General features: G+C 42.7%; 51 protein-coding genes (2 of these 51 running past the window's edge). 30 read left to right on the top strand and 21 right to left on the bottom strand.

The features are described from left to right. The 3 genes from FSB76_RS25200 to FSB76_RS25190 form a co-directional block, all read left to right on the top strand. Positions 1-2,026, top strand: partial view of a bifunctional aldolase/short-chain dehydrogenase gene (locus FSB76_RS25200; RefSeq protein WP_147058348.1) — the 3' portion only. 95 nt of this gene lie to the left of the window's left edge; only the last 2,026 of its 2,121 coding nucleotides appear in the window; its start codon lies off the left edge, out of view; it ends in the stop codon at positions 2,024-2,026. Between the two features lie 190 nt (positions 2,027-2,216). After that, a complete protein-coding gene (locus tag FSB76_RS25195; RefSeq protein ID WP_147058345.1) occupies positions 2,217-3,491 on the top strand; it encodes a TIM barrel protein in 1,275 nt (424 codons plus the stop codon). Position 3,492: 1 nt separating this feature from the next. Next, positions 3,493-4,881 carry an FGGY-family carbohydrate kinase gene (locus FSB76_RS25190; RefSeq protein WP_147058343.1) on the top strand — a complete coding sequence of 463 codons (1,389 nt, stop codon included), beginning with the start codon at positions 3,493-3,495 and terminating at the stop codon, positions 4,879-4,881. A gap of 295 nt (positions 4,882-5,176) precedes the next feature. On the opposite strand, the gene FSB76_RS25185 is transcribed toward FSB76_RS25190, so the two are convergent. The 3 genes from FSB76_RS25185 to FSB76_RS25175 all read right to left on the bottom strand — a co-directional run bounded on the left by FSB76_RS25185 (position 5,177) and on the right by FSB76_RS25175 (position 7,697). Continuing rightward, positions 5,177-6,031 carry an alpha/beta hydrolase gene (locus tag FSB76_RS25185; RefSeq protein WP_147058341.1) on the bottom strand — a complete coding sequence of 285 codons (855 nt, stop codon included), beginning with the start codon at positions 6,029-6,031 and terminating at the stop codon, positions 5,177-5,179. 92 nt (positions 6,032-6,123) lie between these two features. Then, a complete protein-coding gene (locus FSB76_RS25180; RefSeq protein ID WP_147058339.1) occupies positions 6,124-6,963 on the bottom strand; it encodes a ThuA domain-containing protein in 840 nt (279 codons plus the stop codon). A gap of 515 nt (positions 6,964-7,478) precedes the next feature. Then, a complete protein-coding gene (locus FSB76_RS25175; RefSeq protein WP_147058337.1) occupies positions 7,479-7,697 on the bottom strand; it encodes a hypothetical protein in 219 nt (72 codons plus the stop codon). 266 nt (positions 7,698-7,963) lie between these two features. Here FSB76_RS25175 and FSB76_RS25170 point away from each other — a divergent pair, with 266 nt between their 5' ends. The 3 genes from FSB76_RS25170 to FSB76_RS25160 all read left to right on the top strand — a co-directional run bounded on the left by FSB76_RS25170 (position 7,964) and on the right by FSB76_RS25160 (position 11,171). Beyond that, positions 7,964-8,296: a YnfA family protein gene (locus FSB76_RS25170; protein ID WP_147058334.1), complete on the top strand. Its 333-nt coding sequence runs from the start codon at positions 7,964-7,966 to the stop codon at positions 8,294-8,296. A 210-nt stretch (positions 8,297-8,506) separates the two neighbouring features. Next, positions 8,507-8,713 (top strand): hypothetical protein, encoded by a 207-nt coding sequence (locus FSB76_RS25165; RefSeq protein WP_147058332.1) that lies wholly within the window; start codon positions 8,507-8,509, stop codon positions 8,711-8,713. A 223-nt stretch (positions 8,714-8,936) separates the two neighbouring features. Continuing rightward, positions 8,937-11,171 (top strand): tetratricopeptide repeat protein, encoded by a 2,235-nt coding sequence (locus FSB76_RS25160; RefSeq protein ID WP_147058330.1) that lies wholly within the window; start codon positions 8,937-8,939, stop codon positions 11,169-11,171. A 111-nt stretch (positions 11,172-11,282) separates the two neighbouring features. On the opposite strand, the gene FSB76_RS25155 is transcribed toward FSB76_RS25160, so the two are convergent. Together FSB76_RS25155 and FSB76_RS25150 are read right to left on the bottom strand one after the other, a co-directional pair. Then, positions 11,283-11,645 carry a helix-turn-helix domain-containing protein gene (locus tag FSB76_RS25155; protein ID WP_147058328.1) on the bottom strand — a complete coding sequence of 121 codons (363 nt, stop codon included), beginning with the start codon at positions 11,643-11,645 and terminating at the stop codon, positions 11,283-11,285. Between the two features lie 171 nt (positions 11,646-11,816). After that, positions 11,817-12,146: a hypothetical protein gene (locus tag FSB76_RS25150; protein WP_147058326.1), complete on the bottom strand. Its 330-nt coding sequence runs from the start codon at positions 12,144-12,146 to the stop codon at positions 11,817-11,819. A 257-nt stretch (positions 12,147-12,403) separates the two neighbouring features. On the opposite strand from FSB76_RS25150, the gene FSB76_RS25145 reads away from it, so the two are divergent. Next, the gene (locus FSB76_RS25145; protein WP_147058324.1) at positions 12,404-12,742 is read left to right on the top strand and encodes a hypothetical protein; all 339 of its coding nucleotides are present in this window, start codon (positions 12,404-12,406) and stop codon (positions 12,740-12,742) included. A gap of 209 nt (positions 12,743-12,951) precedes the next feature. Here the strand turns inward: FSB76_RS25145 and FSB76_RS25140 are convergent, their stop codons facing one another. Together FSB76_RS25140 and FSB76_RS25135 are read right to left on the bottom strand one after the other, a co-directional pair. Continuing rightward, entirely contained in the window at positions 12,952-13,362 is a 411-nt protein-coding gene (locus FSB76_RS25140) for a hypothetical protein (RefSeq protein ID WP_147058322.1), read from the bottom strand. A gap of 128 nt (positions 13,363-13,490) precedes the next feature. After that, positions 13,491-13,688 (bottom strand): hypothetical protein, encoded by a 198-nt coding sequence (locus FSB76_RS25135; RefSeq protein ID WP_147058320.1) that lies wholly within the window; start codon positions 13,686-13,688, stop codon positions 13,491-13,493. Positions 13,689-13,881: 193 nt separating this feature from the next. On the opposite strand from FSB76_RS25135, the gene FSB76_RS25130 reads away from it, so the two are divergent. Further along, complete coding sequence (locus FSB76_RS25130) at positions 13,882-14,583, top strand: S24 family peptidase (RefSeq protein ID WP_147058318.1); 702 nt, start codon at positions 13,882-13,884, stop codon at positions 14,581-14,583. A gap of 31 nt (positions 14,584-14,614) precedes the next feature. Here FSB76_RS25130 and FSB76_RS25125 read toward each other — a convergent pair whose 3' ends face one another. Continuing rightward, on the bottom strand, positions 14,615-14,911 hold the full coding sequence (locus tag FSB76_RS25125; RefSeq protein WP_147058316.1) for a hypothetical protein: 297 nt from the start codon (positions 14,909-14,911) through the stop codon (positions 14,615-14,617). Between the two features lie 471 nt (positions 14,912-15,382). On the opposite strand from FSB76_RS25125, the gene FSB76_RS25120 reads away from it, so the two are divergent. Next, a complete protein-coding gene (locus FSB76_RS25120) occupies positions 15,383-15,898 on the top strand; it encodes a GNAT family N-acetyltransferase (RefSeq protein WP_147058314.1) in 516 nt (171 codons plus the stop codon). A 241-nt stretch (positions 15,899-16,139) separates the two neighbouring features. After that, positions 16,140-16,496 carry a hypothetical protein gene (locus FSB76_RS25115; protein ID WP_147058312.1) on the top strand — a complete coding sequence of 119 codons (357 nt, stop codon included), beginning with the start codon at positions 16,140-16,142 and terminating at the stop codon, positions 16,494-16,496. Positions 16,497-16,563: 67 nt separating this feature from the next. Here FSB76_RS25115 and FSB76_RS25110 read toward each other — a convergent pair whose 3' ends face one another. The 6 genes from FSB76_RS25110 to FSB76_RS25085 all read right to left on the bottom strand — a co-directional run bounded on the left by FSB76_RS25110 (position 16,564) and on the right by FSB76_RS25085 (position 24,092). Beyond that, entirely contained in the window at positions 16,564-20,133 is a 3,570-nt protein-coding gene (locus tag FSB76_RS25110; RefSeq protein WP_147058310.1) for a T9SS type B sorting domain-containing protein, read from the bottom strand. A 262-nt stretch (positions 20,134-20,395) separates the two neighbouring features. Next, positions 20,396-20,698 carry an RNA recognition motif domain-containing protein gene (locus tag FSB76_RS25105; RefSeq protein WP_090651108.1) on the bottom strand — a complete coding sequence of 101 codons (303 nt, stop codon included), beginning with the start codon at positions 20,696-20,698 and terminating at the stop codon, positions 20,396-20,398. Positions 20,699-20,853: 155 nt separating this feature from the next. Continuing rightward, positions 20,854-21,447 (bottom strand): hypothetical protein, encoded by a 594-nt coding sequence (locus FSB76_RS25100; protein WP_147058308.1) that lies wholly within the window; start codon positions 21,445-21,447, stop codon positions 20,854-20,856. 229 nt (positions 21,448-21,676) lie between these two features. After that, positions 21,677-22,930 (bottom strand): BamA/TamA family outer membrane protein, encoded by a 1,254-nt coding sequence (locus FSB76_RS25095; RefSeq protein ID WP_147058306.1) that lies wholly within the window; start codon positions 22,928-22,930, stop codon positions 21,677-21,679. 65 nt (positions 22,931-22,995) lie between these two features. After that, positions 22,996-23,460 (bottom strand): RES family NAD+ phosphorylase, encoded by a 465-nt coding sequence (locus FSB76_RS25090; RefSeq protein WP_225976304.1) that lies wholly within the window; start codon positions 23,458-23,460, stop codon positions 22,996-22,998. A gap of 128 nt (positions 23,461-23,588) precedes the next feature. Further along, the gene (locus tag FSB76_RS25085; RefSeq protein ID WP_147058304.1) at positions 23,589-24,092 is read right to left on the bottom strand and encodes an antitoxin Xre/MbcA/ParS toxin-binding domain-containing protein; all 504 of its coding nucleotides are present in this window, start codon (positions 24,090-24,092) and stop codon (positions 23,589-23,591) included. 257 nt (positions 24,093-24,349) lie between these two features. Here FSB76_RS25085 and FSB76_RS25080 point away from each other — a divergent pair, with 257 nt between their 5' ends. The 7 genes from FSB76_RS25080 (at position 24,350) to FSB76_RS25050 (ending at position 32,008) form a co-directional block, all read left to right on the top strand. After that, entirely contained in the window at positions 24,350-24,796 is a 447-nt protein-coding gene (locus FSB76_RS25080; protein ID WP_147058302.1) for a terminase small subunit, read from the top strand. Between the two features lie 69 nt (positions 24,797-24,865). Next, positions 24,866-26,155: a PBSX family phage terminase large subunit gene (locus tag FSB76_RS25075; RefSeq protein WP_147058300.1), complete on the top strand. Its 1,290-nt coding sequence runs from the start codon at positions 24,866-24,868 to the stop codon at positions 26,153-26,155. A gap of 107 nt (positions 26,156-26,262) precedes the next feature. Then, a complete protein-coding gene (locus FSB76_RS25070) occupies positions 26,263-26,970 on the top strand; it encodes a hypothetical protein (protein WP_147058298.1) in 708 nt (235 codons plus the stop codon). Beyond that, positions 26,913-27,110, top strand: a complete 198-nt coding sequence (locus FSB76_RS25065) for a hypothetical protein (RefSeq protein ID WP_147058296.1) — start codon at positions 26,913-26,915, stop codon at positions 27,108-27,110. The genes FSB76_RS25070 and FSB76_RS25065 overlap by 58 nt, the downstream gene beginning before the upstream one ends. A gap of 103 nt (positions 27,111-27,213) precedes the next feature. Then, positions 27,214-27,654 carry a hypothetical protein gene (locus FSB76_RS25060; RefSeq protein WP_147058294.1) on the top strand — a complete coding sequence of 147 codons (441 nt, stop codon included), beginning with the start codon at positions 27,214-27,216 and terminating at the stop codon, positions 27,652-27,654. A gap of 39 nt (positions 27,655-27,693) precedes the next feature. Continuing rightward, positions 27,694-29,766: a hypothetical protein gene (locus FSB76_RS25055; protein ID WP_147058292.1), complete on the top strand. Its 2,073-nt coding sequence runs from the start codon at positions 27,694-27,696 to the stop codon at positions 29,764-29,766. Between the two features lie 163 nt (positions 29,767-29,929). Continuing rightward, positions 29,930-32,008: a hypothetical protein gene (locus FSB76_RS25050; protein WP_147058289.1), complete on the top strand. Its 2,079-nt coding sequence runs from the start codon at positions 29,930-29,932 to the stop codon at positions 32,006-32,008. A gap of 513 nt (positions 32,009-32,521) precedes the next feature. On the opposite strand, the gene FSB76_RS32560 is transcribed toward FSB76_RS25050, so the two are convergent. Next, positions 32,522-32,803 (bottom strand): hypothetical protein, encoded by a 282-nt coding sequence (locus tag FSB76_RS32560; protein ID WP_147058287.1) that lies wholly within the window; start codon positions 32,801-32,803, stop codon positions 32,522-32,524. A 79-nt stretch (positions 32,804-32,882) separates the two neighbouring features. Here FSB76_RS32560 and FSB76_RS32555 point away from each other — a divergent pair, with 79 nt between their 5' ends. The 13 genes from FSB76_RS32555 to FSB76_RS24980 all read left to right on the top strand — a co-directional run bounded on the left by FSB76_RS32555 (position 32,883) and on the right by FSB76_RS24980 (position 48,006). Continuing rightward, the gene (locus FSB76_RS32555) at positions 32,883-33,116 is read left to right on the top strand and encodes a hypothetical protein (protein WP_147058284.1); all 234 of its coding nucleotides are present in this window, start codon (positions 32,883-32,885) and stop codon (positions 33,114-33,116) included. A 71-nt stretch (positions 33,117-33,187) separates the two neighbouring features. Beyond that, positions 33,188-36,139, top strand: a complete 2,952-nt coding sequence (locus FSB76_RS25035; protein WP_147058281.1) for a hypothetical protein — start codon at positions 33,188-33,190, stop codon at positions 36,137-36,139. A gap of 97 nt (positions 36,140-36,236) precedes the next feature. After that, on the top strand, positions 36,237-36,467 hold the full coding sequence (locus FSB76_RS25030) for a hypothetical protein (protein WP_147058279.1): 231 nt from the start codon (positions 36,237-36,239) through the stop codon (positions 36,465-36,467). Positions 36,468-37,269: 802 nt separating this feature from the next. Continuing rightward, positions 37,270-38,469, top strand: a complete 1,200-nt coding sequence (locus tag FSB76_RS25025; RefSeq protein WP_147058277.1) for a head maturation protease, ClpP-related — start codon at positions 37,270-37,272, stop codon at positions 38,467-38,469. Positions 38,470-38,637: 168 nt separating this feature from the next. Beyond that, positions 38,638-39,846, top strand: coding sequence for a hypothetical protein (locus FSB76_RS25020; protein WP_147058274.1), 1,209 nt, complete (start codon positions 38,638-38,640; stop codon positions 39,844-39,846). A gap of 111 nt (positions 39,847-39,957) precedes the next feature. Beyond that, complete coding sequence (locus FSB76_RS25015) at positions 39,958-40,545, top strand: hypothetical protein (protein ID WP_147058272.1); 588 nt, start codon at positions 39,958-39,960, stop codon at positions 40,543-40,545. Between the two features lie 175 nt (positions 40,546-40,720). Next, a complete protein-coding gene (locus tag FSB76_RS25010; RefSeq protein WP_147058270.1) occupies positions 40,721-42,004 on the top strand; it encodes a hypothetical protein in 1,284 nt (427 codons plus the stop codon). Between the two features lie 179 nt (positions 42,005-42,183). Then, the gene (locus FSB76_RS25005; RefSeq protein ID WP_147058268.1) at positions 42,184-42,798 is read left to right on the top strand and encodes a DUF6712 family protein; all 615 of its coding nucleotides are present in this window, start codon (positions 42,184-42,186) and stop codon (positions 42,796-42,798) included. Next, complete coding sequence (locus FSB76_RS25000; protein ID WP_147058266.1) at positions 42,798-43,727, top strand: hypothetical protein; 930 nt, start codon at positions 42,798-42,800, stop codon at positions 43,725-43,727. The genes FSB76_RS25005 and FSB76_RS25000 overlap by 1 nt, the downstream gene beginning before the upstream one ends. After that, positions 43,727-46,168, top strand: coding sequence for a GDSL-type esterase/lipase family protein (locus FSB76_RS24995; RefSeq protein ID WP_147058264.1), 2,442 nt, complete (start codon positions 43,727-43,729; stop codon positions 46,166-46,168). The genes FSB76_RS25000 and FSB76_RS24995 overlap by 1 nt, the downstream gene beginning before the upstream one ends. Before the next feature lie 59 nt (positions 46,169-46,227). Beyond that, positions 46,228-47,007: an FkbM family methyltransferase gene (locus tag FSB76_RS24990; protein ID WP_147058261.1), complete on the top strand. Its 780-nt coding sequence runs from the start codon at positions 46,228-46,230 to the stop codon at positions 47,005-47,007. A 489-nt stretch (positions 47,008-47,496) separates the two neighbouring features. Beyond that, the gene (locus FSB76_RS24985; protein ID WP_147058259.1) at positions 47,497-47,730 is read left to right on the top strand and encodes a hypothetical protein; all 234 of its coding nucleotides are present in this window, start codon (positions 47,497-47,499) and stop codon (positions 47,728-47,730) included. Between the two features lie 15 nt (positions 47,731-47,745). After that, positions 47,746-48,006, top strand: a complete 261-nt coding sequence (locus tag FSB76_RS24980) for a hypothetical protein (protein WP_147058257.1) — start codon at positions 47,746-47,748, stop codon at positions 48,004-48,006. A 13-nt stretch (positions 48,007-48,019) separates the two neighbouring features. Here FSB76_RS24980 and FSB76_RS24975 read toward each other — a convergent pair whose 3' ends face one another. From FSB76_RS24975 to FSB76_RS24950, 6 genes are all read right to left on the bottom strand, one after another. Beyond that, entirely contained in the window at positions 48,020-49,132 is a 1,113-nt protein-coding gene (locus FSB76_RS24975; RefSeq protein ID WP_147058255.1) for a Fic family protein, read from the bottom strand. A gap of 200 nt (positions 49,133-49,332) precedes the next feature. Further along, positions 49,333-50,409, bottom strand: a complete 1,077-nt coding sequence (locus FSB76_RS24970) for a glycoside hydrolase family 76 protein (RefSeq protein ID WP_147058253.1) — start codon at positions 50,407-50,409, stop codon at positions 49,333-49,335. Positions 50,410-50,469: 60 nt separating this feature from the next. Continuing rightward, entirely contained in the window at positions 50,470-51,630 is a 1,161-nt protein-coding gene (locus tag FSB76_RS24965) for a glycoside hydrolase family 76 protein (protein WP_147058250.1), read from the bottom strand. Positions 51,631-51,691: 61 nt separating this feature from the next. After that, a complete protein-coding gene (locus FSB76_RS24960) occupies positions 51,692-52,828 on the bottom strand; it encodes a SusE domain-containing protein (RefSeq protein WP_147058248.1) in 1,137 nt (378 codons plus the stop codon). A gap of 41 nt (positions 52,829-52,869) precedes the next feature. Next, positions 52,870-54,501, bottom strand: a complete 1,632-nt coding sequence (locus FSB76_RS24955; RefSeq protein ID WP_147058246.1) for a RagB/SusD family nutrient uptake outer membrane protein — start codon at positions 54,499-54,501, stop codon at positions 52,870-52,872. 10 nt (positions 54,502-54,511) lie between these two features. Then, positions 54,512-57,671, bottom strand: the 3' portion of a protein-coding gene (locus FSB76_RS24950; RefSeq protein ID WP_147058244.1) for a TonB-dependent receptor. It continues 230 nt past the right edge of the window; 3,160 of the gene's 3,390 nt are visible here — the last part of the coding sequence; its start codon lies beyond the right edge, outside the window — the gene reads right to left on this strand; the stop codon is at positions 54,512-54,514.

The raw sequence follows: 57,671 nt of genomic DNA, 5'->3' as shown, positions 1-57,671 counted from the left end.
ATACCGATCCAACTTATTAGGTGCCGATTTGCGGTTAACTAATTATGGCGGGGGCAACACATCCTGCAAGGTTGTCTCCAAAGACCCATTAACCGGCAGCGATGTTGAAGTAATGTGGATTAAAGGATCGGGCGGCGACATTGGTACGTTGAAAAAAAGCGGTTTGGCAGCCCTGTACGTCGACCGGCTGCGCAGCCTTAAAAATGTTTACCGCGGTGTGGAATATGAAGATGAAATGGTTGAGTTGTTTAATCATTGTATTTACGACCTGGCATCAAAAGCACCGTCAATTGATACTCCTTTACACGGCTTTTTACCTTTCAAACATATCGATCACCTGCATCCCGATGCGGCTATCGCTATCGCGGCAGCAAAAGATGGTAAAAAAATAACACAGGAGCTTTTTGGCGGTACTATAGGCTGGGTAGAGTGGAAAAAGCCGGGCTTCGAGCTGGGTTTGCAATTGAAACAATGTTTAGACGAAAATCCCGGCATCCGTGGCATCATGTTAGGTTCGCACGGTTTATTTACCTGGGGCGATACGGCTTATGAAAGCTACGTTAACACATTAGAAGTAATTGAGCGCTGTGCCGAGTACCTGGAAGAAAACTACGGCAAAAAAGCCCCGGTTTTTGGCGGACAAAAAATTGAAAGCCTTGACGAAACAGGCCGAAAAAAGCAGGCTGCCGCAATTGCTCCTATTCTGCGTGGTTTTTGCTCGAGCGAGCGCCACATGGTTGGGCATTTTACGGATGATGCACGTGTGCTGGAGTTCATCAACTCCAATGATCTTGATCGTTTAGCGCCATTGGGCACCAGCTGTCCCGACCACTTTTTGCGGACAAAGATCAGTCCGCTGGTATTGGATCTCACTCCTGGCGAAGATTTGAGCGACGTTAAAGCTTTACAGGAGCGCCTGACACCTGCGTTTGAAGCTTACCGCCAAATGTATACCGATTATTATAACACTTGCAAGCACGAAAACAGCCCGGCTATCAGGGATACCAACCCGGTAATTATCCTTTATCCGGGGGTTGGCTTATTCTCTTTCTCGAAAGATAAACAAACCGCCCGTGTTGCGGCAGAGTTTTACACCAACGCCATCAATGTAATGAAGGGTGCCGAGGCGATATCAGAATATACATCGCTGCCACGCCAGGAAGCATTTGATATTGAATACTGGTTGCTGGAAGAAGCCAAGTTACAACGTATGCCAAAGCCAAAAGCGTTATCAGGCAAAATTGCCTTAATAACCGGCAGTGCAGGTGGTATAGGCAAAGCCATCGCCAAAAAATTTGTTGATGAAGGCGCGGTTGTGATACTAAACGACATGAATGCAGAACGTTTGGAAGGCGCAGGCGAAGAATTTAAAAAGCTGTACGGCAAAGACTCGTATGCCACCGCAGTGCTTGATGTTACCAATAGCGAACAAATTGATTCGGCATTAACAGTTGCCGCCCTGGCTTTTGGTGGAGTGGATATTGTAATCAACAACGCGGGCTTATCCATCTCCAAATCAATTGGCGACCATACCGAAAAAGATTGGGACCTGTTATATGATGTTTTGGTAAAAGGCCAGTTCTTTATTACCCAAGCGGCCGTGGCCATCATGAAAAAGCAGGCTATCGGTGGCGATATCATCAACATTGTAAGCAAAAACGCCTTAGTAAGCGGACCAAACAACGCAGGATACGGCTCTGCCAAAGCCGCACAATTACACCTGAGCCGCTTAAACGCTGCCGAGTTAGGCGCCGATCACATCCGTGTAAACGTGGTTAACCCGGATGCGGTTATCAGCGATAGTAACATCTGGGCCGGTGGCTGGGCCGAGGGACGTGCAAAAGCCTACGGCATCACCGTAGCCGAACTACCTGCCTACTACGCCAAACGCACCTTATTAAACGAGGTAATTTTACCGGCAGATATTGCCAACGCATGCTTCGCCTTTACAGGCGGCCTGCTCAACAAATCAACCGGCAACGTGTTGAATGTTGATGGTGGCGTAGCGATGGCTTTTGTTCGTTAAGCAAATGGTTCGTAGATCATAGTTCGTGGTCTAAAAAATATGTCATTGCGAGCGATAGCGTGGCAACCTCATCGCCAAATGCATTCCGGCCATGCAATCGGCACATGTATGGCTACGAGGTTGCTTCGTCGTTCCTCCTCGCAATGACATAGTTTAAATTACAACAGAAGAGAAATATAAACCGATAAACATGCAATTAGAGAAGAGCATAATTGAAGAAGCTAACCACAAACAATACCCCGCGCACCAACGCAGGTTTGATTTTGTGGCAGAGGATATCAGCGGACTGGACACCATCCTGAAAAAATTAGGTGATTTTAATATCGCCATACCAAGCTGGGCTTTAGGTACAGGCGGCACACGTTTCGGCCGGTTCTCGGGCGGTGGCGAACCGCGCAGCCTGGAAGAAAAAATTGAAGATGTGGGTTTAATTCATGCATTAAACCGCAGCAGCAATTCTATTTCGCTACACATTCCCTGGGATATCCCTAAAAACGCGGATGCTATTAAAGCACATGCCGCACAATTGGGGCTACATTTTGATGCGGTTAACTCCAATACCTTCCAGGACCAGGCAACGCAGGAGTTGAGCTATAAATACGGTTCATTGCACCATGTAGATAAAGCTGTGCGCAAGCAAGCTATTGCCCACAATATTGAAGTCATTAAGTATGGGGTTGAGTTAGATTCAAAAGCATTATCGGTTTGGTTATCCGATGGATCAAATTTTCCGGGGCAACTAAATATGCGTGGCGCTTTTGAGCGTACGTTGGAAAGTTTGCAGGAAATTTACGAAGCCCTGCCAGCCGATTGGAAGGTTTGGGTTGAGTACAAACCTTACGAGCCTAACTTTTATTCGACCACTATTGGCGATTGGGGCCAATCCTACCTGTTATCGTCCAAATTAGGCAGCAAGGCACAAACCCTGGTGGATTTGGGGCACCATTTGGGCAGCACCAATATTGAGCAAATTGTTGCTTTATTACTAATGGAAGGCAAGCTGGCCGGTTTCCACTTTAACGACTCTAAATATGGGGATGATGACCTTACCGTAGGCAGCATCAACCCATACCAATTGTTCCTGATATTTAATGAACTGGTAGAGGGTATGGATGCCCGCGGTATGAACCATGCAACAGCCATTGGCTGGATGATTGATGCATCGCATAATGTGAAAGACCCTATCGAGGATCTGATCCAATCGGTAGAAGCCATTAAAATTGCCTATGCACAGGCCTTATTAGTTGATGTAACCGCACTAAAACAAGCGCAACAGGATAATGATGTAGTTAAAGCACAGGAAATATTGCAGCATGCTTACCGTACTGATGTACGCCCGCTATTGGCCGAGGCACGTTTACGTGCAGGAGGAACGCTGGATCCCCTTGCCTTGTACAGGGCACAGGCCGTACGTAACCAATTGATTAACGAACGCGGGGCAAAAGCGGTATCAACCGGATTATAATATGGCGCAAATACCTGTTATAGCTGTTTTTGATGTTGGAAAAACCAATAAGAAGCTGTTCCTGTTCGATGAAAACTACAAGATAGTTTTTGAACGTACAGCCCGCTTCACCGAAACCCATGACGAAGATGGCGACCCATGCGAAAACCTGGATAGCCTGCGCCTGTCGGTATTTGATTCGCTACGCGAGATTTTTAAGCATAAAGAGTTTGATTTAAAAGCGGTCAATTTTTCTACCTACGGCGCAAGCTTTGTTTATGTAGATGAGGATGGCACCCCGCTTACCCCATTGTATAATTACCTTAAACCATATCCACCAGAGTTGAGCAGGCAGTTTTACCAAACCTATGGCGACGAAGAGCGGTTTGCACGTGAAACTGCCTCGCCGGTTTTGGGCAACCTTAACTCGGGTTTACAACTATACCGGCTTAAATACCAGCAGCCAGAGGTGTTTAAAAAAATAAGATATGCCCTGCACCTGCCCCAATACATGAGTTACCTGTTAAGCGGCCAAATGGTTACCGATTTAACCAGCATAGGCTGCCATACTGCCCTTTGGGATTTTACTGCAAATGACTATCACAAATGGCTAACAGATGAGGCTATACTGCCTAAAATGGCCCCGCTAAAGCCAGCTGATAGTGTTTTACCATCTGTGTTTCCGGGTAGCAGGTTTTGCGTGGGGATTGGCCTGCATGATAGCTCGGCAGCGCTTATCCCCTACCTGGTAAGTTTCAACATGCCCTTTGTACTCATATCAACAGGCACATGGTCTATCAGTTTAAACCCGTTTAACCAGACACCCCTTACCGCAGATGAGTTGAAAAACGACTGCCTTAACTACCTGCAATACAAAGGCAGCCCGGTTAAAGCTTCACGCCTGTTTACCGGGCACGAATATGAGCAACAGGTAAAAAGAATAGCAGACCACTTTAACCGGGATATTATCATTTACCGGACCATTAATTATGACGCAGCGATTGCAGCAAAACTAAACCTGCATAACAGCGGGTTAACGAGCAGCAAACAGGATGGAGAACTACAAAAGTCGTTTTTTGAACAGCGGGATTTAAATGATTTTGCCGATGATATTGAAGCCTATCACCAATTGATGATAGACATTGTTAATCAGCAAACCGTATCAACTAACTACGTATTGCAGGGCTGTAAGGTGCAACGAATTTTTGTAGATGGCGGTTTCAGTAAAAACAGTGTGTTTATGCACCTGCTGGCACTGGCCTATCCCCAGCTGGAGGTTTATGCCGCATCAATGGCCCAGGCTACCGCTGTAGGCACAGCCTTAGCTATCCATTCCTGTTGGAACAGCAAAGCGCTGCCCCATGATTTGATTGAGCTGAAGTATTATTCGGGAGCAAAAGAGGTCGTTTAGATATTAATTTATTCTCCTCCTGTCATTCTGAACATAGTGAAGAATCTATTTTACGCCATGCATAACCGAATGCAAAATTCGCGAATAGATGCTTCGTACCTACCCATGACATGTTTCTTTTTCTGTCATCCTGAGCGATAGCGAAGGATCTATTCTACGCCATGCATAACCGCCAAAAAAGTTCGCGAATAGATCCTTCGTTCCTCAGGATGACAGTCGTTTTTTTTGATTGTCATTCTCCCTTCAGAATTTCGCGAAATTTTACCACTCAGCATGACAGGGGGAGGATGTCGTTTTATACCGCCTTCACCAACCCCACAATATCCCCCACAACGCCGGCGTCTTTAATAATCCTTTCGTGCCCAAGTTCAAAATATTCGTGCGTAATAGTCTCTGGATTAACGCTCAAAAATTCCTGCAAATAAATATAAGGCGATACCCTGTCTTCCCGATCAAAAGCCAGCCAATGCTTTAGCGCCCCGGTTATGTGTTTGCTGTTGATATCGAAATAAGAAGCATCCAGTTCAAAAAGCTCCCTGAAACTTTCAAAAAAATTTTCCTGTGCCGATACCGGTACTTCGGCGGCATTCATCGTGGCTTTAAAGTTTTCTTTTAGTTTAATTAGCGGGGCAATGCTAATCTGCAAAGCCGGTTTAATATTAGTTTCGTTTATGGCTATCACGTTGGCCATGGCCCCCAATGAATGACCTATCATAACATCCGGTGCACCATACCGGCTGATAGTTGCCTCGGCAGCTTTTGCAAATAATATCAGGTTGGATAGTTCCCCTTCCGAACTGCCATTGCCCGGCGCGTCAAAGGCAATGATCTGGATATCATCAATTGCTTTTAACCCGGTTATCACTTCATCAAAATCAATCGCTTTTGATCCCCAGCCATGTGTTATCAAAACTTTTTTGCTGCCATCGCCCCAAATAAAACCATTAAAGTTTAATACCGATTTTGCAAAATGCGGATCGTCAACCGGCAGGGTAAACTTTTCTGCTTCATCTAACAATTGCTGTTGCTGTAACCTCGGCGGCATTTTGGGCGAATAGCAGATGAGTTGCCAAAGCATAGCTGTTAAATCAACATCTTCTTTATTCTCTAAAGCGAGGATGTGGCGGTGCAATAGTTTTAGTTTCTTCATGAGGCTGTAGCGTGTTCAGAAAGCGAATGTAATAAAATGCTTAGTGACCAGCGTCCCGAAAAGGCCAAACCCGCCCTTCAGGGCGCCGGGGGCTACTTCCCTCTGCCCAGCCACAACAAACTATTGATAAGCAACTGGTTTTGCGTATCGTTATCAAAGGTGTAAGATAAAGTACGGTTAGTGCCTCCGTCATAATCCATATCATTGTGGCCCATGTTAAAATAAACCATACGGTATTTTTTATTTGTCCATACCACGGGGTAGTAACCGCTGTGCCATATTTCATATTGCTTAGGCCCGTTACCCAGCGGAAAACTGGCCGAGTCGATAGTTAACAAGATCTCAATATCCGGGTTCTTGCGCAAATCATGCTCCCATCGGTACCATTCGTTAGGCTGGGTTTTAAAGGTGACAGGCAGGCCACGGGTTACCGGGTGTCTAGCGTCCTCTACCCTTAAAATGGCCGGGGTTGGGTGCCAGGTATTGCTTACATATTGGCCTGATCCCAGGAACTCGTTATGGTACCAATCCCAGTTTTGAGGATAATCTGAAGGAGTAAGCGCAAAAGCCGAAAAGTGGAAACCCATCCAGCCGCCCCCGTTTTTTATGTACTTTTCAAACGCGGCACGCTGAGCAGGGTCATCAGGCCGGGTATCTAAAAACAATACCACCTGGTATTTGGCCAGGAAAGCAGCATTCATATTGCTCCAATTGTTAGTAGAATCGTAGGTGAAATTGTATTTTTTTCCTATCTCCGGAAAACGCTTATTGGCCTCGTGCATAAAGCTGATATGGGCCTTATCATTACGACCGGTATAAAAAGCTATTACTTTAAAAGGCTTATTTTTTTGTGCGCCAGCTGTAAAAAAACTCAGGCAAACAATACACAGAATAGCTGTCAGCACAGCGAGTTTTGAAACACGGATATTCATGGTTGATGTTTTGGTTTATTGAGCATAAAGCTAAGCCATTTTTATTCAAAAATAAATAGATGCACATCCATTAAGATTTAAAGTAGTTGTATGATTTGCTGCAAGTCGGTGAAATCTCATGCAACCAGTGAAATCCAGCCAAAAAAACAGCCGCTGCATTACTGCAGGCGGCTGCCCCTAAGCTATTGTCCCTGATTACATAACTTATTATTCAAAAGTATCCTATCTCCATCTTAAAATTAACAGGGGTAATACGGATTCATCATTCGGATTTTACGGCTTTTTAATTGGGGATTTTACGTGTAACTGCTAAATACCACAAATAAAAATGCCCGGTTTGCAGCGCAACCAGGCAGGGGATATTAAATTTAGGTTTATAAGTCGTTATATCAACCACAAGATACAACTTTTTGGAATAAAACCAATTTATTATAATTAAAAAGAAAATATATTTTTCAATTTAGTTAAATAACATAACCAGGTTTCCGCTAAAGCCTATTAAGGTGTAATGCTGATTATAAACCAAAATAATCATCGATACTTTTGCCTATTACCTGTAAAGGAATTTGGTGATTCCCGAAGCGATGCTCAACCACCTCCCAGCAGTCGGCACCTACCTTAGTTATGGTATGAAATGAAGAATGACTAAAAACGCTAAAAACTGTAGTTTTTCCTATAGCCGACTGTATAACCTTGTAGGTTCTTTGGTCAACTTGTAATTCAAATGATTCCATTGTATAGTTTACCAAAACTATCACGCGGGCCGCGCATAAACAAGTGTAAGCACCCCGTGTTTTAACCCATAGCACAGTAGGTGTTTTAACGGGGTACAATGCTGTTAAAAAGGCTCGCGATGCTTGCCAGCTCGTAGGATACAACAACAAAATTGCGTAAATGGTTCGCATAGCTGCCGCTTGGCAAAAATGAAAGTTGGTTTACTCAAAAAATAACTTTCTTGCCAAACGGCCAAAATCTAACCTTAAAACTATTATTTTGCGGCATGAACATCCTCCGCTCGCTTGTAGTTTTTATAGTTGCCGGTTTGTGCGAAATTGGCGGCGGCTATTTAATATGGCAATGGTTAAAACAGGATAAACCAATGTGGTATGGCATTTTGGGCGGCATTATACTGGCCGCTTACGGTGTGGTAGCAACCTGGCAATCGGCCGGCTTTGGGCGGGTATACGCAGCCTATGGAGGCATTTTCATTTTAATGGCACTCCTATGGGCCTGGCGTGTTGACGGTTTTAAGCCCGACAGGTACGATGTAATTGGGGCCCTGGTAGCTTTGGCAGGTGCATGCATTATCATTTTTACACCGCGCGGAAAATAAACACGTTGCTATTCAACGGCATTTTTTTCTATTTGCTGATCAGATTAACGGCATGATCTCCATCATTGTCTCAGCAAAATAATATCTAAAAAGCAATAAATAAAAAAACAAAGCACAGTTGAATTTGTATTATAGTTAAGTTTTACTTTTTATTTAAATTATAACAAAATAATCACTACCTTAGTATTATCATACTAAATGTTAATAATTATGGAAAAATTAATAATATTAAGAATGTTTTTTTGCTTCCCATTATTTGGGTTGCTATTACCAGACGCAGGCGTTTTACTTTCAAAAAACCCGGGCAGCATACCGTTAACCCACATTGGTATTGAAACAGGGCTTATTTTTTGCATAGTGATTTGCACCGCTGCCATTAGCTATGGTAAAAAACGCGGCCAGATATTGGAAGATTAAAACCACAAGTCGTTTTGGGTATTAAGGTTAATGCAGCGGTAATTTGATTCTATCGCCTGGTGAATAACTCAGGTACAAATGGGGCTATTATGCCCCAAAATTCCTCTACCGTATAATTCCACAGATATTTTTGCCAAAATTTCAATACATTGGCTTTCGGTATAGCCTTTGCTCTACCGATATCGGTATTTTTATCGACATTTGATCAACAGCCATTTCTTAAATGAAAAAAGTCCTATTCCTCCTACTTTTACCGGTTACTACATTTGCTCAAACAGCAAACACTTATATCCAAAACGGAAATGCCAGGGCTAATGAAAAAGACTATAAAGGAGCTGTTCAAAATTTCACAAGGGCTATCGAATTAAATGATAAAAGCAGCGATGCTTATTTCTATCGTGCAAACGCAAATGGCAACCTCCGTGATTTTAAGTCGGCCATTGCCGATTATACTAAAACTGTTGCCCTCAAGCCCGATTTTACTACCGCATATTTTTATAAAGCAAATGCCGAAAGTAATGTGCAGGACTACCAGGCTGCTATTGACGATTTTAACCGGGCAATTGCACTGGGGCCCAAAACGGCCGAAATGTTCCTCTATCGGGGCAATGCAAAATCAAACCTTAAAGACTATGCAGGTGCCATTGCCGATTTTACGATAGCCTTACAGCTATCGCCGGATAGGGCAGAGATTTATGAATATAGAGGCATAGCTAAAAACAACAAAGGAAATTTTGCTGCTGCCATTGACGATTATAATATCGCCATCAAACTAAATCCCCAAAAAGGTGTCGTTTATGGGTACCGCGCCGGTGCAAAAGCAAGCATGGGTGACCAGAATGGAGCAGTTGCCGACTATACAATCGCCATAAGTATTAACCCTCAAAACGCCGAAGCTTTTTTATATCGTGCAAATGCCAAAGCCGAACTACAGGATTTTAAGGGCGCTATTGAGGATTACAAGAAGGCAGCCTCGATAAATCCGGAGCTCAAAAATGTTTTTCTTTACCTGGCCAATACCCAGGGCAAAATGGGCGACAGTAAAGGCGCGCTTGACTATTTTAACAAATCAATTGCGCAGCATCCCCAACTTGCCCTGCTATATCTTTACCGTGGTGTAGTTGAGAGCAACATGAATAATTATGAGGCCGCTATGGATGACTTCAACAAGTCAATTAGTTTAGGGAACAGGAGTGCCGAAGCCTACCAAAGCCGGTCATATGCAAAGCTATCTGCAAATAACCCTTCAGGAGCTAAACTGGATGCCGATACTGCAATAGCTATTGATCCTAAAAACATAAATGGCTATATAAGCCGCAGTAAAGCAAAACTGGCCATGAAGGACACCAGCGGCGTAATGGCCGACCTTGCCCTGGCCATAGCCATTAACGGCAAAAGCGACGAAGCCTATTTGGTGCGCGGCGACACTCACCGCGATCTTGGTGATATGGTGGCGGCTATAAATGATTACACAAAAGCCATTCAGGCAAATCCAAACTACACGTACGCTTATTTAAACCGCGCTATTGAAAAAGATAAGATGAATGATAAGATTGGCGCTGTAAGGGATTTTGAAAAACTGATAGCTATAGCACCAAAAAAAGAAGAAGCTTACACACGGCTGGGAAATGTGAGCAATTTTTATAAATACACAGCCAATGGCGTACAATTATTTACCGCCGCTATCGCGCTAAACCCGGTCAATTCAAATTTCTACCTGCACCGCGGCGAGGCTAAGGCTGCAGGAGGCGATCTTGCCGGTGCATTGGCCGATTTTGACGCGGGCCTGGCTAAAAACCCTAAAAACACCGCCATACTACTTAAACGCGGCTTGGTTAAGGCTACTAAAGACGATTACGCGGGTGCAATGGCCGATTTTAATACCTCTTTAAAAATCGATTCCACATCTGATGCCGCGGCTTTGCCGTATCAAAATAAAGGCTACATAGAAACCAAACAAGGCAACTATAAAGCAGCTATGAAAGACCTTGACAGGGCTGTTTCCATATTTTCAAACGAAGAAACTTTTTTATTCAGGGGCGATCTGAGGCTTATTTTAAAAGATTATGCAGGCGCAGCAGACGACTACCATAACGCCATTTATCTTAACCCTACCTACGCCAGGGCGCTGGCTCATAGCGGCATAGCCAAAAGCTACCTGGGCGATGCGCAAGGTGTAAATGAAGATTTTGCAGCTGCCCTAAAAGCCGACCCCAACAGCGCCGATACCTACACCGACCGTGCCGCTGCCAAGGTAAACCTAAAGGATGCCGCAGGTGCAGTTGCCGATTGCAACCAGGCTATAAAGCTTAATTTGAAACACTCACGTGCCTATTTGCAACGCGGCCTTGCCAAAATAGCGCTTAATGATAAAGCTGGGGCATGTGCCGATATGAATAAAGCCGCCGAATTTGGATCGAAAGATGCCCCGGCGGTTATTGCAAAGTATTGCAAATAACAAGAATGGCACTTATAGTCCGGAAAACCTTAGGCCCATAAAAAAACCAGGCCTCATTACGAAACCAGGTCCATTTATATTTTTTGACTTTTAATTCTGATTTTAGGGTTACTAAACCGCTTTTCTGCCCTCATTGTGCAGTTGATCGCGCAACTCTTTCAATTCTATTTCATAGGCACGCATACGCGCCTGCAAAATATCAACCTCAGTACGCATCATTTGTATTTCGGTAATTAATTTGGCCGATTCGGGTTTGTTGATCTTTTTTTCGCCGGTACCCAGAATAAGCCATTCTGGCGAGTATTTAAGCTGGAAACAAAGTTTTCGGATAAGATAGTAACTAATATCCTGTTTTTTGTTAACCACCTTGCTGATAAAACCCTGGTCGACACCGATAGCCGTGGCTAAGCCCATTTGGCCGCCGTGCTCCTGTACAATTACTTTTAACCGTTTTATTATTGCTTCGTCAGACATATTATGCCTGCAATAATAAGCAATTTGTTCATTAGTTCAATTGGTTCATTGGTTCATTGGTTCATTGGAACGCGGGCATAGAGGGCAAAAACTTTAAAGCACAAAACAATCATTGGCCCTAGCTGGTGATCCAACCAGATAAGACCAATGAATTAATGAACAACTGGCCAGTTAGTACCGTATTTCTTGTTTCGGAACCTCCACCATGCGTAGTAATTCGCTGAGATGCTTATTATATGTGGCAATACTTATTCGTCCTGATTTATAATCAGATGTTAGCTTTTGAAATTGTTGTTCGGCGTTTGAGGGGGCAGAGGTATTGTTAAAAACACTATTTAACCTATCCAGCTTTTGGCCAAGGCTTTGCATTAGCAATAAAGGCTCAACATCGTTGGTTTGATGTAATATTTGATTCACTTTACGGCGCTGTTGTTTATCAAAGTATAATATTAAAAACACAGCGGCGGATCCCAGGATTACAAAAAAGTAAAAAGCGTCCATAACATTAAAATTAATTGTAACTAACTACTTGTGTAATACGCTAATTTTAAACCTTTGGTTGCCGAATATTTAATAAAAGTTTTTAACAACTTAACAGAGGGTTAATTAAAAAAAGGCCAGGGTCAAGTGTTTTACCCTATTTATTGTTTTAACAGTCCATAATTAACAAGCTCTTTTTTTATCTGCTTTAAAAAGCGGTACTTTGTATTTACTTAATATAGTGCAAACAAAACAACATTTTAAAACGCTTACATTATATGAAACCAGGAGATAAGGTAATTTGCATTAATGACAAAATAGATCCAGAAAAAAGCGAAGAAATACGGCGCGATTTTGAGATTTGGATAACCAGGGATAAGGAATATACCATTCGTGAAATATTGGATAATAATGGCATTGTTACAGGCATATTATTGGAAGAAGTACACAATTTCCCTAAGTTTTTTAAACTTATAAACCGTTTCCAGGAACCTGCGTTTGCCCAATGGCGCTTCCGTAAGCTAAATTATGCCAGCCAGCCGGCAGAGGCACTAAGCGAAGTGGAGGAACTGATAGAACAACTGGAAAAAGAACAGCAACAGGTAAAAGTAAAATAGTAAATCAGATAATAAATCAGGCCGGCGAAACTCATATCATATATTAAATAAAGGATCTATAGCCGAATTAGAAATGAATTAAAATCAACGTACTAAATTTTTATTATGCTGATTTTAATTCATTTTCAGGCATCCGGATTGCAGAGCACCAGATTAAAGCTGATTGAGCAGGCGCAAAACATATGTAATAAATTCCAATTGGCATAAATTTAATCATAAGTTCCGGCAGCTTCCGTTTCTACAAGTTGAGTAAGTATAGCCTTTAATGTTGCTTCCCGCGCCCATTGTTGTTCCACAGCCGATGCATCCTCCTGGTACCATTTAAGCGGGCTATTAATTTCGATGCGGGCTTTATACACAAAGTTTTTTGTGGGGTGCATTTTGCTACCCTCGTAACTATTAAGATTTTCGTTCTTAATTACTTTTGCAAAATCCCGTGCTTTTACATCCAGCTGTAAACACTCATCCAGCGAATTTTTAAAATCCTGCTTGTCCTCCAGCCATAAAATCAGGATATCATCTGTAAGGTCATGATCGGCAATGGCTATACGACTGTAATCGTAATCAACAGATATAATCATCCACCATAGTTGATCTTTTAATTTTTGTGCAATTTTCATTTTTAGTTAGTTTATTGGTTCATTTAATCATTGGTCATTACCTGGCAGGGGACTGCCGGCGTAAGTGCTGCAAACTGTTATCTGCAAACTGACAACTGCTGTCCTTCAATCCGGCAACTGCAAACCGCTCAACGGAAAACAGGCATCCAGCCGGGGCTGTGTTTCTGAATAGCGGTAATTTCTTTGCTTAGTTTTTGACAGGCGGCCAAATAGGCCTGGTAACGCAGCAGCGGTTCGGGAAGATCATTATTACCATCAACAGTAAATTTCTGCGACAATAATGTCGGCGTATTTGGTTGGTTTAAGGCTGAGTAGGCGATATGCATATATTTAAATTTTTGATTATTTATATTTTCTATTATTAATTGCTAAAACATTCCTCTGTATTTAATTTCTTTAAAATTTATGCAATTAAATTTGTTTTTGATTTAATTTAACTTACATTAGCAATGAATAACAGGACAAATATAAAGAATTATCTTTAATATAATCAAGAAAAATCTGTAATTATTTTTTACCATGGATGATGTATCAAAACCCAATAAAATCAAAACGATTCGCCCCGAAACATTGGAGTTTATTATCTTGTACACTCAATTAAAAGGAAAAGCGTTTGCAGGTAATGCGCAGCTTGCAGAAGCGTTAGGCTTTAACTCGCCCAGCTCCATAACGGAAATTGTAAAGAGCAGGCAAAATATCGATCCAGAAAAATTCAGGATTTTTAAAGAAAAATATAAAGATTTTATAAACAACAAGAAACCCACCATTAATCAAGAAAAAATTACAGTAAATAAAGCAGAAGAAGGCATCCCGATGTATGAAATTATTGCAACCGCATCGGGCGTAGAAGTGTATAATGATATCAATGATTCCCAACCAGTGGGGCGCATGAACTTCCCAGGCATCGAGGATTGCGATTTTGCTTTGCCGGTTTGGGGACACTCCATGTATCCATACCTGGAAAACGGGTGCTGGGTAGCTTTAAAAATTATTCACGATAAGAAAATATTACCGGGCGAGGTTTACTATATTGAGTGGGGCGATTACCGTATGTATAAAAGGCTACTGGCCGGCGATAGCCCCGATGAAGTAATAGCCCACTCGGATAACACTACCGAAATGATTGGTAACCGCCTTAAGTACGCCCCCTTCCCTATCAACATTGCCGATATTAAGAAACTTTGCCTTGTAAAGGATATTCATAAAAAACACAATCATTAACCGAAAAAGAACCGATGTGCAGATACTGCTTTTAAGAGATTGTCGGACTCATCCTGAATATGATACAATCGAGCTCGGTTTTTATACTTTCAAGAAGTTCGTCAATTTCGGGCTGAGACATATCTTCCCTGAAGTCATTCCGGGCGGTGTTACTCAAATATTGCAGATAAGGAGTAATCATGAGGTTATGCTTTTTATTTAAACGATCGCCATCATAAGCTATCATTTTAAACAGTTTACTAAGATGAATAAAATAATTTCGCTTAGTTAAAGCCTCAATATCAGCCGATTCCTTTTTTATTTGTTTCAAAAACTCTTCGGGAATCATAATTTATTATTTAACTTTATAACCCGTTGTTTGTATGCCTTAGCAAAGGTATAAACAATCGGGCGACTCCCCTGCACCGTATTTAATTTATATTGCAGTGGTATCTGTACCAAAACATAAATTTCAGCGTTATTATATTCCTAAATGTTGTAAAACACTTTAATAAGTGTTTCGTTTACTAACGTAAATAAAAAACATGGCAAGCCAGGTAGCACAATTTATCGCCCAGCAACTTAGCGTTGGCAATGCCTTGCAAAATATCCTTTTTTACGGGATGTTGGCTTTTTTAGTTTGCCTTATTGTGGCGCAGTTACAAACAAAACATCTGCTTATAAGGCATCGTACAGTTTCTAAGTAACAAAAAGAATTTATCTGCCCGGTATTTCTCATCTTTAAATTTCCTGCACAGTGTAAGCTGTCAGCAGATTAATTTTAATTTCGACATTTAATCATTATCGCTAATTTCAATATATGCTTATCAGGCTCGCTACATTAAATGATATCCCTTTTATAATGGAAGTTATAGCAGCGCTTATACCCGAAATGATTGCCTCTGGCAACCTACAATGGGATAGCACCTATCCCAACACAAGCGTTTTTAAAAATGATGTCGACCTTGGCTACCTTTGGGTAGCCGAAATAAATGGCTTGGTTGCGGGCGTTGCCGCTATAACAACCAAGCAGGAGGCAGAATACACACAAGTAGGTTGGGATATTAACGAGGAGGCCATTGTTACACATCGGCTGGCGGTGAGCCCGAATTATCGAGGTCTTGGCATAGCTGCCGCATTATTGAAGCAAGCCGAATTTGAGGCTGCCCGGCGTGGCATAAAAACGCTCAGGATTGATACTAATACCCATAATAAGGCCACTCAAAAGCTATTTCCTAAAATGGGGTATGTTTTTGCAGGAGAGATTGGCCTGAATTTCAGGCCCGGCCTCAGATTTTATTGTTACGAAAAACGGCTCGATCAGCACATCAGGTGATAGTCCGCAATTATTGCCTGTTTTTTATACAACAACTTACAAACACCAAAATATATAACGTTTTTAGCCTATAAATCCCTTAATAACATTGATTCATACAATAGTTATTAACAATTGACCGATTTATTAACACATACTAAACATTCATATACAATAACCATATATTTATTTCAGCCAATGCCACAGCTAATACTCCAAAACTGTGCAAACTAAATTATAAACGAAAGAGAGAAGAATAAAGATGGATCCTGTAATGTCACTTTTAATTAGTGGTATCGTTGCCGCAATTATTTTAGTTATGCTTAACAAGCAACAAAGTAGCAAGGTAAGTAACAACATCTATTCAGATGATGTGCAACAGCTTTACCTGCTCACAACCGCAGAATATAAAATTAACGCGCTAGAAACAAAGCAGCAACTACGGCGTGAAAAAATTGAAAGCAAAACAACAGCTTTGCCAGAAATTGAGCTTGAAATAGCGCAATTAACCCAAGCCTTTAATGAGGGTAAAATTCATTTAAACGAGTTAAATAGCAAACTCGACAGCTTATTGAGTAAATTCAATACAGATGGCGTTGAGTTATCACAAGTTTTTTAACCGGCCGCTATCAACATAAAAGCAACTTGCTCCGGGCGGGCTTGGTTTTGTGTATTTTACGTAGCCGTTATTTTATAACAGCTACGTAACCAGATAATTTTGCTTGCCCGTTTTTAGGATCAATGATGTAGTAATACGTTCCGGACGGTAGCGCGTTGCTATTGTAGTTCCCGTTCCATGCTTTTGTATAATTTACCGATCTGAATACCGAAACTCCATAACGGTTAAATACACTTACTATACAACCGGGATAATTTGCCAGGGCCGGTATGTTCCAGGTATCATTATAGCCATCGCCATTGGGCGTAAAAGCATTGGGTATAACTATTGGTGGTGTTATACAACCACTTTCTGGCGAAAGGCTTATATTGATAATATTTGATTGTGCCGGTGTGGGTGCCACACACTTGCCGTAGGTTGTCATAAGGCAATAAACCTGGTCGCCACCGGCTAAGGTTTTGGTAGTATAAGTATCGTTAACACTTACCATCGTGCCATTAACATACCAAATGTAAGTTGGCGCACCTGCAGATGTTTGGTAGTTTAAGGGTATAGGTGTAAAGGTTATTTCGTTTCCGGCACATACAGGCATGGTTACAGAAGCCGAAATAGTTACCGTACTTACCTGTATTGGCGTAGCAATAATATCAGCAGTTTCAGATACCGGCGAGGAAGCCGGTATGCATCCATCATTATTAATTACTATACAGGTAACTTTATCGCCATCCGACAGTGTACTTGCAGCAAAAACACTTCCCTGATTATTAATTTGCTGTCCGTTTACCATCCACCGGTAAGTAGGGCTACTGCCTGCGTTTGTAGTGGTGGCCGTAAAAGAAAGCGCAGCACCGGAACACGAACTAACTGCCCCATTTGGACTAATGCTAACCGTTGGAGAAACAACCGGCTTTAACAACACTTTAATTGTGTTTGATTGAACAGGTGTGGGAGCTACACATTTACCATAAGTAGTCATAAGACAATATACTTCGTCGCCATTGGCAAGGGCATTAGGGGTGTAGGTATTATTACTGCCAACCTGCACGCCGTTCAAATACCAGACATAGGTTGGTAAACCCTCTGATGTTTGATAATTGGCCGGTAACGGTGTAAATGTAACCGGCATTGCCGCGCATATTGGCATGGCAACCGATGTATTGATAGTTACACTGCTTGTTTGTAACGGTGTAATAATAATATTCGCCGGTAAAGATATGGGAGAAATAATTGGATTGCAGCCATCATTGTTGATAACTGCACAGGTTATCCTGTCGCCGTTTACAAATGTGTTGCTGCTGTAGGTTTTCCCGGTGCTATTTGTAACCGGCAGGCCGTTTAACAGCCATTGATAAGTTGGATTAACACCTTCGTTTACGGTAATTGCTGTAAATAAAAAATCGCTGCCTGCGCAAACACTAACGTCGCCAACCTTATCAATTCGTACGGTTGGCGGGGCTTCGTCCGGTCTGTAAATCACCTTAAGAGTGTTTGATATGGTCGGCGTGCTGCAAGGTATACTGGTATTTGTAACTATACAGGTAATCGCGTCGTTGGCCTGTAAAGCATTGCTGGTGAAAACAGCGTTATTTAAGCCAGCATTACTACCGTTTACCTGCCATTGATATTTAGGACTAACGCCCGTATTAGTTACTGTAGCACTAAATGACACTGACTGCCCAGGGCATGTAACATTTACCTGCCGTATGCTTATCGTTGGCGCCACCGACGGATTAACCGTTATTACAAAAGTAACCGGCACACCCGGGCACACACCCAACGAAGAAGTAGGCGTAACAGTAATAGTTGAGGTAATAGGAATAGCGCTATTGTTTTGAGCAGCGAATGAGATAGTTCCTGTTCCATTTGCTGCAAGCCCAATGCCTGTGCTACTGTTTGTCCAGCTGTAACTATCAGCAGTCCCCGAAAAAATAATAGGAGTAATTACCTCTCCATTACAATAAGCGCCGGGGTTGGGCACAGCATTTACCACTGGTATTTTAAGCACAGAACTGTTCACCGGTACTAAAACATCAGCGGCGCCGGCCGACGATAAAATTACGTTGTCTGCATAGTTACCAGCTATGGCGTTGTCTTCAAGTTTTATATAAACCTTAACCGGATTCACTTTATCGCCATTTAAGGCAAGGTAAAGCAATTTATTATAGCCCAGGGCCGGACTTGCCGACACCAGGAAACCTGCAGGCGCTGCAACTTTTATATTTTCGGACAATTGAACACCCGATGCGGTAAATTGCTGATATGAGGTGGCACCGCCATTTTCACAATTACTTATATTTCCTGTTACAGCCGATGCCGAAACATTGCCTACAAACTCTGCAACTTTTATATTCACAGTAAAGCTACTGCTACCTCCTGCATTGTAAGCAGTAACCACATAATCAGTAGCCGGCCATATAACCGTTGGCGTTCCGGTTATAATACCTGTTTTAGGATCAAATACTAAACCGGGCGGCAGGGCTTTATCAATAGTATAACCCGTAGCAATAACCTTTTTGATAATATTGCCATTGAGTTCAGATACCAGTAAGTTGCCCTCGTTATCCAAAATAATACCCGCCGGAAGATTAAAATAAACCTGGCTGCCTACCCCGCTATTTGTGCCTTGTGGCCCGCCGCCTGCTATAGTGGTAACAACGTTATCCGGAGATATTCTTCTTATTTTGCCGTTACCCCAATCGGTTACATATAAATTTCCGGATTTATCAATAGTGATACCGGTAGGCGAAGCAAAACTTGCTGCCGAGCCCGTGCCATCATTTGCACCAAATTGCCCGCTGCCTGCTATAGTAGTTACATCACCAAATGGCGTTACTTTTCTGATCACATTCCCTTTTTGCTCGGCCACATAAATATTACCTGCGGCATCAACAACCATACCGGCAGGCTGGTTAAAACTGGCGGTATTGTATTTACCATCAACTGTGGCTGCTGCCCCGCTGCCAACAAATGTGTATACATAGCCAGTAGGAGAAATTTTGCGGATAAGGTTATTCCCATCAGATACATACAAGGTACCGGCGGCGTCAATCGCTATTGCATTAGGGTTAATAATACTGGCAGCCGTACCTTGTCCATCCAACGGCGTACCAATTAATAAGCCACCTGCAAATACGGTAATTGTGCCATCAGGCACAATTTTTAATATATTGTGGTTATTATAATTGGCTACAAACAGGTTCCCTGCAGCATCCCTCACCACCCCATGTGGCAGGTTAAATTTGGGGGAAGCAAAATTGGGGCCGCCTGGAATCCCGTCCGGGGCAAGTGTTGATACCTGCCCGGCGGCCGTTATCATCCGGATGCGGTAGTTATCTGCATCGGCAAGGTAAATATTGCCCGCGGCGTCAATCGTCATCCCATACGGCTCCGTAAACTGCGCCTGGTTTATGTTGCCATTTTGTGTTCCGTGTAAACCGGTGCCCGCAAATACATCTGTCTGTCCATAAACCGTTGCCGGCACCGGGCCGCCGGTATTAGTCGGATTTAATGCTGGTATGCCTGTGCCAACTTTATAAACGTTTGGTGTTGTATAAGTAATTACGGGCGCCTGCCCAAAAACAGTTAAAGCCGCCAGCCAAAGCAGAAAGAATACCCCGATTTTTACAGATGCGCGCACTTGCTTAGGTTAAATTACAAACCAACCATTGCACGTTTTTATTCTTCACAAATTGCAGAAAACAGATGCAGGTTTGGGCATATCAGTATAAAGTATATGGCTTTATAAAGCCACATAATCATAAACTAATTTATACATTTATTTCGAAAATACTAATAGCCGGCATAATCATTTAAAATTGTAGCGCAACGGGAAATAACCCCAATAAAAAAGCCAGGCAATGCCCGGCTTATATTTTAAAAAAGAATAAATTTTAAAGCTCTTAGTTGCGTCTGAAACCGCCTTTACCACCGCCGGTGTTGCCACCGCCGTTAAAACCAGGACCCTTATCTTCGGCTATGTTAACCGTAATCCTGCGTCCATAATAACTTGCGCCATTCATACACCTTATCGCTTCCTTCGCTTCGTTATCGTTCACCATCTCTACAAACCCAAAACCCTTACTCTCTTTTGTTTCGCGGTCTTTAATGATTCTGAGGGACTTAACCGGCCCAAAATCACCAAAAACTGCTGTTAATTCGGCCTCATCTACTTCTAAAGGAAGCCCTGCAATAAATACTTTCATCAATGTCTTTAAAATTTGTATAAAGGTACAAAAAATAAGGGGAATTTTAGCTGTCGCCGTTGTAAATAGCTTAGTTGCAACGGCTTTTTTACCTTTAAATTACGCAAATAATACTGGCTTACAATATAAATAACTGCTGTTAAACCGAATGATATTTATTTCAACTGAAGCTCAAAACTGCCTTCTACACGATAAAATGGAGAGTTTTCTTTATCGTCTTTAGCTAAAAAGGTAAAAAATGTACCTTTTGCTATCATATTATCTTTGTTGTATTTATCAATGGTGATTTTGCCCGAGTCGTCCTTGCCAACAAACTTAGTCAGCGTGTATTGCAGCAGTGGTTTTTTCTCATCAACGGTAAATAAAAACTGGCTGCCGGCAACCTTGCTGTTAATACTGGCCGATGCAAGACCTTCCGAGCTTATACCAAAGCTCATGGTATGGGCTTTATTAATGGCCGTAATGCCAAAATATTTGTTATCGCTGTTATGAACGTTAATGAATGCTATTGAATCGGTACCGGCGTCAAAAGTGTAGGTAGAGTCTTCGATAGTTATTTTTAACACACCTTTACCAGCTAAAAAATTACCGGGAGTATTAATAATACCTAAGGCAGTACTATCAGCTGCAGTTACCGGCTTAGTGGTCTCCATATCCTTAACACTCTCATCTTTCTGGCATGATGAAACCACCACCGAAATGAGCAAGGCATATATCGCAAACCATTTAGTAAACCGGATACCGTTCATAGGCTAATTGATGGTTAAAGCTAACAATAAAAATTCTAAAATTTTATCAATACAAATTAATTCAGTAAATATTTAACTTTTTTTAACGCACTTATGATAAATAAACAACGTTGCCTTATTATTGTTCGGGATATTATTAAAAATATCCCCCGTTAGTCAAAAAATATAATTAATTAACAACCTCTCCGAAACACGATTTGCACCCTTTATCCGGTTACTTTTTACATACCTAAAAAACTTCGCCCACGTTAATGAACAATCCCCTGGAGCCCTGTCGGCCAAAGCCGTAGTCAATGGCTATATTTGTTTTTGATACTTTATTAAGTTTAATGCGAAGGCCCGGCCCGTAGCCAGGCTGTACAGCCTGCAAACCACTGCCCGGTGCTGCCGAAAACGATTGGCCATTTACAAACATTACCCCACCCAACAAACCATTGCGGGTAATTTTAAAGCGGTACTCCCCCTCAAGATACATCATCTGGGCGCCACGAAAACGCCCCTGGATATAGCCCCGCCCGGTTGTGAAATTTTGATCGTTAGCCGTAGATGGCAAATCGAGGTAAGCAGGGCGACCGTTAAGTATAAGCCAGTTGTATGACCATATGGCAAAAACGTTATCTGAGTTACCTGGCAAATGGTAGTATTTCCTGATATCAATAATAAGCGAACGCCAGGGTGTTGTGCTACCTAAAAATGTAAAGTTATCCCGGTAGGTTATTGCTGTATAAAAACCGCGCGCGGGGTTTATAGAATTGTCGCGGCTGTCAAATAATGCATTAACGGTGAGGCCGGTTGATATAGCACGCTTTATGGGCCCGTATTTTTCGTAATCAGACACACCACCGTTTAGCTGGCCTTTTTCCTGCATATTCCAGCGGTCGTCAAAAATATAGCCCAGGCCGGCAAAAAAATTCCCGCCAACGTTTCGTAACACCGTTTCATTAATCCTGAAAAAAGAGTAATCGAGCGGATTTTCGTTGGCGATATTAGAGTGACTGCCAAGGCCAAAGGTGCTCTGCGGGTATTTAAAATACCTTAAATCGCTGATGATATTAAATTGATTGTCCCTTGTCCAGATACTGGCCAGCAGCGGGATGATAATTTGTTTCTTTTCGGTATAGGCAGGGTTTACGGTTATTGTAGATATACGGGCTTTTAAAGCTGTGCGGAAAGCGATATTACCGGATATGGTAGCCGCCAGTGATGTTTGCAAAGTATAACCAAAAGCCGGTAAAATGGAAATAACCGGCTTTGTGCCGATAGAATCGACCTTTGCATTTTTATCAGCCTTAACAAAAACCGAACTGATAACATCAATAATGTCTTTTTCATTCGCCGTATCGGCCGGGGCAGCAACAATAGTATCCTTAAGTTTGGAGTGACCAAGCGGTATATATTTTTTATCCTGCGCATGCAATACCGTGCAACTGAATAACAGGGCAATAAGGGCAAAACTAAAACTGAATATTTTTTTGCCAGGCATTATTATTGGCATTTTAAAGTTCGGTAAAATTGCAAGTATAGCATAATTATGTTACTTACAACTGCCTATTGCGCCTTTAACCGCGGATCGAAGGTAAATTTGCTTACGCTACGAATTTTAATTTTTTCGAAATCCGGATGGGCCGGGTTAAGCAGGTAATTATATTCCAGGTCAATAATTGCCGATGGCACTTTTAAAATCGCAGTTTCCATTTTATGCAGCCATTCATCGCCCAACTGTTGGGTAATGGGATAATTGATCACCTTAGCCCATTGTGGGTTAAGGTTGTTAAGTTGCTCAATCGTTATTTCGGTGATAGCCAACTTATCCGGAACCTCAATAATGATCACCGAAAAATCGCCGCTCTGCAATGATGTCCCCACCGAATGGGCAAGTTTCTCCAAACAGAAAAGCGCAAGCGAGCCACCGGTGTAAATTACATACTGCCCCAGCGAGTTCCATCTCCCGTCGATACCCGAACCTTTACGGTCATGGGCATATTTGGTTTGGCTTATGCGGTAGGTGAGCAAGTTTAATTATTGAATTATCGATTTACTGAATTATTGATTTAAAAAGTCCTGAATGTTGAATTATTGGTGCAATCATCTGAATTTGGAACAACTGTTCACAATCAATAATTCAATAATTCATTCAATAACTAAGCGAGTACCCCGTAATCAATACGAACAAGCTGGGCTATTACAATGTTTATGCCGGTGATGGTATCAAGCAAATCAAAGGGAATGGCATCAATGCCGGGGTTATAATGTTTTAACCAGCTTTTAAATTCATCAAGCGTACCAAAGGTATCAAGGCCTTTATTAAAAAGTTCAAAAAGCTGGATGATGTGCTCACTCAGGCCCTGGTTTAAACCTCGTGAACCCTGGATGTGTTTACGCAGGGTTGGCTCGGTGATATCAAGCCATTTGGCAACATCAATTTGCGTAGCACCCGTAACACGAATTAAATCGGTAATGGCGGCAGATTGCAAGCCGTGTTTTATAGCACCAAGCTTGGCCAGCGGCGATTTAAAATAAGTTTCGTAGGGCACAAACAAATCATGTAACATAAATGCCGATGCATCATGCTCAGGTATTACATACGGTTTTGAAGGCGCCTGCTCGCCCGTTGTTGTGGTATATTGCCCTTTTACTGATTTCATACACAAATGTAAATATTTTCTTTTTAAAAAGAAAATATTTAGTTCATTGATTCATTGGAACGCGGGCATAGCGGACACAGTGCGCGATTATTTTTTTACAGAATGCTCCTACCTGGTAATCCAACCAGACAAGACCAATGAACTAATGAACAAGTGAACCAATGAACGAATTATTTTACCAAAAAAATTAGCATAATTAAAAAATAATCTTTACATTTGATTCTACTTTATGCCAATCGGCATTTTAAACATAAAACATGAAAACTTCTTTTAAATATGCACCTGCAGCCCGGAGGATGCAGATGGTGAATGACTATTTTGAATATGTTAAAGGTGAACCATCGCCGGATACATCAACAACCGGATCGAAAAAAAACTGGATCCGCGAACCGGAGATACCCACAATTCGCGGTCTGGCGTTGTTTCTGAACTTTAAAAATATTGCTGATTTTGAAGATCATGAAAAAAAACGAAGTCACCGAAAGCCACTCCGATATGCCCGTTTTAGAATAGAGGCAGCCTACGAACAACTTTTGTTCGAAAAGCCCACAGGCGCCATATTTGCCTTAAAAAGTATGGGATGGACTGACAAGCCCGAAGCAACCAAAACACTAACCGAATCACACAAAACCCTCAAAGTTGAAATAACCAGCACAGGTCCCAAACCCGCATCTACCGAAAAGGAAGTGGATGTTTTGATTTGAAAACTGTGAGAATTTGAAAATTTGAAGATTTGAGAATTTGAAAATGGATACCTCAACCCCAATGACCTAATGACAGCGAAGCGAAATGACCCAATGACCAATGACAGCGAAGCAAATGACCAATTAACCGACCCCAGATTTGAAGTATCTATCCTGTTTGGGCAAAATTATAATACCGATGCCCATGTTGTGGTTAACCAGGGAGGTACAAGCTCGGGCAAAACGTATGCCATTGGGCAGGTGCTGTTCTGCATAGCCTGCCAGGCACCCAAGCAAGTTATAACCATAGTGGGCCAGGATATTCCAAATTTAAAAGCAGGCGTGTTGCGCGATGCGTTAAGTATTTACAATAGTTCGGCCGTATTACAAACAGCGGTAAAAAGCTACAATAAAAGCGACCGGATATTTGAGTTTCATAACGGTACCATAATCGAATTTAAAAGCTATGCCGATCCGCAGGATGCAAAATCGGGCAAGCGCGATTACCTGTTTATAAACGAAGCCAACGGTATAAGCTATGCTATCTATACCGAACTGGCTCTGCGCACCCGTAAGCGTATTTATATAGATTATAACCCCAACAGCACCTTTTGGGTTCATGAGCAGGTAATAGGCAGGCCGGGCGTGCAAACCATCATATCCGATCACAGGCATAACCCCTTTTTGGATGATGCCGTAAGGGCTAAAATAGAATCGCTGAAAACCGACGATATCGAATTATGGAAGGTGTATGCCCGTGGCCTTACCGGTAAAATATCCGGCCTCATATTCCCTAATTGGTATGTTTGCGAACAAATTCCAGCCGAAGCCAGGCTAATTGCCACCGGTTTGGATTTTGGTTTTACCAACGATCCTACAGCCTGCCTGCAGGTATATCAGCAAAACGGCGAGCTATGGATACACGAACTGATATACCAAACCGGGCTCACCAATACCGATATAGCCACGAGGCTAAAAGCCGAAGGCGTGAGCCTTAAAACCGAGATTATTGCCGATAGCGCTGAGCCTAAATCGATAGAAGAATTTAAACGCATGGGCTGGTACATTACCGGGGCAAAAAAAGGCGCCGATAGCATTAACAACTCTATTGATATACTCAAAAGGTATAAAATAAACGTAACCCGCGCCAGCGTTAACCTGCGCAAGGAGCTCGACCGCTATAAATGGCGGGTTGACCGCAGCGGCAAAACCATTAACGAAGCTGTAGATTCATACAACCACCTCATAGATGCGCTAAGGTATGTGGCTTTAAATAAACTGACAATAAATCGCGACACCAAACTAAAATCCCGGCTGCCATTTAATCCAAAAACAAACGGCCGCAGCATGTTTGATGAACTAATCGGCTCTCGTTTTTAATTACCTATTAAAAACTTCCCCTTCAGGGGGCGGGGCTAACCGGTAACACTATCCCTGTAAACCAAACCAATCAAAAACTCCCCCTTCAGGGGGCTGGGGGGCTCATTATGATAGACAAAACATTAAAAACAACCACTGGCAAACTGCAAATCAAAATACCCACGCAGCTAAGCGATGTTACACTTGGGCAAATGATGGCGATGCAGGCCAAACCAAATTTAAACGACATTGAAGCCATCAGCATTTTATCAGGCATTGCTGTTCAGGAACTTCAGCAGGTAAAAGATGCTAACGATTTTCTTGTTTTTGCCGATAGCGTACTGGCACTGGCTTACCAGATCAAATACCTGTACAACAGCGACGAAATCCCCAAACAGGTGAGTTTTTTGATGCCCGGGGAAAGCCGGCCAAAAACGGTAAAGGTGTTGGATAACCTATCGGTTGAGCCCGCAGGCGCTTTTATGGCCGCACGGGAGATTATTGCCGATGAGGTAAATGCCCACATTAAACAATTTGGCGAAGAGAACTGGAAAGAAAATTTTAACCCATCACTAAATGCCTGTTGCCAGGTATTGGCCCATTATTTTTACTGCCGGGCAACAAGCAAACCATACAACGAATACCAGGCCGAAGAATTTAGTAACCATATAAAAAACATGCGGGTAACGGAGGCACTGCCCATAGCCAAACATTTTTTTATCTTTTATCCCAGCTTATCGAAACCGAAAACAAGCTACTGGCATCGCCTGCAACAATTTTGGAAAAACGGGCTGGCATACAATCGTTCGAAAAGTTTAAATATATCAACACCATAAATGCCCTTGCCGACGGCGATATCACCAAATGGGATATCATCCTGAACATGCCCTACGAAAGGGTACTCACCAAACTCCTGCTTAACAAAACCGAAGCAGAATACCAGAAAAGATATGGGGATATTAGTCGGGAGCCATAAGTTCTGAGTTTTGAGTCTTAAGCTCTTTGGTTTAACATAATCTCACTCGCAAATTACTTTAAAATCAATAATTCACTAAATCACTAATTCAATAATTGCCTCCATGCGTAACCAAATAGAAACCATAGTACAATCATTAACCGGCAGCCCAACATTTGCTTACGGTACCCAAAACGAATTGAACACCCTGGCAGATGATAAAATTTTTCCGTGCGTGTTTATGTATCCGCTGCAGCCCATCGAGGTATCGCCGCAGGTAAACGGATCTGTGGATAACACTTTTACCATCTATCTGGAATTTTTGTTCAAAACCGATTTTGGGCAGTTTACTGCCGATAACGAAACCTATGTGCAGCAGGCGCTGCAAATGGCCAACCAGTTTATAGTAAAAGCTTCAAAGTATCGCGAAGGCGAAGGCCGGTACTTCCGCGTCAAGGCCGGTATTAAAGCAAAATGCCTGCCTGTATACAATAAGTTTGATGTAAATACTACAGGTGTCGGATTAACCATCACCCTGCCAACCATGTACTACGATACATTTTAAGCTGACATATGACCACCTAAAAATCAAAACAATAAAAATATGGCTATTGTAGCAAACATCACCATTACCAACACCACCAGCCCCAGCGACGACCAGGTTTACGGCGACGCACACATTTTTTTAACAGATTCTGAAACTAATCAGCCTGTTAATGGCAATAACGTTGTTGTAACCTTTACCCAAAATATAAACGGCAACATATCTACCAGGTCGGTAACCGTACCCGGGCAAAGCATTAAAATATTTGGCGGACTAATTGCCGATAAAATAACCGGCTACTTTGTTACTTTCAGTACGCCACAGTTGGGCACCGTTCCCGATCCGGAGCCACCGGTAAACACCTGCGATCTGAAGATTAATTTCATCCACATAGATAAGCCCGAATCGGCGCCTGGGGCAGCCGATGCCCAGGTTACGGTTAATGCATCGTCAACCTATGGCCCTATTGAATACAGTATCAACTTTGGCGATACGTGGCAGGCTTCGCCCACATTTTCAAACCTCAGCGGTGGCATGCTTTCGGTAGCAGTTAAAGATGCCAACAGTTTGGGCTGTATGGCTAATGGTTCAGTAAATATCCCTACCCTATCCGACCTGCTGATTAATGATCCATCAGTAACCATCGGCGGCAATACCTCCCGCTGGAACGCGGCATTTAATCCCGTGGTGTTCACCTATCAGCGTAAAGATTTTAGCGTATCGGCCGTTACCGTTAATTCCGAAGCGGGTTACGCCTGCATCACGTTAAACACAAACCTCACGAACCTGGCCGGTGACTACCTGGTAAAAACCGGCGATAAAGTTTACATCAACGCCGGCTTTTACCAGGGTGTTTATGAAATAGTAAAACCCTATACTTATAACCAGCTGGTTATCAAAACGCCATTTATTGGCGATGCAACGGGTTTTATCAACATTAACAATTTGCGGCCCTATTACAAGGTAATTACCCAAATAACCTATATAGATAAACTCACCGGCCGCCAGGAAACCATCACATCAAACAACAGGCCCGACGGCACGGGGCTGGTAAAGGCCGACTTATCCAACTTTTTGCAAAGCCTTTTATTACCCGTAGATAACAGCGATTATACCCAAACTAATTTCCGCGACGATAACCTGAGCGCCAGCTACCAAATACAATATGCCCAGCACTGGGACGACGGCACAACCGAAGGCCATACCTCGGAATATGTAAACCTTGTGAACCCTTATTATGTGGTTTACGCTGCAAAGCAATTAGGCGAACAATATGGTGGTAACCTTGCCCCATTTGTTCCCTTTGCCAAAGTAACTAACCCCGCCCAACGCGCGCGCTGGATAACCGACTTTGCCGAACCAGCCTATTCCATAGGCTACCCGTTTGATATTGGTTTTATTTACAGCGAAGAGATGCTTGGCCGGCAGTTATATTGCGAAATAACCTTGCTGGATATTAACCGCCATCCGCTTGCCGGCACAACGCAGGTAAGCGGCCTGCTTAACGAAGATGGCTCCTGGCTGCTAAACCAGGACGGCAGCAAATACCTTATTGCCGGGCAAAACCAGGTAAGCTTTCCGGTTCCCGGCCAGTTGGGCTTAAACCGGGTGATGATTAATAATAGCTTCCCGCGCGAGGCGTTTTACTTTAACCTTACCCTTAAGTATGACGATGAGCATGGTACACATACCGTTACCCAAACACAAACAATAAGGATAGATGACGCGGTTGACGACCAATCGGTTTACCTGCGCTGGATAGGGCTTAGCGGTTCATGGAATTATTACCGTTTTGTTTTTAACCAGGAACTTAGCCTCGATGTACAAAACGCCACCATCATTAAAAACTACGTACACGATTGGGAAAACCAGCAGGGCATTGAAGAAGTGATAAGCAAAACGGCAGGTCAAAAAATGAAGATAATGGCCGAAGACCTGTCGGTAGCTGATATTAAAGGCCTGCAATCCATCAAATACTCGCCCAAAGTACAAATGCTAATCAACAAAAACCCGGTAAAATGGCAAACCATCGTCATCAACACCGCCACCTTCAGCGAGTACGAAACCCGCAACGGCCAGGCCCCCTTCAGCATCACGTTTAATATGCCATCTATCAATATACAAACGCAGTGAGGGTTCATTGGTTCACTGGTTCATTAGTTCATTGGTCTTGTCTGGTTACACAAGGCGGGGCTAATGGATCAAAACTAACAGTTATTACGCCAGCGTTTACCAGTGAACTAATGAACTTTGCACCAATGAACTAATGAACCAGTGAACCAATGAACTAATAAAGATGAACGATTTACAATTATATATAAACAACCAGCAGGCCGATCTGAGCGACGATAGCCCTATCGCGCTTACCTTCCAGATCAACAACCTGGCCGAGGTAAAAAATCAGCAGGGCAATACCAGCAACCAATTTAAGCTGCCGCTTACCCAGCGCAACCGGCAAATATTGGGTTTCCCGGATGATGTGGCCTTTACTACCGCCCTGCCCTACAGTTACTACGATGCCCGCATTATACAGGACGGGTTAGAGATTGTGCCCTACGGCATTGCCCAGCTAAACACCATCGAACAAAATACAGCCAGCATAACCGTACTAAGCGGCAATGTTGATTTTTTTGATGCTATTGAAGGTAAAATGTACGATATGGGCGATAGCACGACCCCTTATGGTGTAAAGCAGCCATTTAAACCCTATCAGCACAAATGGACGGTGGAAAATGTGGCAAAATCGCAAATAAAAACAGATGGCTGGATTTGGCCTGTTGTTGATTATGGCAGCCTGGTTTACAAGGTTACCAACGATAACGAAATCAATGTTCGGCAGCTAAGGCCAGGCTTTTTTATTAAAACGGCTATTGATATAATGCTGGCGGCCAATGGCTATAAGGGTACAGGATCACTATTAAGCAATCCGGTTTACCCGCTGCTTATTGCCCAGTTCAGCAACGATAATTTTGTACATGGTGCCGATTACCAAAACCAACCCGCCACCAATGGCAGTATTGTTTATAATGGTTTAAATATCAATGTATCGAGGGCAAAAAATTCAGGTTTACAGCCTGGCGGCGAAATCGGCTTTAGCAATATCCAATCCGATCCTAACAGCCATTATGCCAATAACCGGTACAATGCAAAAGAAATTATCACCGTTGATGCTGCACTCACTATCCCGAAATTTTATTTATATGGACGAGCCTCGGGCGATCATAAAAGCAGTGTAGATATCAGCATTGTTTTGGATACCCCAGGCTTGCCAAGGCAATATTTAGCAACCACTATTTTTGATTTTAACGACGGTTACGACGCCCCAAGAGATAGCGGCAGTGGCGGATCAATCCAAGCCCACAAAACCTATTTAAACACAGCAATAAAAGCTACCGATATTGAAATGGGCGTTGGCCAGCAGTTATTGGTAGAATACGATTTCCATGGCGATGCTCCTTACAGCTTTACCATTTACGCAGGGGCTACGTTTTCAATTACAGCCCAAAATGAAACGGTACTTTACGGGCAGGATGTTCAATGCGAACGTATTTTCCCGGATATCAGCCAGAAAGACCTGCTGAAAGATACCTTGCAACGATTTGGCGTTATTTGCCAAACCGATAATACCACCCGCACTATTAATTTTGCCTCGTTTAAGGATATTGTTGGCAATATCCCCAACGCCAAAAACTGGACAAGCAAATGCCTCGACCAGGGTAAAACCGTAAGCTTCCAGCTGGGTGGCTACGCGCAGGTAAACAACATGAAATACAAAACCGACGACAATGTACTGCCCAAAAGCTTTGCCGACGCGCAGATAAAAGTAGCCGATAAAACCCTGCCGGCCACTGCCGATTTGTTTGAAAGCCAGTTTGCCCCCACCCTTAACCGGCCTTATATTGGCGGCACCGTTGCCCAGATAAAAATGATTGACGATACATCCGACGATAACAGTTTCAGCATCGGCGTTACACCCCGGATATTGATAGATAATAAAGTACCGCTGACAGGCAAAACCATCAAATTTACCGATGGCGATGCAGCCAACGATATGTTTGTAAACGACTTTATATCGGCCCCGTATTTTTACAAGCCCGACGGCGAACACAACCTATGCTTCGCAGATATGCCGGGCTACGGCCAGGGCAAAATGCTGCCGGGCTTAAAAACCCTGTATTATCCCGAACTGGAAAAAATACTACAGCAAACCAAAAAGGTAATACGTTATTTTTTACTTACACCGCGCGACATCCTCGATCTTGACTTGCTGATACCCGTTTACCTGGAGCAGGATAGCTGTTACTACTACATCAATAAAATTGACAGCTGGCGCAAAGGGCAGCCTACTAAGGTGGAGTTGGTGAAGCTGGGGTGATGCCTTACGTTTAAGAGAACCACCCATGGGTTATCATTTCAGTCGCTGAATCTGAATAGAAAAAGAGCGTATACCGATCACTACTAACGTTTGTAAAAATATTAGTAATAGATAAAATATCTTCTTTTTTGATGTTATTCTCATTTATAAATTGAGTGAGTTTATCGGCGCTGGAAAATACCGATGACTTTAATATTATCATGATAATCAGAGTAAGTGTTAGTGAAAATGTTAAGATAGTTTTTTTTATAATTGAGTCATATCAGTACGTCGTTTTGCGTTATGCTAATGGTTGATGTTTTCAAGCTGACCGAGATTTCAAATTCAATAGTAAAGTATTCGACCAGGTATCTGAAACAAATTACTTTTATGCGATTCAGCTTCTGGCCGCTGTTTTCACCGTAACAGTTCCGCTTTATTTTTTCTTCTATAACCAATAAAGTAAATTTGCAACTAATAATTCTGTTTATTATTTTTACCAATAAAATTAGCAAAACCTAAATACACATCAAATTAACCCCGCTTTAACACAATTACGAAAATATCTAATTTACTTTTTCTATCTATCTTTTTTCTTGGATGTAACTCCGCATCAATGGATATACCACTTGATAAACGGCCTGCTGCAGAGTTATCATTAATTAAGAAAGTTAATGATGCAGATTCGATTTCTACGTTATCAGATAATGAAATTAAAAAAGATGAAGCGATCAAAAAAGGAAAAGCCGAAATAATTAATTTTATAACAGACTCCTTAAATTCACAAATAAAAAATTGGGATGCTGTAGTATTCAAAATTGAGGTTGATGTTTTACCTCCAAATTATATACAGACAACTGTACTTATACCCAAAAACAGGTTTTTAAATGAAAAAATGCCCGAGTTTAATACAATCGTATTACATGGCCAGGTAGACATGACCAACGCTACAATTAAAAACTCATTAAAAGAAATGAAGTCGGGCGATACCGTATTAGTGAGCGGTTCATTTGTAAAGAGTGGTTTTGAAAAAATTGATTTTTCGGATTATAACGATGACTTCAGACATCCTTTTTCAAGTCCGGAATTCAAATTCAACTTTGACAGCATCGTAAAAAAAAGGAAATAAAACAGGCGGCCAGTTTTGGCCGTTTTTTTTAAACTAAATTATGCCTATTGGCATTTTAATCATATAAACTTATGGACGATTTTAAACAACAGATTCAACAAACGCAGGCAAGTGCCGATGCCTTAAATGTCACCTTACAAAACCTTTATCAAAAGTGGGGCGATCTTAAAAAACAGCAAGCCGATTTTACAGAAGCCGGAAAAACAAATACGAAGTACTTTGATACTATTACTCTTTTAATTGACAAGTACAAAGGAAAAATAGACGATACAAATAATAGCCTTACCACGTTCAACACCGTATTAGGCCAACAGGAACGTGCATTTGCTGCAGCGCAGAACAGAGCTGAGATTTGGGGAAAGGCCTGGGAAAACGCAAAAACCGGGGTGGATAAAGTAACCCAATCCACTGAAACGTTTGGAAAGATACTTGGCAAATCTGCGGACGACTTCAAACCCTTGACAGAAAGCCTTAAAACTGCAGTAACTGTGATATCGCCATTTAAAGATGCCATTGTAAAAGCCAACCAGGCTTATACAACTTATAAGGAAAGTATGGCATCTAACAATGACAGGCTCGAAGCTCTTAAAAATGTGTTTCCGGGTTTAAAAAAAGGGGTAGAGGAAGGTGCCGGAGGATTTAGAACTTTTAAAGTAGCACTGGCAGAAACCGGGATTGGACTTATCCTAATTGTTGTAGCGGCGCTTATAGAAAAGATACAGACCGTGAAACCCATTATGGATGTTGTTAATGGAGCCTTTGCATCGGTCAGCGCGGTTATAAAAATTGCCACTGATACAATTTTTAATTTGGTGACGAGCTTTAAAGATTTGGGAAATTTTATTGCCCACCCTATCGACAGCATAAAAAAACTCGGAACAACAATGGCTGATGCCGCAGTTGATGCTTATAAACTTGTACAGGCACAGGAAAAATTAAAAATCGACACATCGGTACAGGATGCTGCCAATGATAAAATTAAAGACAACATGGACCTTTTAAAAGAGCAGGCAACAAATCAAAAATTGACCACTGCCGAAAGAAAAAAAGCTTTAAAAGACCTTCAGCTTGCACAAGCCGAATATCATAACCAGAATAAGGCACTAAGCAATCGGGAAATGGCCAATAACATAGAAAAGGTAAGGATAGACAAAAGTTTAAGAGCCGATGAGATAAAAGGATTAAAAGAAAACGGGGTCGCATACGCCGGTGAGCTTTTAAAAAAAGGAAGAATTGAACAGCAGCAATTTGACGACATAAAAAAAGCCAGTGATAACCAACGAAAACTAAGAAAGGAAGATCTACAGCAAACCAAAGAATACGTAGACGATTTGCAAAAACTTAAAGACGAGGCAGCAGAAAAAGACAAACAACGGCAAGATAAACAAAAGGCAATAAATGATAAGCTAAAATCCGACAAGAAAAGTGCCACCGAAAGAGCAAAGGAATTAAACGAAGCTGCAATAACCCATCAATTGCAAATGACTTATGATGCTTACGGCAATGAAACATTGGCGGCAAAAGATCATTACGATAAACAATTAAATGAGCTTAAAGAACTGTTTAAAAATAAACTAATTGACCAAACCCTTTATAATACCGCGAGCAAAAACTTACAAATTGAATACCATAGCAATTTGGGCCTTATCATAAAAAAATATAACGATGAAGACAAAGCCAAAACAGAACAGGCGGAAAAAGAGCTGGCAGATATTAAAATTAAAGGCATGGCAGAAGGTGCCGAAAAACAGAAGAAAATTCTTGAACAGCAAAAAGATGAAAGCACCAGTCAAATAACAAAAGACAATAAGGAGATTGCCGCCCAACAACAAGAGCTCCAAAAGCAAATAGATGATGCTAAAAAAACAAATCCGCAAGCTGATGTGGCTGAATTGCAAACACAGTTGAAGGCAAAACAAGAACTTTTTAAACTAAATGGCGAAAAGCTAACTGAAATTGAAACCCAAACCCAAAAGGAAATAGCCAAAATTGACCAGGAAGCAGCACAAAAAGAAAAGCTAAAAAAAGATCAGGACAATATTGATGACGATCAATCAAAAGTTGATAACGCCAATAGCCCATCAGCAAAACTGGCTGCACAAAAGAAACTAATATGGGACCAGGCCCAATATGAAATTGATGCAGCAAATGGCAATAGCGAAGAAATATTAAAAATTGAAACCAAACGAAATAACGCCATTGCCGATTTGGATAAACAAAGCCGAAAACAACGCCAGGATCAGGAGATACAGATGGCCCAGCAAATATCTGCCAAAGCTTTCTCCCTCATCAGCAACAGCATCAAATCATCCAGCGAAGCCAAAATACAGGCTTTAGAAAGTGATAAGGCTAAAGAGTTAAGCAACACCAACCTCACCAAAAGCCAGAAAGCAGCCATCGAGGCCAAGTACAAAAAGAAAGAAAACGACGAAAAAGTAAAAGCCTTTAAAGCCGAGCAAAAGTTGCAAATAGCCCAGGCACTTATTAACGGTGCCGTGAGTGTTACCAAAACATTGTCGACAACGGGTCTGCCTGCTGCTATACCGCTCATTGCAGCAGATGTAGCCATGACCGCTATCCAAATAGCCACCATAGCATCGCAAAAGCCGCCAAAATTTGCACGGGGTGGTCAGTTCATATCTGATGGCCGGGGAGCATTATTACCCGGCTACAGTCGTACCGATAATACCAACGCGTACCTGCGCTCGGGCGAGGCGGTTGTAGTATCCGAAGCCATGCGCAACCCCTGGGCCCGCAACCTGGTAAGCGCCATTAACGTAGCTCACGGCGGTCGCGATTTTTCGGCACCAAATCCGGGTAACGGCTACGCCATCGGCGGCATATTTACCGACGGCGGCAATGCCAACCGCTATTATAACCAACCGGTAAATGATGTAAAAGAACTGGCCAATACGGTAGCCTACCAGATGATCAACAACTTCCCCCCTATTTATGTGGACGTGAAAGACGTTAACAACCAGCAAAACATCCTGGCACAAACGGTGGATAGGGTGAATCTGTAGGCGAAGCCCCCCAGCCCCCTGAAGGGGGGTTACAAAATCTAATTATTCAATTTATCTACAATAAAAAAGCATCCCCTTTAGGGGACGGGAGGGGCTCATGAACATTAAAACAGCAAACACACTATTCGACGATGGCGTATTTTCGGCCATGTACAAGGCGGGGTTTATCACCACTAAAATATTTACCTACCGTGAAATTTACCTCTGGATTCATGCCCAGATCCAGATCCGCAATATCACCAAAAACCAGGCGGTGCTGGAAGCCGAGGTAAAATTTGGCAAGGATGAGCGTACTATATGGCGGGCTTTGAATTGCTTTACAGAATAATCGGTTGCTGGATGCGCGAAATAGTTGTCTGAATCAGAATTTACAGAATTCAAGAATTAGCAGAATTGATCCCATTCTGCTAATCAAATCCAAAAAAAATCTGATAAATCCGAAAAATCCCGGTTCAGAAAAATTCAGCTTACTGACAAAGTAGTGTCACCATCGCATTAAAACATTGTCCTGATATTTGTATAGTTCAATTATCTGAACCGGAATTTATCGAATTAAAGAATCAACAGAATTTTAAGAAATTCGAAAAATTCAACTAATTCGTTTAATTCAAGTTCAGACAAAAAAACCGGATTTACTGACAAACTACTGTCACCATCGCATTAAACTATTGTTCCGATATTTGTATTGTTCGGTTGTCTGAACCTGAATTTATCGAATTAAAGAATCAACAGAATTTTAAGAAATTCGAAAAATTCAACTAATTCGTTTAATTCGAGTTCAGACAAAAAAACCGGCTTTACTGACAAACTACTGTCACCATCGCATTAAAACATTGTCCCGATATTTGTATAGTTTCAATCATCTGAACCGGAATTTATCGAATTAAAGGATCAACAGAATTTTAAAAATTCGAAAATTCAACCAATTCGTTTAATTCGAGTTCAGACAAAATTCAACCACTGACAAACTATTGTCACCACCAAAACAAAAGCAAATTACGACCTTTGAACTATGCTAATCGGCATTAAAAACATTAATCGGATTTCATTCTGAAAATTCTAAAATTCTGAACATTCTGATTCAGACAAAAAATCTCAAATCTCATATCTAACATCTCAATTCTAACAAGATGAGCTACAAAATCTACTTATACGATACCGAAACCGATTGCATCGGGTCGGGCAGTTTATCATCGGCATACATACAAACGCAGCTGCAGGAAGCCGCCGGGCAGGACCTGGAAGTGCACATCAGCTCGGTAGGCGGCAGCGCGTTTGATGCCATTGCCATATATGATCTGCTTAAAAAATATCCGGGCAATGTAACTACCTACATTGATGCCCTGGCCGCCTCGGCCGCCTCAATAGTGGCCATGGGCGGTAAAACCATTGTGATGAGCAAATATGCCCTGCTCATGATCCACAAACCCATCGTTGGCAGCGGTGGCAATGCCGATGAACTTTTAAAAGATGTACAGATGTTGAATGTAGTACAATCGCGCCTGGCGCAAATCTACATGGACAAGTCCGGGTTGGACGGAGTAACAGTAAACAGTTTAATAAACTCCGTCACCTGGATGACTGCCGACCAGGCCCTCGACATGGGCTTTATTGACCAGGTAGAGGATTACAACCCCGAAATTACCAACAGCGCCGTCATCAAAAAATATACTACCACAGCCCCTGCGGTTTACCAGCGATGCATTAACAAAATCTTAAACAATAAAAACAACATGAACATCGAAAACAAAGAACTTATCGAGAAAACCACGTCGGTTTTGGATAAGATTATGAACTTCTTCAAAAAAGTGGTAAACAAGCAAACCATTACCGACAAAGGTACCCTGCACCACGCCGGCGAACTTGCCGAAGGCGCCGAAGTGTACAACGACGAAGACATGAGTGCCCCGGCAGCAACCGACACCTACACCACTGCCGATGGTAAAAAGATTGACGTTAAAGAAGGCCAGGTGCTAAAAGTAGCCCCCGCGCCCGAAGCCGACCCTGAGGCCGAAGATGAGGACGATGACGTACCAACAAGCAAATTAAACCCGGCAAAAAAAGCTACCGAAATTCAAAACCGCCTGCAGCAACTGAAAGCACGCCTGCATGCCCAAAACGCGCTGTTAACCGAAGCCCGCACAGCCCTTGAAGAAGCAAGCAACCGCCTGCAAAAAACCCGCACCGAAGTTAAAAACGAAATAAAATCAACCTACAGCCCCGAAGGCTCCAAACGCAGCAACAAAGCAAAAACAGAAACCACACCCTTCTTCGCCCCGCAAAGCGAACTGGCTAAAAATGCGGTGAAAAGGGCGGTAGCGGCCCCCTAACCCCCTGAAGGGGGAACGATAGTTCGCAAATTCATCTTAGTCCTTTTTAATAAGCTATCCCGATAGTCCAAACTATTCCTGTCAAAAGCTGCCGGGGGCTAATCCCTATAATTCAATCACATTAATCAAAAAGCTCCCCCTTTAGGGGGCTGGGGGGCAAACCTTTTTATGGCTCAATTTACATTCACCAACAACACCTATGCCGGCGAAGCGCTGGCCGGGTTCATGGCAAGCACGCTGCTGGAAGCCGACTCAGTAAAGCGTGGACTGCTCACCGTTATTAACGACGTTAAAGCCCGCAAAATAATCCTTGATGTGGACGACGACGTTGTACTGCAAGACCCATCGGGCATATTCCACGACCAGGGCACCACCACCCTGCAAACCGAAAGCTACCTTGATCCCGTAGTGTACGAATTTATGAAACAGGAACAATGGGACAAACTGGCCCAAAGCTGGGAAGCCCAATCCCTAAAACCAGGTGCCTTTATGGATTATGAAGGCATTGTTGACCTATCTGACTTTATGGTGCAACGTTATTTAACCAAAATACAGGTAGCCAACGAGCGCCTGTACTGGTTAGGCAAAGGCTCAACCAAGGAAGCCACCTTTAGTGCACCATTTGCGGGTTTATTGCCAACCATTGCCGCAGCATCCGGCGTGTACAAAGTGGGCCTTGGCAAACCAACAACATCGATGAGTGCTACAGCTATCAGCGCTTTAGGGGTAGTTACTGTTGCCGATACCTCCACATTGGCAGATGGCGACGTAGTAACCGTTACCCAGGTTACCGGAACCAGCAAGGATACCACCAACGGCGCGCCAGGTATAGACTTGACAGGCCAATCGTACTTTATCCAGGTATTAACATCTACCACGTTTAGGCTGGTACGTAACTACAACGAGGTTAACAGCCGCAAACCGGCAACATTCCTGAATACCTCATCAGCGGCAACCATCAGCTACATTAACGTAAGCAATGTACTGCAGGTATTGGGCAGCGTTTACGCCCAGCTTGACCCCGCCGACCGCATCCAGGAAGATTTTAACCTGCAAATCCCTTTACACGTAGGTTATGCTTACGCACAGGCACAGGCCAATAAGGCGCTAAACGTTATCAACGCCTTTACGGATATGAAAAAGATGGATTACCTGGGTATTCCGTTGCAAATCATGAACCACTGGCAGGCCAACACCATCCTTGGCGCCCGCTCATCAAACCTGTTTTTAGGGGTCGATCTGCTGGGCGATGCTTCAGAACTATCCACGGTTTACATGAAGCCCTACACCAACGACAACGTAGTACGCATGAAAGCCCGCATGAAAGCAGCCGTAAACTTCAAGTTTGCCAACGAGCTGTTTTACTTAAGTGCTTAAGCCCCTCCTAAATCCTCCCCGGTAGGGAGGACTTTAAAATTAATTTTCCAACCAGCCATCCAAAAGTCTCCCCTACCGGGGGAGATTTAGAGGGGGCTTAATAACCAACACATGTCAATTTACAATAAAATAAACGCGGGCTTTAAACTGGGTACAGACGAGCCTGTAACATCGGGGATAGAAGATGTTATTTACATTTTTAACCAGGATGATATCACCCTTACTTATGATGTTACCAATCCCTTAATCATTACCGGCCTGGCAGCGGTAGGCAGCGCCAAAATATATAAGTTTGAGGGTACCAATAACAGCTTTAATACCATGAGCAAGCTCACCAAAACACAGGTGGGGCCACGCTATACCGAAGAGATAGATTTTAATATTGCCGGCTTATCGGTTGATATTAAAGGCCAGCTAATGGCGATGGGCTACGGCCGGTTACGCGCCATAGCGGTTAACAACTACAAATCGAGCGACTCGGCAATCGAGCTTTTTGGCGCCGTGAACGGATTGATCCTGACAGATGCCGAACGCAACGCAGCCGACGAAACCCTGGATGGCGGTTACAAATTAAAGCTAACCAACCCCGATAAGTTAAAAGAGCCCTACCCTCCCCGCGCCATCTCCATCGCACCCGAATCCGGTTCGGCCACTTACACCAGCACTATTGCAGCTATCGAGGCGCTGTTAGCTATTTAATTATTGAATTATTGATTGATTGAATTATTGAATTATCGCTGGCTGTTAAATTACTTGGCCAATTCTATTCAAACCTAACCCTTATCAATCAATAATTCAATAATTCACTCATTCAATAATTAATCTCCCCCCTTATCAATCAATAATTCAATAATTCACTCATTCAATAATTAAAATGAAAACCTACTTACCGCAAATTGAGCGAAGAATATTGGTAAGGCCCAACCAAACCTACGGGATACTAAATTACGACCTGGATAACGCTTACCCGCAGCGGATGCTGGAATTGGTTGCCGGATCGCCAACGGCTAAAGATTGCTGGAACAAAAGGGCCAAGTTTATTGGAGGCAACGGATTTGAAGCCGATGGTTTAGGCAAACAGATCATCAACACTAAAGGATTGACCCTGGCTAAGCTTTTGAAAGCGATGGCAACAGATAAAGCCCTTTTTACCGGCTTCGGCATCCACGTAAATTATAATGCCAATTTTAAAATAGCCTCGGTTAATTACATCAAGTTCGAGGACATCCGCATGGGCGATACCGATTGCCCCGAAACGGCCAATAAGTTTGCCATTTATAACGATTGGGGCCGCAAAACCTGGAAAAACATAATGCGCAGCAAGGTGATATTTTTAGATAAATATGACCCCGACCCCACGGTTGTGCAGCAACAGGTTGACGATGCCGGCGGGTGGGATAAATACAAAGGGCAGCTGCTTTATTTTAACCCCGAGATTGATGATTATCCCCTGATAGAAGCAGATTCGGTTTGGGAGGATTTTGAAACCGAAGCCGGCATCAAGATATTCAACAACCGCGAGGTTACCACAGGCTTTTTGCCATCAACCATGCTGTTCATGAAATCGCGCCGCGAAGAGGCCGATAACAGCAGGCCCGATGCAGATGAATTTGGAGGAATAAATACGCCCTCGCAGCTGGAACAGGATTTAGGTGCCTTCCAGGGAACAAAAAGCGCGCAAAAAATTATTGTTATCGAATACGAGGACGAAAATTCGAAACCAGAATTTAAGGCCTACCCTATCCAGAATAACGATAAGCTCTTTGAAACAACCGAACGATCTGTTGAAGCCCGTATCATTAAAGGCTTTTCTGTCCCGAAGGAACTGGTAAACGCCGAAAAATCATCCGGCTTAAGCAATGGCGGCGAAAAGAAACAGGCCATTATCGAATTTAATGACAATACCGCGCCCGACAGGCTGGAGCTGGCCGAAACCCTTGCCGAAGTTTTTAGCCACTTTTATACCAACATCAATCCGGCCGGTAATTGGGCTATCACACCCGTGCCTGCTATCGCTGCCGACGATAGCCCGGGGATTAAAGCGGGTAATGCAATCAATGATCTGCTTTCATCTGCTATCCCGTTGCAAAATAAAATTGCTGCCCTGGTTTATGCCTACGGCTTTAAACAAGCCGAGGCGGAGGCTATGTGTAAATAGCAAGCCCCCTCTAAATCTCCCCCTGAAGGGGGAGACTTAAAAAACTTTGCAAATCAAAAGCTTCTCTCCACCTGGAAAGATTTAGAACGGACTTTCGCACGCTCAGAAAATAATTATTAACCTGCCACCCAAAAGTCTCCTCCTTCAGGGGAGATTTAGAGAGGGCTAAGCGCCATCCTATGATCTATCTCATCAACCAAACCACGTTTCAGCAATACGAAGATATTACTGTAAACATAAAACCCGAACGCCTGAAGGTATTCATCAAAAAAGCGCAGGAACTGGACTTGAAACCATTTTTGGGACATGCCCTGTACTATGATTTTTTAAACCATTTTAACGAAGATGGCACCCTGCAGGATGATGCCCCACAACCCTACAAAGACCTGTTGAATGGCACAGAGTATCTTGACGATTACGGCCATATTGTATTGTACGAAGGCCTGGCTCCTACTATGGTATACTTCACCTTTGCCCGTTTTATTGAAAACGATGCCGTGCATTATACTGCTACCGGCCCGGTAATTAAAAGGCATGAAAATGGCGATGCCCTTTCATCGCCCGAAGTGGTAAAACTGGTGCAGCAGCAACGCAGCATTGCCAACGCCTACGCCAACGACATTGAAAAGTTTTTGTGGGATAACAAGGCCGATTTCCCCCTATGGCGATATAACGCCAAAAACAAAAGCAGCAGGCAGGCTGGTCCGCGCATAAGAGGAGTGGACAAAACCGACTTTAATTATCCGGGCAGCTACAACAACTACAATTTAACCATTACCGAATTTTTAAACTGATGGCAACCGATAAAAAAATAACCGACCTGCCGGTAGCATCCGCCATCGCCGCATCCGACAACTCTATCCTGGTAAAAAACGGTACCGATTACCAGTTTGCATTCAGCACCCTGATGGAGTTTATAGGCACCGGGTTAACCGTTGGCGCGACCATCTCCTTCGGCACCACCCTACCTGCCAATATATCGGGCAAAAACGGCGACGTTTTTATAAACACTGCCACAGGTACCCTGGCGCAAAAAATAGCCGGCACCTGGGCGGTGGTTTATACCTTCCCCACCGGAAATGCAGCCGATGGAACCATTTTATATGGCACCAGCATCCCGGCAACCGCTACTGGTAAAAATGGCGACACTTATATAAACACGCTAACCGGTATCTTCTACAAAAAATCGACAGGCGCCTGGGCACAGGTATTTTCCATGCAAACAGGCCCTGCCGGGGTTGCTGGTCCGCCAGGCGCAACCGGGCCGACCGGTGCGAATGGCAAAACTATATTAAGCGGCTCCACCAACCCCTCCAATTTGTATACCGGCACCAATGGCGATTATTACATCAACACCGCAACCTACACCTTCTTTGGTCCAAAGGCAGCCGGCGTTTGGCCGGCAGGCTTTTCGCTGGATAACACGGATGCCGAGGCTATAGCTAATGAGGCTGAGTTAAGAAGCGCAGCTGATGCGGGGTTGCAGGGACAGATAGACGCATTGGCCGGCAGCTTTGATATGCGGGCATTTATATCAGCGGCCCCGGTTTGTACAGATGAGGCGGCAGCAGTAACAGCGGGATTAGCAGCATATACCCTGTACAAAACAGCTACTGGCGAACTAAGATATAAATTACCTAACCCCGTTACACCCAATGCGCCAACTGGCGGTACGGTTGATGACACGGCAGATACATTCACATATACAGGAGGCGAAGCATAATGAAACGACCACTTACAGACCACGAATACCAAATAAATGGCGGCGAATGGATAGGCTGCACCACATCTAATTGCACCGACCACGGAGACGGAACTTACACTATTACCGATGGATTAGATGTAAATATCCCCATCGGTAGTCTAAAAGTACGGGTAAAAGCATTAGGGATTAATCCGGCCAGTGCCGTGCTTCAAAATACGGCGGCGTTTAATGGGCAAGAAGGCAGCGATATTCCATTATTTTACATCAATCAGGTTAAAACGATGGCCGTTGGTGATGCTGACCAATTGTTAAGCGTTGTATCAAGCAGCGCCGGTGCAGTTACGTTTGTATCATCTGATACGTCAAAGGCGACAATTGTAGTAAGTGATGGTAATTCATACCTCCATGCCGTGGCCACAGGCGATGTCACTGTAACGGCATACCAAGCCGCTGATAGCAGTTATACAACCGCGACCGACCATTGTTTATTCACAGTTGTGGCGGCAACTACGGTCGATGACATTACGTACAGTACAGTAGCTTTAGGGAAAGCTGCAACTGCTGATAACGGTAGCTTTAATGTACGGGATTTAACTACTTATACCCTAAGAAAATACTCGATGGTAAGCGGCAAAGCGGTTTATCAAAAAACTATCCCATCAACTGTTTTGACAACAATAAAAGCGGTAAAAGAAATTATTTACAGCGAAAGCTTGGGAGCTATGCCCGCCAGCCCTATCGTTGACGTAGATAGTAGTTTTGCAGCATATCATTTTAACAAGTTAAAAAACATTGGAGCATCAAACACACTTGATAATAATTTAGTTCAATTTGCTGGCTTTAAAAGGGTAGCCGACCATGGAACTGTTACCATAACACAACTATCCGTTAATTCATATCAATTTGATTTTGTAGCTGCGTATGGCGACGGATATGGCGCTTTTGTTAATTGCTTGCAGGATGTTACGTTGCCAGCGGGTGCGTGGTCGCTTGCCTGTGAAGTAAGGCTATTGCCCGGAGATAGCGGCAAAAGTGCTTATTACGGGTTGGTTTTAGACGGTAGCGGCGCTTCTTATCTTACGATGGCCTTAACTGATACAGATCAAACCATAACATATCCTGTTTTTGAAAACAACACAGATACGGGTGTCGGTTACGGATTTCCGTTGGCGGCATCGTTAACTGGAGTGGCAACAACGCTTTCAATTATTGTGTCTAATATTCGTTTTATACCTGGTGTGGGCAGTGGCGTTGCCTCCGAACTGATACCCGATCTTGTTTTCAATAAGGGTATAGATTATTTGGCAAACGGTGTAAATGCCGATTTGAGTTTCAAATTTTCCAATGCCATAGCAGGAGCCGGTAACGGATTGATCCACTATGAAGCTGACGGCGCAAGTTTAACAATACCACAGGCAACTATGTTAATAGCAATGAAGATTCCATCATCAGGTTTTTTATCTTATAATGTTTTGGCATCACAAAGTGGTGAGGGCCTTCTTTTTTATCTAAATGACAGATTTTTGACTTATGTCGGCACTTGGTTTGGCACTATTTCCGAGACCGCATATGATTTTATGCAAAATGAATGGTTTATATTAGCTATATCCTACAGCGAAACGGTTGCCGATATTTATATAAACGGCTTACGTATCGCAAAAAGGGTTGGAGCATTTGGCAACATTACTTTAGATAGGCTTTTGTTTTTAGGTGGAGATAATAATGACTTTAAGGCGTATGGTGATTTATCAACCCTATCGTTTTGGAATTCAAAACTAAGTGATGCTAATATAGCCGCAGCAACTACCATAGTAAAAAATCGGATGCGGCTAAAAAATCATTTTGTACCCAAACCGAAATATTTCTATATCTCTGAAGGGGATAGTATTACCTGGCTAAACGATTCTTATCAAAGGTTATTGAGGGACGCTTATACGCCGCAGTTATTTGGTTCAAACCCTGCGGAAAACGGGGCTGTATTAGGAAATCCGGGTGATACATTGCCAGCGAATTCAATGTATGCACGTCAGTCATGGGTTAATCAGGCAATTGTTGATGCCATTGCGGATGGAAGAAAGGTCGTGATGACAATATTGATAGGCACCAATGATATGGGGGCTTTAACTTCATCAGCAGCAGTAACGGCTTATTATACTAAGCTTTGTGATTATGTTGGTACGGCACGGGCGTTGGGCGCTAAGGTTGCTATGTCCACAATACTCGATATCGACAATTTGGGTTTTATGTCAGCTGATAAAACATACCTCATTCGGCTTAATAATTTGATTAGGGGTGATGCTACCCAATGGGATGGACTGATAGATTATTATGCCGACCCGGCATTTACTACTGCTACCACCACTTATTATAACAGCGATTTGGTGCACCCCAATGGTGCTGGTTTTGCTAAGATGAAAGTTATTGCAAAACCAGTTTTGGATGCTTTATTGGCCCTTTAATGGGCATCTAAAACTCTCTATATACTTTGAGTGTTTAAGGAGTTTTCTTACTTTCGTTAATGATGAAAGATCTATTAAGCCGTCTCTTAACTCCTTATTTAAAATATAAGATTAAACAAAGCTTGCAAACATCTGCACAAAAAAAAGCTGACCTATTAGAAATCGAACGAAAGCAGGCTTTTTACAGTTCTTTTATAAATTCAGGCGATGTTTGTTTTGATGTAGGTGCTAATATGGGTAATAGGATTGACCCATTTCTAAAAATTGGAGCAAGGGTTATTGCGATAGAACCTCAAAAGATTTGCAATGCTTTTCTTTCCGCAAAATATGGTAAACGAATAACGGTTATTAAAAAGGGGTTAGGAGACTCCGAAACGGTTAAAGATTTTCATTTGTCAGATGAGTCTATTTTGTCGTCGTTTTCAGCAGAATGGATTGAGGGTGTACAGGAAAGCAAACGGTTTGGTGATAATAAATGGCGCAAAACCATACCTGTTGAAATAACAACAGCGGATAAACTGATTAGTCAGTTCGGATTGCCATCATATATAAAAATCGATGTTGAAGGATATGAATTGGAGGTTTTAAAAGGATTAAACCATCCGATTGCTATGATAAGCTACGAGTATACTGTTCCGGAACAATCTGAACGGGCTATTATGTGCATCAAACAAATTGAACTTACTAATAAAAACATCGAATGCAACTATAGTATTGGTGAGAGTATGGAATGGGCATTAGACTCGTGGTTAGATGCGTCTGCTATGATTAAACACATTAGTTCAAAGCAGTTCACAGATACAAATTTCGGTGATGTTTACGTACGCACTAAGCAATAAGTTTTATTGTAAGGGTGTTAAAATGACATAAATAATAGAGGTGTATTTTATAGATTACTACAAGTAATATTGCCTGTCTCCCACTTTGAAAAACGATTAGCAAAAATAGCTTTCTATAGCCACAGACGTCTGTTGGCAAAATTGCGCAATCAGCGATTTATAGTTAAAGTATCTCAGACCGTTTTAGTATTTGAAAACTTCTTAATATAACACTATTCGAAAATTGATTGTATTACCCGCCCGAATCGAATTAGGTTCACAGATAGTTAGATATGTTAATTTTTTCGTTTTAATCATAAATATCCATCTTTAGTCGCATAATTGCATGCTATCCCGATTCAATAAATATCCAATTCTATTTTTTTATTACCTAAAACTCTTCAGCTCCGCTTTAATAATTTGAGTGCCTTCTTAGTGTTACTTGGGCGATTTCGTCTAATATTATTAACCCATAGCCCTATTCAACCCAAGGCTATTCCCCCCCCAATCATGGAAAAAAAATATTCGTTCTGGGAACGTATCACCAGTGATACGCCCTCATTTTTTAAAAAAGTTCAAATTTTAGGTGCAGGCCTGGTGGCTGTTTCTGTTTCGTTGACAGGAGTTGGTACTATTCCGGTTGCTGTGACGGCCATAATGGCTGCCGTTGGCACAACCATGGGCGCCATAGCCCAGTTTGCCGTAAAACAACCCGAACCTGATACCACTACTTCCGAAATATAATTTATTTAACCAGTTATGGCAACACTCGATCAACGTGAAATCAGGGGGATTACCCTCAAAAACATCACCGTCACCATCATCAGCACCGTAAGTATAGTTGTTTCTGTAATGACAACTTACTTTCAATTAAAAGGGGATATACGGGACGTCCGGTCAACCCAGGAAACTCAAAACAGGGTTAATGAAATACGCCTTAAAGTTCTCGAGGGTGAAGTGGCTATCCTGCAACAGGAAGTCAGAGAACTAAAAGACAGCAAAATTCGCAAGGGCGCGTAGCTAAGCTGCCTGCTTAGTTTTCTAAAATGCGCACCAAGTCATCGTTAACATAAAACGTTTCTCTGCCATCTTTAATCGGGCTCAAAACTTTTGCATCAACCAATTCACCAAAATATTTGGTGAGTGTTGTTCTGGATGTAATGCCTAAGCGATCTCCAATTAATTGAGGCTTGATGTATGGCTGACTAAAAATCAATTCGTTTACCTCCTTGCTATACCATTTAATTTTTCCTTTAGCGTGGATGAGTGTCGCTTCCATTTGGGCAATAATGTTATTAATAAGCTGGCTTGTTAAATGGGATGTGTTTTCGACGGCATCAAGCATGTATAATATCCAGGGCTTCCACGATCCCCGTTGCGTAACAATTCCAAGATTGTAATAATAATCTTCCTTGTTTACAATGATGTATTTTGACAGATAAAGCACCGGCTGGTTTAGCAATCCTGCATGCACCAGGTACAACAGGTTCAATATTCTGCCGGTGCGGCCATTTCCGTCAGAAAAAGGGTGTATCGCTTCAAACTGATAATGAGAAAAACACATTTTGAGTAAAGGATCAGTCGGATATTGCTTATCATCGTTTAAATATTCCAATAAATTATCCATCAGTTTTTCTATTAATCCGGGGCCTCTTGGGGGAGTGTATATCACTTCCCCTGCTCTGAATTCACTCTGCCCACGCTGGATTACCGTTAACGATGCAGGCGACCGCAAACCGGCGGATGACTGTTTAATTTGCCTAAATATACCGGTGATGCTTTTTAAATCAATCTGATTTTCCTCTTTTATCAGCCTATAACCCTCCCACAATGCTTCACGATAGCGCAAAACTTCTTTGGTGGCTATATTGGCCCTGTCTTCCTGCACAGTATCCGAAACTGCTTTATACAATTCGTCTTCTGTTGTAAAAATGTTTTCAATCGCGGTAGATGCCTGAGCTTCCTGCAGGCCTATAGTGTTTACCAGCATTAATGGATTAGGCAATCGCAAAATACCAACATTTACCGCTGCCAGCGCTCTTGATGCGGTTACCAATTTTTTAAAGATATCGATATCATTCTCAACAGCCTGATCAGGGGGAAGTAACGGTAAATTATTGAAGGGCTTGGTTCTGTCGTATGGCATATTTTATATGTTCACATTTTAATAAAAAATGAACACATGGCAAATTAATAAAAAATAATGGACAAAATCCAACAACGTGTTCATTTTTTAATAAAAAATGAATACGTCATGAAAAAACATCATGAAATGAACACAAAAACGCCATATGTCCATTTTTTTATTAAAAATGGACATATGCCGTTTTTGTAACACTATCGCAGCTAATTCAGCTTCAGATTATCCAGCCGGGAATAAATCTCCAGCATGGCAGCCTGGTCAATCAGTGATTTTACCTTTTTAGGCCCTAAAAGATTTTGATCATCTTTTTCCTGCGCCCAGGTGCGGTTGGCATCATCTATCATGAACTGCAATTGGGCTTTGTTTTTGTCCACTTTATACAATTCTATGTATCCTCTAAGCAAAACGGCGTTAAACCAATAATTACCCGGCAAGCGACCGTTTCGGTAAAAATGCTTTTCGGCAGCTTTAGCTACGTTTTGTGCATCATGGAGATACTTTTTGTCATGGGTAATATTGTACAACAGCACACCCGATTGCAGCATGGTCCCTGCATTATAAGTATAATACGCCGAATCAACTTTCATAGAAGGTACCCTGATGGCATCATAATAAACACCGTTTAACGATAGCAAATGTTCTTTTGCCCAATTGTAAGTAACAATTGCAGTATCCAGATACGCTTTTTGATGGGTGGCCTGGTATAACTGCAGGGCCACTAATATAGCCGGGCCGTTAGAACAGGTGTTTTTGCCTTTTTTATCCCCTTCTACCCAATAAAAACCGCCGCCGCCAACCTTATCATGGCCCGACAACAGGAAACGGTAAATCATTTGGGAAGTTTCCAGGTACTCTTTTTTGTAGTTTCGGGCGTACGCGTCCATCAGCGCTATGGCAATCCATTCATTATCATCATAAAACCGGGAATCAACTTTTTCCCTGGCCACCATGGCCTGGTAACCTGGTACCGGCGGTTTGGCAGAATAATACTGATCAATGGCTTTCATAACCGGAGTTATATAATTTTTTGAAGGATTGCCTGCCTCCATTTCATTTGCAGCCTGCACCATAGCGCATAATGGCCACAAAAAAGAGTGGTTACCCTTGTTGGCCGCGCTATCATTAGTTTCGAAGTATAAATTTACTTTTTCATCGTAAAACCTGTCATAAATGTTTTTATTAATGATGGCAATCCGGTTTTTATAATTGGCACTTGTTTGGGCGGTTGCAGCCGACACTATTGCCAGGCACAGGTAAATGGTTGATATTATTTTTTTCATAGGTTTATGCAGGGTCATAGAAGTTATCTTCCGGCTTTAAAGCCGGAAGATAACTTAAAATTACAATTTACCGTCGGCTTTTAAGGCTGCCGCAGCTTCTACCATCATCACGCCACTTAACTGTGTGGTTAAATCGGTATTGCCAGATGGCAGCGTTTTCCAGTCGGGGCTTACAAAAAGCGCCGGTCGGCTTATACCTTTGGTATATAAGGTTTGCGCATTATATTTCAAAAACTTAACAAAGGCATCACGATCAGTTGAACTCACAGCGGGCTCCTGTATCAGCAGGGTAAGGTACCTAACCAAAATCCCCTTAAACAATCCGCCATCACCTTGTCCCTCAGATTTCAGCAAACCGCCGGGCGATATATCCGTATCGTTAATAGTTGCATTGGCATTTCTAACGGCATCGGCAAGATAATCGGCATTTTGGGTAACGCGGTATAGTTCAAGCGCGGCCCCCATATAAACACCCTGGTTATAGGTGAATTTATTTTTACTGATCTGCCCGTCGTGATTTCCATTAATGCCATCCCAAATTATCCCGCTCGAAGGGTCAACCAGCGTAGCGCTCAGCCAGGTGTAAAGGCTTTTGGCCAACGTAAGGTCGGCATCGTTCTTTTTTAAAGCATACAAGCGGCAGGCAAATATAATAGCCGGTGCATTGGCTGGTGTATTTTTATAATCCAGCTGCGATTTGCGCCAGGCTATGCCACCGCCCTGGTTATTATTCTGGCCGGTTTTAATATCAGTCCAAAGTGTATTTGCTGCATCAAGGTAATCATTATCATTGGTTGCGGTATAGGCGCGCAGGCTTGCCAGGGCCAGCCATTCCATATCGTCATAATATTCGTTTTGGTATTTATTACCATTGGTAACACGGGTACCATTTAACAACGATTTCATCCGCTGTTTATAAACATCGTTCTTGGTGCGTAAAAATGCATCAGTAAAAATATCCAGCGTATGTGCCTGGGGCCAATAGTTATAATTGGTATTACCTGCATTATCCTGCACAAAATAATTACCGTTTGCAGATAGATAAGTACTGTAAGTTTTTTCCTGTAACGAATCGGCAGTGGCGGCGTATTTGTAATCAACCGTTGCTGTTTTATTGTTGGGATAAAGCGGAAAAGCCTTGTCTTTTAAGCACGATGTAAGCACCAACGGTATTAGTGATACCAATGCCCATTTTTGTATATGTTGAGGTATGATCTTCATAAATTATGTTTTAAATTCTGCACCAGTAAATAATACCGGCACAGAATTGATAAGTTTATTATTACTTAACGGTAACAACATGGGTATACGCAGGTACGTCTGCGCTCCAGATAATTTTAATATCCGCTTTACCATTATCGGCACGGTGATCAAATTTAAAACAGTAATCATACTGGGAGCTGTTTACGGGTACCATGTAGAAATAAGACGCTGCCGTTGTTGCGGTAGCCGGGCTATTATCTGAATTGGTACTGCCGTAGTATTGCGTAGATGTTGCGCCAGTGGCATCTTTAAGCGTAAACATAAACTTATAACGCTCATCCCTGCCCCATGACTCCTGATGGAAAACGATAGATGCATTATCAATTTCCCAACTGCTGCCACCAACGTAAGGCAGGTTAAACCAGATTTTATTATCGGCAGCAAACCATAAACCTACCGATACAACTTCTGTCAGCGATGCTGATGCTGTGGTAAAATCAACTACAATTTTCTCAACTTTTGTAGTGCCGGCCACGGTAGTACTACCATCTTTCAGCAACTTAATACCATCTATTGAATAAGCCGCCGGTGTGCCGGTATTACGTTCGGCAAAATGGAAAGCCCCAGCTTTTAGCGAGGTGTAGGCTTCAAAAACACCGGTCGATGTTTGTTTTAAATGTACAGCCTTGCTCAGGTCATCGCCGCCTTCGGTGGCCGTTCCGGTAATGTACAAATCGGCAGGAATTTCGCTGAATCCGGCGGCACGCTGTACCTCGATGGTACGTGATAAGCTGCTTTTTTGTACGTTGATCCCTTTTGATGACATTACCGTCCATTTTAATTTACCGGTTTCCTGTGGCTGGATGCCTGCCAGGTCAGCAATTTTATTCAGGTCTTTAAAAGAGATGGTCAGCTTATTATACAAACCATTACCATCGGAGGGCAGGGTATAAACCGGCTTTGAAAAATCGCCAGTAGCTTTATCAAAAGCAACCTCGTACATCACCAGGCCATTATCTTCGGCCTGTGCCTGTTCCCACTCAAATGAAGCCGATCCTGAAGCTGGCTCAAGCTTGATGAATTTGTTATCGACCGGGGCAAAAAAGTTTTTCACTGGCGATACCTGGGTATGCTGTAAGGTTTTATCTTTTTTACATCCCGAAACAATAATAAGTGCCAATATGCCTGCCATGAGGCAGAAAGTAATTTTTTTCATGATCTTAATTGATTATAATTTCTCTACAAATAATTATTGAACTACCAACCTGGATTTTGTGTAAGATTTGGGTCGACAGCACGTTCGTCCCTCGGAACCGGCCATAAATAGGCTTTGCTTTTATCAAAGCTTCGCAAATCGGCCCTGATGTACCCATTATCTACAGAAGCTGGCCCAAATTTGGCCCCATGCGACCAGCCGTTTAATACCACTTCGGCTGTTTTCCACCTACGGATATCAAAAATGCGTAAGCCTTCCATAGCCAACTCGGTACGACGCTCGTTTCGAACAATGCTACGCAGATCGGCCTGGGTAGCGCCACTGAAAGTAAGCGCGGCAGGGTCGGTAAAACCGGCGCGACTTCTTAAAGCCTTGATGGTTTTATCCCATACCCCGCCATCCAACTGGCCCAATTCATTTTTAGCTTCGGCATACATGAGCAGCACATCAGCATAACGAATAAGGATAAGGTTTAAACCCGACTGGAAATTTACGGCAGATGTAGGGTCGTAATATTTGCGGATATAGTAACCTGTTGGCGAACTCACTTTACCGGGTGCATATTCATCCAGTTTATCCGTACCCGGATCAGATCCTGGTTTGGTATAAATGGTTTGGGTACTGCCATCCGTTTTTTTCCATTTGTATAAGTTGTAAACTACTGTATTGGTCATCCGCGGATCGCGGTTTACATATGGGTTATTCTCGTCGTAACCAGATCCTGCATCGGTAATCTTTTTACCGTTGGCCATCAGGTAGCTATCAACCAGCTCCTGTGTGGGGGCAAGGGCATTCAGGCGGGCACCAACTGCGAGTGGGGCAAAATCAAAAAACTGGCTGTATGTTTTAATAAGTGGCACAAATTCCAGATCGAGTATTACCTCGCTGTTATATTCGTTTTGAGGTAAAAACACACCTTCGTAAGATGAGAACAAGCTATAAGTGCCATTGCTGTTATCGTTAATCAATTTTTCGCAGGTGGTGGCCACATCCTGCCAGCGGCTATCATAAAGATAAACCCTTGCTTTTAATGCAATGGCAGCGCCTTTGGTAATACGGCCCCTGTCTGCAGCGGCATAAGCGGTGTTTACCGGTAATGCAGCAGCGGCAGCGTCCAACTCCTTCAATACAAAATCAATTACCTGCGTTTTTGGTGTACGGGCAATGGTTTTGGCGTCGGCTATTGATATATCCTTGTCAAACAAAGGCACATCGCCAAACCAGGTGGCCAGCTGAAAATAGTGATAGGCACGGATAAATTTAGCCTCGGCTTTCATGCGGGCTTTAAGGGTGGCATCCATAGAGGCTACCCTATCAACATTTTCCAGAAATATATTGCAGGTTTTGATACCTGAATAATGATACCCCCACTCCTCTTTAATACGCCCAAGCGAAGCATCATAAGTGCCGGCTGCAAGTGATGCTACTCCGTTGGCATCACCGCGACCATTGTACGCATTGTCGGATGCGCCTTCATTGTAAAAGAAATAATCTGAGCGGAACATTTGCGAATAAGCAGTATTTAGTACGCTGTTCGCTTTTTCGGTTGTTGTCCAGAAGTTGATATCGGTAAACTTATTTACCGGTGCCAGATCGAGCTTTTTACAGGCTGAAACCATAACAGTTAACAGGGCTATAAAAAACACGGTTCTATATGTTGTTAATTTCTTCATGTATAATAAATTATAATGTTACATCAATACCAAACCCATAATATATCGGCGTTGGATAAGCCCTGCCGCTATTGGCACCGCCAGCCTGTACATTACCGTTAAATTCTGTCGACTCAGGGTCAAGGAATTTCATGCCCGAAAAGGTTAGAATGTTTTGACCTGAAACATAAGCTCTTACTTTATGTGTACCTATAGCCTTGGCTACAATTTGCGGTAACGAATAACCCAGGGTTACGTTTTTAACGCGCAGGTACGAACCATCGAAAATGTACATATCAGATCCGCGCCTGAAATTGTTGGTATTTGATTGACTGCCGGCAGCTGCAAGGCGCGGATAACGGGCATCGGGGTTTTCGGGAGTCCAGAAATCTAATTGATGCTGGTAAATAACCTGCGAATAGTTAAAATGGAAGGGTTCAACCTGCTCGCCACGCACAAACATGCTGCGCTTGCCTACGCCCTGCATAAACAGATTGAAGTCAAAGCCCTTGTAAGTTACGTTATAGGTAAACCCAAATGTTAAACGGGGGAAACCATTACCTAAAACAAACCTGTCGTTATCATCAATTACTCCATCCTTATTAACATCCACATAACGGTTATCGCCCGGCGAAACAGTTAAACCGGCTGGTTTGGGTCCGTTAACAATATCGTTAAGGTTTTGGAAATAGCCATCGCGTTTTAACCCAACGTACGAGCCAATTGGCAGGCCAACTTTGTTGATAACCTGCAATTCGTCATAAGTTTTAATCTGGTCGCCGCCTTCAAGAGATAATACTTTGTTTTTGGTATCGGCTACGTTGAAGGAAAAAGAGTGGTTAAAGTTTTTAGTTGTTAAACGGTAATTAACGGTTAGCTCCCATCCCCTGTTTTGAACCTTACCTGCGTTATAATCGGGTAATCCGGCGCCAAACACACCAGGCACTATTGGCGGCAGCAAAATGTCCTTTGTTACCTTATTAAAATAATCGGCAGATATGGTTAGGGTATTTTTCAGGAATCCAGCATCAATACCCGCATTAAATGTGGCAGCCCGCTCCCAGCGAATATCCGGATTAGCGAATGATATGGCCGCGCCACCAACACCTGCGTTGTTAAAACCATAAGCATTTTGGAAAGGGCCATAAGTACGTTGGTATTGGTAATCGCCTACGTTTTGATTACCCAAAATGCCATATGATGCGCGCACCTTTAAATCGCCATAGTTATCGCGGTAGCTTTGCATAAAATTCTCTTCGGTAACCCGGTAACCTACCGATCCCGATGGGAAAAAAGCGTTGCGGTTTTTTGTATTAAACTTTGATGAGGCATCTATCCTGAAATCAAACTCACCATATATCTTATTCTGATAATTATAACTTGCTCTACCAAAAGCGGAGTTCAAACTGGTTTCCGTGGTGTTATTATTGGTATTTGACGATGCAGGGTCAATTATGGTACCCGTTGTCGGCGTACCCAATTCAGGGTCGGTGTATTTAAGGTATAGGCTGTTGCCCTGGTTCGTTGTCGACTCATTGGCCACACCTACCAATACATCTACGTTATGTGATTTATTGAATGTTTTGGTATACTGCGCAATTACCTGTGTATTTAAAAACAGGTTCTTGTTGTTTTCGTCATTCGTATTCCTGTCAGCGCCGTATGTCCCTTTCGGGAAATAATCAACTTCTATCACCCTGCCAAACATGTGGTTTGATAGCAGTGTTCCGCCAAAAACACCTTTCAACTTAAAGTCTTTAGTAACGGCCAGCTCCGCGTTTAAATTACCGAAGATGTTGTCGTTATCGCGTTTGCGGTAACCGCCTGCTTCTAAAATCCCCAGCGGGTTAAATTCAGTTAACACATCATTGGTCAAATACCTGCCCTGGTCGTCCCTAATCTTGTAATAAGTTGGTGTTCTGCCGGCATCAACAATAAGGGTTGATGTGTTGTAGGAATGTTCTTTAATTTCGGTACGGGAATAAGCCAGGATGCTGGTCAGCTTTAATTTACCATATTCGGTACTCAGGTTCATGCGGTAATTATAGCGACGCAAACCGTAGTTAGGTCCAACAAGGTTGCTCCGCTGATCTGTTACTCCGGCCGATACCAGGTATGACGAAGTTGAATTACCGCCGGTTAAAGCCAGGTTATGGTTTTGCAGCACCGCATTTTTTAAAATGGCATCCAAAAACCATTGCTGGTCGCCTGCCTGTTGAAAATTGCGAATGTCCTGCGGGCTGTAGATTGGCTGCAAACCTGCATTTACCACAGCCTCGTTCCTAAGGATGGCATTTTCATAGCTGTGAACTGGTTTATAACCAACATGGGGTTCCTGTACCCCGCCCTGCCCGTTGTAGGTAAGCTGAGTGTTGGAGTTTTTCTTACCTTTTTTTGTAGTAACCAATATTACACCGTTTGCTGATCGCGAACCATATATGGCAGCGCTGCCTGCGTCTTTCAAAACAGAGACACTTTCAATATCCTGCGGATTAAGCAGGTTGATGTCGCCGCCGGTAATACCATCTATCACCACCAATGGGCTGTTATCGCCTAAAGTACTTACACCACGAATGTTAATGTTTTGATAAGCACCCGGCTCGGAGTTAGTTTGCTGGATGATAAGACTTGGCGATGTGCCCTGCAAAGCCTGCGTTAAATTTACAGAGGGTTTGCCTTCAATGGCTTTTGAAGAGATCTGATCGACCGCGCCAATAATATTGGCCCGTTTTTGTGTACCGTAACCAATTACAACTACTTCATTTAATGAAGTACGTTCGGGCGATAGCTGCACGTTAAGCGTGGTTTGATTATTTACCGGCACTTCCTTTGGCGCGTAACCAATAAAGCTAAATACCAGTATATCATCGCTGCCCACGTTAGGCAGGGTAAAAGTACCATCTACGCCAGTTATGGTGCCGGTTGTAGTTCCTTTTATTTTGATGCCTACGCCAGGAAATGGCAGGCCCGTTTCGTCGGTTACTTTACCAGTAATTTTAATAGGGACCGGCGGGGCCTGCTGTATCCCGCCTGTACTGCTTTCTACCTCGGCTTTTTCATCAATAACAATTACGTCATCAATAATTTTATAGCTAAGGTTAAATGGAGTTAACACCTCATTAAGCAAGCTTTTGATGCTTTCATTTTTGGCATTCAATGTTACCCTGAAATCCGGCTTCAGCACATTATCC

The organism is Mucilaginibacter ginsenosidivorax, assembly GCF_007971525.1.
Classification (GTDB): Bacteria; Bacteroidota; Bacteroidia; order Sphingobacteriales; family Sphingobacteriaceae; genus Mucilaginibacter; species Mucilaginibacter ginsenosidivorax.
The sequence above is the reverse complement of the archived record's forward strand: the minus strand, read 5'-3'. Positions and strand labels throughout refer to the sequence as shown.

Coding starts and splice junctions, on each gene's coding strand:
- FSB76_RS25130 (WP_147058318.1), top strand. CDS start 13,882: ATGGATGATGTATCAAAACCCAATAAAATCAAAACGATTCGCCCCGAA.
- FSB76_RS25015 (WP_147058272.1), top strand. CDS start 39,958: ATGTCAATTTACAATAAAATAAACGCGGGCTTTAAACTGGGTACAGAC.
- FSB76_RS25080 (WP_147058302.1), top strand. CDS start 24,350: ATGAAAACTTCTTTTAAATATGCACCTGCAGCCCGGAGGATGCAGATG.
- FSB76_RS25070 (WP_147058298.1), top strand. CDS start 26,263: ATGATAGACAAAACATTAAAAACAACCACTGGCAAACTGCAAATCAAA.
- FSB76_RS24995 (WP_147058264.1), top strand. CDS start 43,727: ATGAAACGACCACTTACAGACCACGAATACCAAATAAATGGCGGCGAA.
- FSB76_RS25155 (WP_147058328.1), bottom strand. CDS start 11,645: ATGTCTGACGAAGCAATAATAAAACGGTTAAAAGTAATTGTACAGGAG.
- FSB76_RS25160 (WP_147058330.1), top strand. CDS start 8,937: ATGAAAAAAGTCCTATTCCTCCTACTTTTACCGGTTACTACATTTGCT.
- FSB76_RS25095 (WP_147058306.1), bottom strand. CDS start 22,930: ATGCCTGGCAAAAAAATATTCAGTTTTAGTTTTGCCCTTATTGCCCTG.
- FSB76_RS25185 (WP_147058341.1), bottom strand. CDS start 6,031: ATGAAGAAACTAAAACTATTGCACCGCCACATCCTCGCTTTAGAGAAT.
- FSB76_RS25000 (WP_147058266.1), top strand. CDS start 42,798: ATGGCAACCGATAAAAAAATAACCGACCTGCCGGTAGCATCCGCCATC.
- FSB76_RS24970 (WP_147058253.1), bottom strand. CDS start 50,409: ATGAAAAAAATAATATCAACCATTTACCTGTGCCTGGCAATAGTGTCG.
- FSB76_RS25055 (WP_147058292.1), top strand. CDS start 27,694: ATGGCTATTGTAGCAAACATCACCATTACCAACACCACCAGCCCCAGC.
- FSB76_RS25075 (WP_147058300.1), top strand. CDS start 24,866: ATGACAGCGAAGCGAAATGACCCAATGACCAATGACAGCGAAGCAAAT.
- FSB76_RS25050 (WP_147058289.1), top strand. CDS start 29,930: ATGAACGATTTACAATTATATATAAACAACCAGCAGGCCGATCTGAGC.
- FSB76_RS25180 (WP_147058339.1), bottom strand. CDS start 6,963: ATGAATATCCGTGTTTCAAAACTCGCTGTGCTGACAGCTATTCTGTGT.
- FSB76_RS32555 (WP_147058284.1), top strand. CDS start 32,883: ATGCCCGAGTTTAATACAATCGTATTACATGGCCAGGTAGACATGACC.
- FSB76_RS24980 (WP_147058257.1), top strand. CDS start 47,746: ATGGCAACACTCGATCAACGTGAAATCAGGGGGATTACCCTCAAAAAC.
- FSB76_RS25145 (WP_147058324.1), top strand. CDS start 12,404: ATGAAACCAGGAGATAAGGTAATTTGCATTAATGACAAAATAGATCCA.
- FSB76_RS25125 (WP_147058316.1), bottom strand. CDS start 14,911: ATGATTCCCGAAGAGTTTTTGAAACAAATAAAAAAGGAATCGGCTGAT.
- FSB76_RS25135 (WP_147058320.1), bottom strand. CDS start 13,688: ATGCATATCGCCTACTCAGCCTTAAACCAACCAAATACGCCGACATTA.
- FSB76_RS25030 (WP_147058279.1), top strand. CDS start 36,237: ATGAACATTAAAACAGCAAACACACTATTCGACGATGGCGTATTTTCG.
- FSB76_RS25085 (WP_147058304.1), bottom strand. CDS start 24,092: ATGAAATCAGTAAAAGGGCAATATACCACAACAACGGGCGAGCAGGCG.
- FSB76_RS25165 (WP_147058332.1), top strand. CDS start 8,507: ATGGAAAAATTAATAATATTAAGAATGTTTTTTTGCTTCCCATTATTT.
- FSB76_RS25035 (WP_147058281.1), top strand. CDS start 33,188: ATGGACGATTTTAAACAACAGATTCAACAAACGCAGGCAAGTGCCGAT.
- FSB76_RS25020 (WP_147058274.1), top strand. CDS start 38,638: ATGGCTCAATTTACATTCACCAACAACACCTATGCCGGCGAAGCGCTG.
- FSB76_RS25120 (WP_147058314.1), top strand. CDS start 15,383: ATGCTTATCAGGCTCGCTACATTAAATGATATCCCTTTTATAATGGAA.
- FSB76_RS24965 (WP_147058250.1), bottom strand. CDS start 51,630: ATGAAGATCATACCTCAACATATACAAAAATGGGCATTGGTATCACTA.
- FSB76_RS25190 (WP_147058343.1), top strand. CDS start 3,493: ATGGCGCAAATACCTGTTATAGCTGTTTTTGATGTTGGAAAAACCAAT.
- FSB76_RS25105 (WP_090651108.1), bottom strand. CDS start 20,698: ATGAAAGTATTTATTGCAGGGCTTCCTTTAGAAGTAGATGAGGCCGAA.
- FSB76_RS25100 (WP_147058308.1), bottom strand. CDS start 21,447: ATGAACGGTATCCGGTTTACTAAATGGTTTGCGATATATGCCTTGCTC.
- FSB76_RS24975 (WP_147058255.1), bottom strand. CDS start 49,132: ATGCCATACGACAGAACCAAGCCCTTCAATAATTTACCGTTACTTCCC.
- FSB76_RS24960 (WP_147058248.1), bottom strand. CDS start 52,828: ATGAAAAAAATTACTTTCTGCCTCATGGCAGGCATATTGGCACTTATT.
- FSB76_RS24990 (WP_147058261.1), top strand. CDS start 46,228: ATGATGAAAGATCTATTAAGCCGTCTCTTAACTCCTTATTTAAAATAT.
- FSB76_RS25140 (WP_147058322.1), bottom strand. CDS start 13,362: ATGAAAATTGCACAAAAATTAAAAGATCAACTATGGTGGATGATTATA.
- FSB76_RS25025 (WP_147058277.1), top strand. CDS start 37,270: ATGAGCTACAAAATCTACTTATACGATACCGAAACCGATTGCATCGGG.
- FSB76_RS25150 (WP_147058326.1), bottom strand. CDS start 12,146: ATGGACGCTTTTTACTTTTTTGTAATCCTGGGATCCGCCGCTGTGTTT.
- FSB76_RS25195 (WP_147058345.1), top strand. CDS start 2,217: ATGCAATTAGAGAAGAGCATAATTGAAGAAGCTAACCACAAACAATAC.
- FSB76_RS25115 (WP_147058312.1), top strand. CDS start 16,140: ATGGATCCTGTAATGTCACTTTTAATTAGTGGTATCGTTGCCGCAATT.
- FSB76_RS25010 (WP_147058270.1), top strand. CDS start 40,721: ATGAAAACCTACTTACCGCAAATTGAGCGAAGAATATTGGTAAGGCCC.
- FSB76_RS25170 (WP_147058334.1), top strand. CDS start 7,964: ATGAACATCCTCCGCTCGCTTGTAGTTTTTATAGTTGCCGGTTTGTGC.
- FSB76_RS25060 (WP_147058294.1), top strand. CDS start 27,214: ATGCGTAACCAAATAGAAACCATAGTACAATCATTAACCGGCAGCCCA.
- FSB76_RS24955 (WP_147058246.1), bottom strand. CDS start 54,501: ATGAAGAAATTAACAACATATAGAACCGTGTTTTTTATAGCCCTGTTA.
- FSB76_RS25175 (WP_147058337.1), bottom strand. CDS start 7,697: ATGGAATCATTTGAATTACAAGTTGACCAAAGAACCTACAAGGTTATA.
- FSB76_RS25005 (WP_147058268.1), top strand. CDS start 42,184: ATGATCTATCTCATCAACCAAACCACGTTTCAGCAATACGAAGATATT.
- FSB76_RS24985 (WP_147058259.1), top strand. CDS start 47,497: ATGGAAAAAAAATATTCGTTCTGGGAACGTATCACCAGTGATACGCCC.